Source organism: Pseudomonas vlassakiae, from assembly GCF_014269035.2.
In the GTDB taxonomy this organism is placed as follows: Bacteria; Pseudomonadota; Gammaproteobacteria; order Pseudomonadales; family Pseudomonadaceae; genus Aquipseudomonas; species Aquipseudomonas vlassakiae.
Genome location: NZ_JABWRP020000001.1, coordinates 170,123 through 227,793, shown reverse-complemented (window position 1 = coordinate 227,793; position 57,671 = coordinate 170,123). Strand labels below are relative to the sequence as shown.

The following is a 57,671-nucleotide window of genomic DNA, read 5'->3' as shown; positions in this document are numbered from 1 at the left end:
GCTGTTCCAGCCGCTGGCCAGGCGTATGTCGAGCCGCGCGGCCACCTTGCTGGGCATGGCAATTTTGCCGTGCAGCTATGCCTTGCTGGCCTGGGGCGCCGACAGCGGCCGCCTCTGGGCAGTGCTGGCCGGCGCGGTGGCAGCGAGTAGCGCCTGCTACGGCTTCATCTACCTGGGCGGGCTGGCGGCGGTGAATGAAATGGCCGGCGCCGAAAAGACCCGCGCCAGTGCGGGGTTCTTCCTGCTGGCCTACCTGGGCTTCAGCGTGCCGGTGATCCTGACCGGGGTGCTGAGCGACCACCTTGGCTCAGGCGTGGCCTTGCTGGGGTTTGGTGGGGTGCTGCTGGCCGGGTGCATGGCCGTTGCCGCGGCGTTACCAGATGCAAGGCAAGGCGTACATCACGAGCATCCCGTAACGTTTCGAGTCACGCAGGGTGGCTGCACAAGAACGCCTGAGGCGCGCGGCCGTGGATGAGCGTCTCGGCCTGATCGAGGCTGATCTTGGGGATGACCGATGCGGGGATCTTCGATGTGGCAGACAGGTTGTAGACGGCGAAGTGCTCGTTCACAACCCGATCGGCCATCAGCTTCAGCGAGGGCAGGATGCGCCGCTCAAATGACTCGTCCAGGTGACAGCGCGAAACCGCCTGGCCGGGTTCTTCATAGAAGCGCCCTACCGACTGGTCGAGGTCCACACCCACCAGGAAAACCTGATTGAAGCCCAGGTGACAGGCAAGCTGCAACGCCGCATAAGCTACCGTACGTGCATCGAAAAACCCCAGCGAGAGATCCTTGCTGAAGCCTACCGAGCGCGAGCGGCTACCCCATAAGGTACGGCTGCGCACCAACATTGGCTCGGTATTGAACAGGGATTCTTGCAGGCTGGCGCGGGCGGCCTTGGCCAATGGGAAAACCTGGGCCTTGGTCGGCACCGGCAACAGACCGATTTCATCCGGCCAGATCGCCAGGCGCTGACTGAGCCGTAGCGCCTTGGCGTAAAGATCAGGTTGCTGCTGCGCAAACCCAGTGTCGGTGCACACATAGAAATACGGGCGCACGCCATGCTCCGCGAACATCGAAATCGCGCCATTGACGGTGATCATCGGCACGCCGGCAAAACGCTGCAGTGGGAAGCCTTTGGCAGAGGCCCCCGAGGCCACGATGAATACCGGCCCTTCGGCTACGCCCCGGCACGCCTCGAAATCCAGTATCGAGGCACGGCAGCCGGGCTTTTGGGCGCTGACTGTCTCCATGTCGCTTTCCAAAACCAGAACAGCCAGAGTATATACAGCGAATCAGCAAACCGGCTATACACGGGCCGTACCGCCTGCACCCGGGGAGGCTCAGATCGCGGTAGCCCCGCCATCCACCGTCAGGCTATGCCCGGTGGTGAACGCCGCCCCGTCACTGCACAGGTACAGCACCGCACTGGCAATTTCCTCGACCTTGCCGATACGCCCGACCGGGTGCATCGCTGCGGCAAATTCGGCCTTGCGCGGGTCGGCCTCGTAGGCGCGGCGGAACATGTCGGTGTCGATCACCGCCGGGCACACGGCATTCACCCGGATACCCTTCTTGGCATATTCGATGGCCGCCGACTTGGTCAGGCCGATCACTGCGTGCTTGGAGGCGGCGTAGATACTCATCTTTGGCGCCGCCCCCAGGCCCGCCACCGAGGCGGTGTTGACGATCGCCCCACCGCCCTGGGCCAGCAGCAGCGGCAGCTGGTATTTCATGCACAGCCACACGCCTTTGACATTGACGCTCATGATCGCGTCGAACTCGGCCTCGCTGCCCTCGGCCAGTCGCCCCTGTTCGATTTCGATGCCGGCATTGTTGTAGGCATAATCGAGCCGGCCATAGGTTTCGATGGCTCGTTCATGCAGCTCGCGCACCTGAGCATCCTGGGTCACATCACAGGCCACGAACAGCGCCTCGCCACCCGCCTGGCGAATCAAGGCCACCGTGGCCTCGCCACCGACCGGGTCGAGGTCGGCCACCACCACCTTCAGGCCTTCGCGGGCAAAAGCCTGCGCCGTCGCCCGGCCGATGCCCGCCGCGCCACCGGTGACCAGGGCTACCTGGCCGGAAAAGGTCATGCTCATCGTCTGCTCCTGAGGGGGAATGGATGGGCTCAGAGTCTAGTCAGCCCACCGCCCGGCTGGGCAGCATCATCAGGGCAACGGTTGGGCTACCATGCTTAGCAGTGATTTTGCGGACCAACCTGCATCAGCAGGTTAAATTGACCGCTGCGCCTCATTGCCCATAAGGAACCTGCCATGACCCAGACCAACCGCCGCTTCCTGCTAGCCAAACGCCCGGTCGGCGCCGTGCGCCGTGACGACTTCACCTTCGAGACGGTACCCGCCGAAGCCCCCGCCGCCGGGCAAATCCAGGTGCGCAACCTGTACCTGTCGCTGGACCCGGCCATGCGCGGCTGGATGAACGAAGGCAAGTCATACATCCCCCCCGTGGCCCTTGGTCAAGTGATGCGCGCCCTGGGCGTCGGTGAAGTGGTCGCCTCCAACCACCCGGACTACAAGCCCGGTGACCATGTCAGCGGCGCCCTCGGCGTGCAGGACTACTTCACCGGCGAGCCCCAGGGCCTGCACAAGATCGACCCCAACCTCGCCCCACTGCCCCGCTACCTCTCGGCCCTGGGCATGACCGGCATGACCGCCTACTTCGCCCTGCTCGAGGTCGGCCAGCCCAAGGCCGGCGACACCGTGGTCATCTCCGGCGCGGCCGGCGCGGTCGGCAGCATCGTCGGCCAGATCGCCAAGCTCAAGGGCTGCCATGTGGTCGGCATCGCCGGTGGCGCGCAGAAATGCCAGTACCTCAAGGACGAACTGGGCTTTGACGGCGTGATCGACTACAAGGCCGAAGACGTGCTGGCCGGCCTGAAACGCGAATGCCCCAAAGGCGTCGACGTGTACTTCGACAACGTCGGCGGCGACATCCTCGACGCCGTGCTCACCCGCATCAACTTCAAGGCGCGCATCGTCATCTGCGGCGCAATCAGCCAGTACAACAACAAGGAAGCCGTCAAAGGCCCGGCCAACTACCTGGCGCTGCTGGTGAACCGCGCGCGCATGGAAGGTTTCGTGGTGATGGACCACGCCAAGGACTATGGCACGGCGGCCCAGGAAATGGCCGGCTGGCTGGCCACGGGCAAGGTCAAGAGCAAGGAGGATGTGGTCGAGGGGCTGGAGACCTTCCCCGAGACGCTGCTCAAGCTGTTCAGCGGCGAGAACTTCGGCAAGTTGGTGTTGAAGGTGTGAGTCTGTAAGATTGGCTATCGCCACTGATACCAGTGACTGGGATTTGCAGAGTAGACCATGATCAAGATCACCCCCACCATCGAGTGCTCCAACACCGCCCCGTTCGTCCTCTTCGGCGGCATCAACGTGCTCGAGTCCGAGGACCTGGCCCTGACCGCCTGCGCCGAGTACGTTCGGGTTACCGAGAAACTGGGCATCCCTTACGTGTTCAAGGCCAGCTTCGACAAGGCCAACCGCTCCTCGATCCACTCCTACCGCGGCCCGGGCATGGAAGAAGGCCTGCGCATCTTCGAGAAGGTCAAGGCCGAGTTCGGCGTGCCGATCATCACCGACGTGCACGAGATCTACCAATGCGCGCCAGTGGCCGAAGTGGTCGATGTGCTGCAGCTTCCGGCGTTCCTGGCCCGCCAGACCGACCTGGTGGTGGCCCTGGCCAAGACCGGCAAGCCGGTCAACATCAAGAAGCCACAGTTCCTCAGCCCGTCGCAGATGCAGAACATCGTGCACAAGTTCAAGGAAGCCGGTAACGACCAGCTGATCCTGTGCGACCGCGGTACCTGCATGGGCTACGACAACCTGGTGGTGGACATGCTGGGCTTTGGCGTGATGAAGCGTACCTGTGACGACTTGCCGATCATCTTCGACGTGACCCACGCCCTGCAGAACCGCGACCCGTCCGGTGCAGCTTCCGGTGGCCGCCGCGAGCAGGTGGTCGACCTGGCGCGCGCTGGCATGGCGGTTGGCCTGGCCGGGCTGTTCCTGGAGGCTCACCCGAACCCGGACCAGGCCAAGTGCGATGGGCCGAGTGCATTGCCGCTGGACAAGCTGGAGCCGTTCCTGATGCAGATCAAGGCGCTGGATGACCTGATCAAAGGCTTCCAGCCGTTGGTTATTGCCTGATTCGGCGAAGCATGAAAAAGGGCTGCAATGCAGCCCTTTTTCTTTGCCTTGGATTCAGCCGCGGATTTCCGCTACCACAGCTGCCAGCGCCTGAGCAGGGTCAGCTGCCTGGCTGATCGGGCGGCCGATCACCAGATAGTCGGAACCTGCATCCAGCGCCTGGCGCGGGGTGAGGATACGGCGCTGGTCATCCTGGGCACTGCCCGCAGGGCGAATGCCCGGAGTGACCAGCTGCAAAGCCGGGTGCGCAGCCTTCAGCGCCGGGGCTTCCAGAGCCGAGCACACCAAGCCATCCATGCCCGCCTTTTCGGCCAGCGCCGCCAGGCGCAGTACTTGTTCTTGCGGGTCCACGTCCAGGCCGATACCCGCCAGGTCCTCACGCTCCATGCTGGTCAACACCGTCACGCCGATCAGCAACGGCTGCGGGCCGCTGCGCTTGGCCAGCTCTTCGCGGCAGGCGGCCATCATGCGCAGGCCACCGGAGCAATGCACGTTGACCATCCACACCCCCATCTCGGCAGCGGCCTTGACCGCCATGGCCGTGGTGTTGGGGATGTCGTGGAACTTGAGGTCGAGGAACACCTCGAAGCCCTTCGCGCACAGGGTTTCGACAATGCCCGAAGCGCTGCTGGTAAACAGCTCCTTGCCGACTTTTACCCGGCACAGGGCGGGGTCGAGCTGGTCAGCCAGCTTCAGGGCGGCGTCACGGGTGGGGAAATCCAGGGCGACGATCAGGGGCGTCTGGCAGGCGGACATGGTCAGGGGTCTCTTGGCAAGTCGTAAACGGCGCGCATTGTAAACGAAGTCAGCGTGCCTTGGGGGCCAGGGCGCCATCAGAATTGGCCCAGACAGGTACGGCTCCTATAATTGAACCAACGGATATGGCCATCGCTCATATTTTGTACAAGCGAAGCCTTCAAAGCGCATAGGAGAACGACAATGCCCTGGTATGCCTGGCTGATACTCATCATAGCCCTCGGCTCGATCGTGGGCGCGTTGATGATGTTGCGCGATACGGCGAAGAAGCTGCCGCTGACGGAAGAGCAGCTGCGCAAGGTGCATGAACGCAATGCCGAGGCGGATGCCAAGGATGCGAGGGACAAGTGAAAGGCTAAGCGAGCCCCACGGATACCGTCAGGGGCGTTGTGCAGCCCATCTCCGGCAAGCCGGTGATGGGCTGCGAGACAGGCCGATGCAAACGACCCAAGTTTTAAACCAAAAGCATTACGTTATTCGCGCCCAGCTTACTCAACCATCAGTTTGCTCCGGTTACGCTCCAACAATGCATTGCCTATTCCTTTGATCTCCAGCAGTTCATCCACCGAAGTGAATGGCCCGTTGGCCTCTCGATAGGCAACGATGGCTTCGGCCTTGGCCTTGCCGATCCCATTCAGCTCTCTTTGCAAGACTGCTGCATCAGCCTTGTTCAAATCGACCAGCGTCTGCTGAGAGTCCATCTGGCTGACCACCGGTATGGGCTCCTTTACCGCGCCAACAGTGGCCGGCGCGGCGCTCAGGGAAAAAGACAGCCCGGCGAACAGTGGCAGCAGCAGGTAATTGAGGACAGTATTACGCATGTGGGATCACTCCTTTGAATTGAATGAATGTGCAGCTGTTTCCTTGGCTGCACTTCCAATCTAGAGAGTCACGCGCAATCGCACCAGCGCATCTTAGGCAGAAATTGTGACCGAATTAGACGTCACCGAATGTTGCGATACGCATATTCATAAAATCCTGCAGCGGACGCACCTACCCATTCCACATCAAACGATAGGTTCTCTCGTTCAATCGAACAGGTCAGCCTGTGCCAACGCCTTGCCGACCAAGTCCTTGGCGGAAAGCGTGGGGGCGAAGTCGATTGGCCACTCAACAGCAATCTGCGAATCGTCCCAGGCAATGCAGCGCTCGCTCTGGGTCGCATAGAAGTCCGTGGTCTTGTAGAGAAACTCCGCTGTATCACTCAGGGTTACGAAGCCGTGGGCGAACCCGGGTGGTATCCACAGCTGATTGTGGTTCTGCGCCGACAACACGGCACCGACCCACTTGCCAAAGGTCGGCGAACTGCGGCGGATATCCACCGCCACATCAAACACTTCACCTTGAACAACGCGCACCAACTTGCCTTGGGCATGGGGCGGTAACTGGTAGTGCAGGCCACGCAATACACCCTTCACCGAGCGCGAATGGTTGTCTTGAACAAAATCGTACTGCTGACCGGTGACCTCATTAAAAACACGAGCATTGAAGCTTTCGAAGAAAAAGCCACGATCATCGCCAAACACCTTGGGGGTGAACAGGATGACTTCTGGGATTGACAATGGAATAGCGTGCATCAAAATACCTTTACTTCAAGCAAGTTTTCAAGAATTGTCGGTAACCGTGTTTCAGCGAACTCCGTACCAGACGTTCGAGTTTTTCGTCGCAGGCCCTGCCGACACGGTAGCAGATTTCCTCTGCATGGGCGACCTCATAGCCGTGGCAAGCGCCGTGCGGGTGGTGGGGGGGGCGATGCACTGGCGGGCATCCAGCAGGTTGGGAGTCAAGCGGCTGGCGGAATCAGGCCAATCCGCAGGACATCAACACCGGATCAGATGGAAGTAAAAATAAAAGACCACCCCAGAGGGCTGAAACGCATTAGTATTGTACAAAGAACGCCGTTTTTAGATATTTTGCTCGCGCAAACATCAGCCGTCACAGCGGTGCTCTCATGCTCGCCTTTTCCGAAGTTCCGTGAAGAGCCTTTTTCAACATTGTGAAGTCTATTAAAGTGGTTAAAATCAACTCACGCATTGAATGCTCCAATTCTTCTTCCTTTGTCCTGTTCGGCGGCATTAATGTGCTCGAGTCCAAGGACCTGGCCCTGACCGCCTGCGCCGAGTACGTTCGGGTTACCGAGAAACTGGGCATCCCTTACGTGTTCAAGGCCAGCTTCGACAAGGCCAACCGCTCCTCGATCCACTCCTACCGCGGCCCGGGCATGGAAGAAGGCCTGCGCATCTTCGAGAAGGTCAAGGCCGAGTTCGGCGTGCCGATCATCACCGACGTGCACGAGATCTACCAATGCGCGCCAGTGGCCGAAGTGGTCGATGTGCTGCAGCTTCCGGCGTTCCTGGCCCGCCAGACCGACCTGGTGGTGGCCCTGGCCAAGACCGGCAAGCCGGTCAACATCAAGAAGCCGCAGTTCCTCAGCCCCTCGCAGATGCAGAACATCGTGCACAAGTTCAAGGAAGCCGGTAACGACCAGCTGATCCTGTGCGACCGCGGTACCTGCATAGGCTACGACAACCTGGTGGTAGACATGCTGGGCTTTGGCGTGATGAAGCGTACCTGTGACGACCTCCCGATCATCTTCGACGTGACCCACGCCCTGCAGAACCGCGACCCATCCGGTGCTGCCTCCGGTGGCCGCCGCGAGCAGGTGGTCGACTTGGCCCGTGCCGGCATGGCAGTTGGCCTGGCTGGATTGTTCTTGGAGGCTCACCCGTACCCGGACCTGGCCAAGTGCGATGGGCCGAGCGCACTGCCGCTGGACAAGCTCGAGCCGTTTTTGGCGCAAATCAAGGCACTGGACGACTTGGTGAAATCGTTCCGGCCGCTGGTTATCGCATAAATTTCACAGCGACCGGCAGGGTGTCAAACCGCTGGTGCGCCTGGCGGATACCGACACCCTGACGGTCTGCATGGAGCCTGGCGCACCTTGAGCCCGTGAGCGCCCACACATACAGCCGCAACATGCTGACCGAATACAAAACCTCATTAGTCCATGATGACGAAGATAGAGAAATACCGAGTATTACCAACCAAGCCCACCAGGGTTTGATTTCTCGGAATAAGCGAAGCTGAAACGCAAGTATGTATCGCCCTTTGCCACAGTAGTAAATCAGTCAAAGATTTCGACCACACCCACGACTGCGCCATCACCATTGATCACCGCCAATGCCCGAATCTTGTTGTCCAGCATATAAGCCTCAGCTTCCGAGAGCTGCGCATCTTCCGCAATAGTGTGCGGTTTGGCGGTCATGAAATGTGCAACCGTCTCGTGGATGATGCCTTCGTTATCCAGCAGCGCCCGGCGCAGGTCACCGTCGGTGACAATGCCAACCAGCTTGTCATCGTCAATGACAACGGTCAGGCCCAGGCGGCTTTGGGTCATCACCAGCAAGCAATCATGGAAGCTAGTAGTACCGGTAACGACCGGTGCTGGCGTGCGCATCACATCACGCACTCGGGTCAGCAGCTTGCGGCCTAAGCTCCCACCAGGGTGGTAACGGGCAAAATCCATCGGCTTGAATTGGATCGCTTCGATCAACGCAACAGCCAGAGCATCGCCCATGGCCATGGTCGCCAAGGTCGAAGTAGTTGGCGCCAGATTGTTCGGGCACACCTCACGATCTACCGAAATATCGAGCCAGATATCGGCGTGCTTGGCCAGAGTGGACTTACCATTGCCGGTCATGGCGATGATCTTGTTGCCAAACGACTTGAGGCTCGGGATCAGCTTGATCAACTCGTCAGTCTCTCCGCTGTAGCTGATAAGAATCAGCACATCGATCGACTTGAGCATGCCAAGATCACCATGGAACGCCTCGGCTGGGTGCAGGAAGAAGCTCGGGGTGCCAGTGGAAGCGAAGGTGGCCACCATCTTCTGGCCGATAAGGCCGGATTTGCCCATACCGCAAACCACGGTGCGCCCCTGACAAGCGAGAATCAGTTCTACAGCGCTCTGGAATTCGCCATCAAGGCGGCCAGCCAACTGAGTAACGGCCTGGGCCTGGGCGATCAGGGCTTCTTTGGCGATGGTTAGGTGATTCATTTCCGTCCCTGACGAATGCAGTTATTGCGAAGGGCCCAATGGTAAGGTTTTTGCCCAGACAAGCAAAGCGCATGAGCCTCAAGCTTATCTCTTCACCTGCCGTGCAAAGCCCCAAGTCATAGCCCTCTCGACGTGGGGATCTGCAGGAGCAGCTAGTCTCGTTCGGCTACGGACTTCAAAACTTGTTAAAAATAGCGGCAACGACCAGCTTCATGTTGCCCGCCAGCGTTTGTCGATAGACCCCCGTCTCTGCCAGCAACCTCAAGCGCTTGAGCAGGGGGCTTCGTTTAGCGAGTTCAAACTGCTCTAGAAGCCGCCGGTGCTCTTGACCCAGATTGATTTTGTGCGCCAGCAAAATCCTCAAGTTCATCTCGTTCCATTCGCTGAAACGCCCACGAAACATACCGATCACCCTAATCAAACGGCGCTTCATGCCTGTATTTGATCCGATCAAGTTACCACCATGCTGACGGTAAAGAAGGGTCGGAACAGGATCGAATACGATCAGGCCTTGGTAGCTACTGACGATCAGATACGTGAGCCAGTCATGCGCCACGATTCGAGCATCGGGTGGCGTTAAGCAGAGCAGTTCTCGGGCTCGCTGATTTATAAGCATGGTATTGGCGCCTGCGAGACTCTGAACCAGCGCGTTACGAAAGCCCGGACGCTTGCTGAAAAGAGGCGAAAACCCAATACTCCTCCCTGACTTATCAATAAGTTGCGTCCGTGAGCAATAAAGCGCCGGGGCTTCGTGGTCCGCAGACTGCAGCGCCGCCAAACTCCTGGTTAACTTATCCGACATCCAGATGTCATCTTGATCACTGAATGCGAAAAATTCTCCTATAACTGCAGGATTCTGGATCAGGGAGATAAAGTTCTTGGCAAAACCTTGTCGCGGGCCATTCAGAATGACGAGCTGATCACCAAGCGCATGCCGATACTCTCCAAGGATGTCGAGAGTTGCATCCGTCGACCCGTCATCCGAAGCGTAGACCACCCAGTTTCGGTGTGTCTGGCGAATGAAGGAGTCCAGTTGCTCCCGCAGATACTCGGCACCGTTGTAGGTACAAAGTAGAATCGCAACTAAACATTGGTTGTTCGGATTTTTTCGCGTGACGCGGGAAGGTGGAGCGGCTGCTATAGGCATGGCAGGTCGGTTCTTGTCTCTCGGAGGTTCACTATTCCAAAATCGATCTGCTTGATCTTGCTCGGGTCATGGCGTGAATACTAAGCCATGACTTCGTATCTTGTCATTCTGCGGGTTGCGTCCACCCTGCTCGTTGCCACACAGGTCCGCCTGCCCGACGGGTAGCTCCCGATGAGCCGCTGCCCCCAACCCCCTCCACGGGTAGGGCATCGAGAGGGGGCTTGACGACCAGTAAGAATCTCCCCTTGGCACGCCAAGATTGAGCCTCTCAGGAATAGATACAGAGCCCTGCCCCCCCTCGGCCGGCACCTCATTTGTTTGACACAGGTCACGCCATTGTCGGAAGGCAGTACCCAACGTCTACAAAATTTCCACGGCGAGATTCATTTCGGTAGAATATCGAGGATTTCGACCCGGCCGAAGGCCTCGCTGCACTTGGTATCGAACACAACGGATCTGGGTAGCGTTGGATTTCGCCCAGCGCCCCGCGGTTCACTCAGCAGTGTTGGCCCTTTGCCTTGGCGCCCATGAACTGATGACCCGCAACAGCTGCTCAATCACCGCTCCCATCCACTTACTCATTAGGCAACGAAGATAGAATGCTGAAGGCAGAAGAAAACTTAAGCATGATGAACCTTCAGAATGAACGGCCACTAGTAATCGGTTGGTGCGTCTCTTCGTTATCGCTGAAAATTGCAAGTGTCAGGTATCGCGCGGTTTTACCGATCGTGGCCTTGGAAGCGCTCGGCCATACCTGCCATCTATTTACCAGTGCCAATCCTGTCGACCTCAAGTCACTCGATGCACTGATCGTTGTCAAAGACTTCAGCGTTGACACTTATCGGCTTATCCAGCGCGCTAAATCACTAAAAATACCTGTCATTTTTGATCTTTGCGATAATATTTTCGTCGAAGGCTACGGTAAACACTCGGTAATCACCCCGAGCAAATTGTTCCTGGCAATCGCCAAATGCGCAGACGCTATCGTGGTCACAACCACGCCATTGGCTAACGTTATCTCTCGACACGTCGCCAATGCACAGGTAGTTGTCATACCTGATGGCATCATTTACGAAGCAACCAACGCTGCGCTGGATGCACGCCTGTTTCTGGCGCGGGCCAATATCAAACCTGCCAGAAAACTACCAGGTATCAACTGGTTGAAACGATTGCGCCACCTAGCCCGGGTTTTAGTTGGCGCATCCCTGCGCGCTCTGATTAAAAAGCGGGCAAAACGATGGTGGTCGCTTTTCACTCCTGGTTTCTGGAAGCGCCGGATTGACCGAGTGCGGGCTCATCTAAGGGCAAAGGCCGAAATGGCCTCTACGCGTCGCCAAGCCGCAGCCATCACTGCAACTCAGGGCGATACACCGCCTACAGCCAATGCCTCCCAGCTGCTCTGGTTTGGCAACCACGGCGCTGAATACGCAGACTTCGGCATGCTCGATTTGCTGCGGATACGAGACGAACTCGAAGCCGTTGCGCTGGAATACAGCGTTGAGTTGGTCGTGGTCAGTAACAATCGCGAAAAATACGACACCCATATACAACCAATGGCAATACGTTCGCGCTACGTGGAGTGGTCACCGGCATCTATTGACAGAGAGTTGAAGAGAGCGACGCTCGTGCTCATCCCGAACTCACTGGATGATTTCAGTATCTGCAAGTCAGCCAATCGCTCGGTGCACGCACTGATCAACAACCTTCCGGTTGTCGCAACCAATACTCCGAGCCTTCTGCCGCTATCGGGTAGTATCGCGGTTAATGATTTTGGAGCCGGATTGAGAAGGTATTTGTCGTGCGCTCAGCATGCAGCCGACGATGTGGCCAGAGGACAACAACTTGCCCTGACTCATTTCGGACCGGCGGTAATCGCCGAAGCCTGGCAGCATACCTTGAGAGAGGCCATAGCAAAGGGATGCATTGATAAACCTGTCCCTCAAGTCATTTTCGTGCTCAACCTGATACAGGACGTGGATATGATGTTACCCATCATCTCCGAAGCGCAGAAGCGTGCCGTTCCGTTTGAAGTGTGGAGCAGTTCCGCGCTGCTGAAAAAACATCCACGCGTGCTCGGCATCCTTCAAGGTGCTCGCGTCTCCCCGACGGTTATCCTGGAAAGCGAGGCCGATCGCGCACCGATTTTTGCTGCGGGTACAAAGGCGCTGCTAACAGTGACCGAAACCAACCTCGCGCCCCACGTCTTCACACGCACACTGACACGCCGCGCCCAAAAAGCCGGTCTCAGAACAGCCACTATGCAACATGGATTTGAAAACGTCGGCCTGACATACAGCGATGAAATTCACCATATTTGCAAGGTTAACTTTGCCTCAGAGAAGGTTTTCTTGTGGGGCCCCCTTGACACATTGCACCCTGGCGCTGGCTCGCTGACTCGTAACAAATGTGTCCCTGTGGGCTGCCCCAAGCCCGTCGGCGAAGATGACGCAAACCTCGATCATCTGATCAGCCCGGCAGCGCCAGTAGTCGGCATCTTCGAAAACCTGCACTGGCATCGTTATGACGAAGCCTACAGAACTTTCTTCATCGACGGCGTCGTAACCCTGGCGAAACGTTTTCCCGAAGTTATCTTCCTGATCAAGCCCCACCAAGCAGGTGTATGGCTAACCAAGCGATACAAGGGCGACCGACCAGTTGCCGCCAACCTGCTCATTGCGGACCCGGAAAGCTCGGACTGGCAAAATTTCACCGCTGATCAGTTACTCGGCAGAATGGCCGCGGTCATCACATCGCCCTCGACCATCGCCCTAGATGCTGCACGCAGGGGCTTAAGTGTCGCCGTAGTCGCTCATCAGTTGCAACTCGACCAATACAGACCACTGCCCAGAATAAGCGCCACTCAAGACTGGGTAGATTTTGTCGCGAGCGCATTAGCCAATACTCAGCCGGACGTATTATCCAACGAATTTATAAAGCGTACTGTCATCGAAGGACCGGCAGCGTCCAAGATATTGGATGACTTGATTATTTAGTTGTAATAATGGAATTTGAAATGACCGAAAATATTCTGATAACTGGCGGCGCAGGTTTCATTGGCTCTCGCCTCATCGCCGCACTCTTGAAGAAGAACCCTTCTTGCAAGATCTGGGTTTTTGACAACCTGCATCCCCAGGTTCACGGTGTCAACCCAGCGACGCCAGATCTCGGAACTGGCGTGACTTTCGTCAAAGGTGATGTCACCGATGCACAGGCCCTGACAGAGTGCGTTAAAGCCTCCAATCCGAACATCGTTTACCACTTGGCAGCGGAAACCGGCACAGGCCAGTCGTACGACGAACCAACTCGCTACTGCGCCGTTAATGTGATTGGCACCACCAACCTGATCGAAGCCTTGCGCACTCAGCATAACGTCAGCAAAGTCGTACTGGCGGGTTCCCGCGCAGTCTACGGCGAGGGTGGTTACGTCGATGCCAACGGGCTGGAGTTTGTAGGCCTCCCTCGTCAGCCAGAAGCGATGGAAGCCGGAGACTTTGCGGTTCCAGTTCCTGCCAATGCAGTGGCGCCGGCACGACCGATTGCAAGTCACGCCGGCCTCCCGCCCGCCCCTGCCTCTGTGTATGCATCGACTAAATTGATGCAGGAATATCTGCTCTGCCAAGCAGGTGAAGGCGCCCCGTGGGATGCGGTGATTCTGCGATTCCAGAACGTCTATGGCCCCGGCCAGTCGCTCCGCAACCCTTACACCGGCGTATTGTCTATCTTTGCACGGCAGATTTTGTCGGGCGCCGAACTGGCCATTTATGAAGACGGCGAGATCGCTCGGGATTTCGCCTATGTCGACGATATCGTCAGTGCGTTGGTCTTGGCTGGCGACGCCGACATCAAACACGGAACCATCCTCGATATCGGCAGCGGCGAGCCTGTTTCAATTCTTGAAATCTCGAAGATGCTGATGCGCGCCCTCGGCAAAAATGATGATGCATTCAAGGTCACGGGGGCTTTCAGGATCGGCGACATCCGCTACGCCTGCGCAGATATCACCGCAGCCAAGCAGGCCATGAACTGGATTCCTCGTATCAGCGTCCAAGAAGGCGTCATCCGATTGGCTGAATGGGCAAAAATCGAATACAGCAACGTACAGGATTAAGGAGGGCTTACCGTGTCCAATGATGAAGTCATCAGGGTCTACGTTGGCGTCGACCGATCCCAGCTTCTAGCGGTACCGGTTCTTGAGTACTCTATCAAACGCCACACCACGGCCAAGGTCGAAGTCATCCCGATGCTCGACTTGCCAGTACCCGTACCTGCCGATCCACGAAACGGGCAGCGCACCGGCTTCTCATTTAGCCGCTTCTGCATTCCGAAGCTTGCAGGCTACAAGGGCAAAGCCATTTACATGGACGCCGATATGCTTGTACTTCGTGACATCAGGGAATTATGGAACATCCCGTTCGATGGCGCAAAAATCATCATTCAGCAAGAAGTGAAGCATGCTGAGGATACGACTCAAAAGGTCGGCGCCCCTAAAGTTCGAAAAAAACAATGCGCAGTGATGCTGCTCGATTGCGATCGACTGGACTGGGACGTGGAAGAAATCGTCCGCGGCATGGATGAAGGGCGTTATGACTACGATCAATTGATGTCGGAACTGGTCATCCTTGATGAAGAGCATGTGAAGTATGGTGTGCCCTTTGAGTGGAACAGTTTGGAGCACTGGGACGAGGAAACTCGCCTGATCCATTACACCGACGTATACACGCAACCCTGGTCTGCATGCGGCAATAAATTTGCCTGGGTGTGGTTTAAAGAAGTGCGCCGGATGCTCGCCGACAAAAGCCTCACCGAAGCCGCCATTGCAGAGGAAATAAAACTCGGCTATTTCCGCCCATCGCTGATCAGGGATATCAAGTATCGCCATCTGATACCCGCTTTCATGCATAAAATTTGGGATGCGAAGAACGCCGCCTTCGATAGGCTATCGGGGTACATCCCTCACAAAGCAGTGTACGAGGCCAAGCGCAAAAGGCAGCAAGTTATCAAAGAATATGAAACCCAGCTCCAAGCCCGGGCGAATGCTGAAACTCGCGCTTCGAGAGAGGCCAGCCGTTGATGATCGCGTTTCTCAAATCCTTGATTAAAAGAGCGCCCGTTGATCGCACCGGCGACTTCGACATTTGCCACTCTGGCAACGTCAATAAACCGAACGTGCTGATCTTCACTGAACATGTGAACGCTACGTATTTCATAAGTTTTGATATTCCACTGAAAGAGATTCATCGCCGCGGTGAGATAAACTTCGCCGTCGCCTCGCAAAAGCTGGTGAAGAGCAAAGGGATAGGCGGACTGCAGGCGTGGAACACTTCGTTTCGCCCCGACGTCGTGATCATGACTCGCTATGGCCTGCCGCATGGGCGGCAGATTCTCGATTATTTCAAGCAGCAAGGCACCCCCGTCATTTACCACATAGATGACAATCTCCTGGAGATTCCGCATTCGCTGGGCGCCGAGATCCAAAAAGTTCAGGGAGCTAAAGAGGTGATTGAAGAGCGGCACTACCTGCTCGAAAGATGTGACCTCATTTATGCGTCGACACCGTATTTGGCCAATCACTTGCAACGGCTTTTCCCGGTACAATGTGTATTTCATGGCATGTACGCGCCCTACATGGCTGCCCACATCGGCGAAATCACCAAGCCTCAGCGCGACTACCAAATAGTAGGCTACATGGGTTCAAAGGGACACCAGGAAGACCTGGAGCTCGCAACGCCCTCCATCGCTCGACTTCTCGAGGAGCGACCTAATCTGCATTTCGAAGTATTTGGTACTATTCAGATGCCGAGCGATCTGCTCCGGTTCGGGGAGCGGGTCAAGAGCCACAAGGTCAATCAGGCATACAGCGGGTTCCTCGCTACCCTTGCCTCGCTGAACTGGGATATCGGTCTTGCACCCTTGGTGAACGAGTCTTTCAACCTTTGCAAGGCTCCGACCAAATTCATCGAGTATACGGCAGCCAGCATTCCAGTGGTCGCCTCGGACATTACGGTATACAGCCGGGTCATTCCTGAAGGTGGCGGTGTACTCGTGAAGGATAGCTGGTATGCATCCATTGCCCGCTTGCTGGATGCCCCCGAGCTCAGAGCTTCAAACTTGAAGACCGCCAGAGATTTTTGTCAGATTCACTTCTCGGAAAACACTCTGCAGCAGCAAGTCAAGCAGGTATTGAGCAAAGTGATGTAGCCACGCTCGTGACGATAGACCAGGCGACCCCTTCATCTTAGACCGAGCAGCTCATCAAAAAAGGAAAAGATACAAATGCTTTTCAACTCCATGGAGTATATAGCGCTCCTCGCTGCGACCTTGGCATGCTATTGGCTTTGCCCTTGGCTGAAGGGCAGGCAGTGGATTGTGCTGATCTCAAGTCTTTACTTCTATTTCAGTTGGAGCAAAGCCTTTGGCTTGATGCTTATCGGAGTAATAGCCATCAACTGGCTGATCGCTTCTCGTATTGCCTCTACCCGCAGCAGAGCATGGCTGATTGGCGCATGTGTCGCGAACCTGTTGCTGCTGTGTTATTTCAAGTATATGAACTTTTTCCTGGAAAACATCCAGGCAGTCGGAGAGCTCTATGACCCCAATTACCAGATTGGCTTGCTGAAGATCATCCTCCCCCTTGGCATCTCGTTTTATGTTTTCGAGCTGATTTCGTACCACGTTGACGTCTATACCGGTAAGTTCGACCACGAAAAAGACCCGGCAATTTTTGCCATTTTCGTCCTGTTCTTCCCGCATCTGATCGCCGGCCCCATTTGCCGGGCAGCCCAATTCTTGCCTCAAATAAAGATCAAGCAGGCACTGAATCTCTCTCACATCTATAATGGTCTCTACTATTTTGTTGCGGGCCTGGCGCTTAAATGTGGCATTGCGGACGGCCTGGCGCCATTCGTCAACGTGATCTTTAAGGATCCAGAGCACTATTCAGGCCTGGATAATCTGATGTCTGTCATCGGATTTGGCGTGCAGATCTTATGCGACTTTTGGGGCTACTCGCTGATGGCCCTCGGCGCTGCCCTACTCTTTGGCTACGTGCTGCCATACAACTTCAATGCCCCTTACGCCTCTGCATCCATTAAAGATTTCTGGCGTCGCTGGCACATCACGCTGAGCAACTGGTTGCGCGACTATCTCTACATCGCTCTCGGTGGATCCAGAACATCTGCAGAGTGGAAGACGCTCCGCAATTTATTCCTCACCATGCTGCTAGGCGGACTCTGGCACGGTGCGAGCTGGAATTTTATCATCTGGGGTGGCATTCAGGGCGGAGCCTTGGTAGTCCAGCGTCTATTCGAAAAACTTCATCCGCAGACCTACGCCCGGAGGCTACTCAACCTTCCCGGGTTATCATGGCTGCTGACGATGACCGTGGTTTTCTTTGCCTGGATATTCTTCCGTGCTGCAGACACGCATTCAGCGTTTGCTACAATTGGCACAATATTGTCAGCTACCCCAGGGTGGAGCCAAACTAAAATTGCCCCTGTCTTCTATGAACTACTGCTAATTTATCTGCCGCTACAATGGCTGATACACAAGACGACTTACCAATTCGACATAACAAACCTCAAAGCCCTCCAATGCGCTATGACGTTCATGTCGCTAGCTTTGTTCTCTTACATCTATTATGTAGACGGCAATGACTTCATATATTTTCAATTCTAAGAGCGAAAAGCTCACACACTACAAACTGATAAAACTATATGCCCTGACCTTGACTTTGGTTGGCGCTGGCTTTCTCATTGCAGAAATGGCGGTGCGGCATTACTTCGACCACGAAGACACTTATACCGAGACGGTATCTGAGCTCATTGCCCGCCTCCCCACGTCGACCATATCCGATCGAGAGGTAGGTAACCAGTTACTCGCCCAAAACGTCGCACTTTTCAGTACCTACCCAACCCCCAATGATGTTACGGTGGGTTATGTAGGCACTTCAAGGACCAAAATTCTCCAGCCAAGCCATTTAGGATTGGAGGGTAGAGTTGTAGGCGCAGGAAATACCTATAATGAAATCTCCTACGGTCTCATCTTGCAAGCGGAGATTTTACGCCTACGATTCCCAAATCTAAAAACCTTGTATGTCGAGACGTCACTCTTACTCAGACGGCCTGGTCGTTTCATGGTCGAACCTGATCATCTGAAATACCTTCCACTACTGCTATCGCTAAAACCGCTCTGCAGCGAGCAAAAGAAAATCCTTGGTTGTACTGCAGTGTTCGCAGGCGCTCAAACCCGCCTACAGCAAAATAAAGTCAGTTGGCACCTCGCTATTCATCAATACCGAAACCATCTTAGATTTTCGTCTTTGTTGGCTGACTCGGCAAAGGAGATACAAGCTCAAAATGACCCTTTATTGAAAACACTGACATCTAAAGGCGAGCGAAATGACAGGTTTCCTCCGATAACGCCTACGGCGAAGCTTCTTCCGGAAATTAGCAACGACCACATCAAAGTCCAACGTCTGCGTGACATTCCAAGCAACGCTCCTTGGGACGGACTCTTCGACATGTTTGCCGAATGGGGAAAGGATCACGCCATCCAGATCGTATTCTATCAACCACCAGTACGCTCGGATCTCTATAACTTTCAGAAGCAGTATGGGCTCGAAGAGCATGTACGCGACTTGAAGCGCACCTCATCGAAATACGAGGTGCCATTCATAGATCTTGACAAGCCGGAGGTCGGGCTGATGCAAGACTGGTCATTGTTTAATGACGAGGACCACTTGGGCACATGCAAAGGCAGCACGTTGATGATGCTGGCTCTGGAGCAGGGTATTGCTGACTTCAAAAACAGCAAAGTACTTGCGCCTGAGATTCAACGCACCCTGCTTGATCAAAAGCTTGAGGCATCTGGTGCCTGCGTAGATAACCAGATCTTTAAGTGACTGACATGGATGAGACAATGGCACTTACTCCGAATAACCAAAAGCCGGTCCGCGTTTTTGTAGCTGCAACTCCAGCCGAATGGCTACCCATGAAAGTTCTGGAGTTTTCAATTCTAGAACATACAGATCTGCCAGTTGAACTGTCGGCAATCTATACACACTCAAGGACCATTCCTACCCCCAAAGATCCGGCCAACAGGGCGCGAACGCCATTCTCCTTCCAGCGTTTCCTAATCCCGGAGCTTTGTAATTTCCAAGGTAAAGCAATTTATCTGGACGCTGACATGCAGGTGTTCCAAAACATTGATGGCCTCTGGAACAGCCCGTTCAATGGAAGTGATCTACAAACGGTTGGCAGTGCTGCGGGTGAGCGTCGCTCACAATTCAGTGTCGTGCTGCTAGACTGTGCGCAATTGAACTGGAGGATCGAGGACATTGTCGAGAAACTTGACAGTGGCACCCTTAACTACCAGTCCCTCATGTTTGACATGAAGGTAGCCAAGTCAATTTCCTATAGTATTCCAGAAAAATGGAATTCACTTGAGCACTTCGACCAGGATCATACATGCCTGCTCCATTATACTGACATGAACACTCAGCCGTGGATCTCGCTAAACAACCCGAACGGTCACCTGTGGATCGCGTGCCTCAAACGAGCACTCGCACAAGGCTTCATTACACAAGATCAACTGCGCCATGAAATAGCGCAAGGCCACGTACGACCATCGTTGATCAGTCAAGTGTCAAGTGCAACGATAGAGACTTGGAGGCCTTCGCTCACCGATACCTGGCGAGACTTATGCTTTACGCCTCCTTTTTACGCAATTACGTTGTCAAGCAAAGGTGCAATCCGAACAGGCCTGTCTAAGCTCTCACGGGCAATGCAAATACTTAAGCTGGCTGCAGTCAGGTAAACGCTATATGCCCACCCATTCCACCCTCTCATCTAATTATCAATGTTTATCTCCCTCGTGATCAGGCCGCCACGGCTGCGGCCTACCACGTGATCGACGGGCTTGTCATGCCCTGTTCATCGAGGCCCCGGACACACCCAAGCATTAAATGGTCGCTTAGGTTAGGCAACCCGAATCGCCCTTGGTTTCCTAGACTCCTTCAAGCCTCATAATGAGGCCCAAACAGGAGGTGCCATGTGTCGTCATGCGTTACAACGAAGAATTCAAAATCGAAGCGGTCAAGCAAGTGACCGATAAAGGCAAATCTGTCGACGATGTCGCTCAGCGCTTGGGCATGTCCCTGCACACCCGTGACGCGTGGATCAAGGTCTACAGCAAGCCCCAAGAGCAGCGTTAGCAAGACGAAGATCAGCTGGCCGAACTGCTCAAGCTGCCCGCTAAGCTCAAGCGCGTGTCGGAGGAGCGAGACATCTTAACGAAGGCCGCCGCGTACTTGGCCAAGGAGTGCCGCTGAAGTACGCCATCATCAAAAAACACTAGACGGATTACCCAGTGCGTCGCCTTTGCCAAACCCTCAATGTGCATCACAGCGGCTACAACGCTTGGCTGACCGAGCCTCAATCTATCCGAGGCAAAGAAGAGCAACGCTGCTTGGCTTGATCAGGCATGACTGATTAGAAAGCGGAGGTGCATGGCAATCACAAAATTCACGATGACCTACGAGAGCTAAGCTCTGTACGAAACCCCGAGAAACCCAATCGCCACGCCTTGGACGCTGAGATTTTGTAGAGTCCCGCGCCATCGACAGAGAGTAACTCCGTGATGGTAAAGCGTTACCAACTCTCGGAGGAGGCCTAGGGAGTTGTCTCCGAGTTCTTCACCATGGCCGAGGGCACCTACGCCTTAGCGACAGGCTGATGCTCGATGGCGTGCTCAGGGTGCTCTATTCGGCGGCTGCGTGGCGCGACATACCTGAGCGCTTCGGCCCGTGGTCAATGGTGTATCAACGGTTTCTGGGTTGGCGAAATCAGGGCACAGTCGATCAGATGCTCAAATGCCTGCGCCTGAGATTGAACGAGCAGGGTTTGATCGATCTGCGAACCTGGATGATCGATTCAACCGCAGTACGCGCAACCCGAGCCTCATCTGGCGCTGGAAAAAGGGGGCCTTACGAGCCTGCCGATCACGCTTCAGGCGCAGTCGCGGTGGCCTGACAACTACAAATCCACATGCTCTGCGACGCCAATGGAACACCGTTACGCTTCCTTCTTTCTGGCGGTCAAGCCAGTGACATCAGCTACGCCCAGCCTCGGCTGGACGAGTCAACATTCCCTCAAGCCAACGTGGTCGTCCGCGTAAAGGCCGTAAACGGCTGCTTGCCGACAAGGGCTGCGACGCCGAAGGCTAACGCCGCTACTGCGATCAACATCGTATGCAGCCGTCGTCCCGCTGCGCTCAATGAAGCTAAAACCCAAGCCTGACTTACCCAACTGTTTGATCGGCCAAAGTACCGGCAGCACAACATCATCGAGCGTATGTTCGGCTGCCTGAAAGAGAATCGCAAAATCGTGACACGCTTCGACAAGCTGCAAAAAGCTATGCCGCCATGGTCTCACTGGCTCGTTCCATGCGGTGTCTGCAACAAGTTTTTCGTGCAGAGCCTAGCATGTTGGAGATACCGGTCATGCCTATGACCTCGACCAGTTTATCCACCGAGCGCGTTGAGACGCCTTGGATGCGGGCGTCTGGATCACCGCCGTCGTTGCTTTCTCGGCGGTACGTCGAGTCTCAAGAAAGCCAGGAAATTAGATGCCCTGCCGCAGCTTGGGGATATCCCAGCTCAACGTCACCGGCGCAGATTTGCCAGATGCGCTCAAGGTAGCCGTTGCGTCTGCTTGTCCGGTCTGGGCGTTTGACAGCGTAACCCGCACCGCATATGCCTTCGACATCGAATTTCATCATACGCTGGGCAACGAACTGGACCATTGCTTGAGTAGACCAGCACCTACCCATTCCACGGCCAACTCGGTCTACACGACAGGGGGCTTGGTCATCGTGGCTTCCCAGGTGAGGGCTTGGTCTTCGCAAACTCAATGGGACAACCTCCTTCGCCCGCAGGACGCCTTCGGCTGGTTCAGTTACACCACTTCTAGGGACACGACGATCGCTTCAAAAGATTGTGTGCTCAGCGTGGTAGCCAGTGTCCAGCCACCTATGGCTCGGCGGGGACATAAGGTCGTTGGCCGCATTTTGCTTCTGCGTGGCTGTACTGGCCATCCAAGGCTGGAATGCATTGACAAGCGGCTCGACTCTGACAGTCCAGGTGTCAGTCCGAATCGCTTTTTTTGTGCCATTTCCTATACAATCCCGCGCCTGCGACAAGTGCGAATGGCCGTTCTGTTGTTTTTTTGGGGGGTGTATGAGGCTAGGAGAGTGCTTTAGACTGGCTTGGGACTTGGCAAGGCGGGATTTACAGGCCAAGTATAAAAGATCCCTGCTGGGTATTTTTTGGATGTTTCTGACACCACTGTGCTTGCTGTGTGTTTACACAGTTGTATTTGGTGGAATATTTAAAATTAGTTGGCAGCAGCCGGGGACGGATGTTTCTATTGGCTTTGTATTGCCTTTTTTCATCGGACTCTCCATCTATCTGTTACTTAGTGATGTCATAAACTCATCTACAGTACTGTATTCTAGTAAGCGAACCTATGTGGCGAAGTCACCCTTCCCCTTATGGGTGCTGTGGCTCGCCAATCTGATGCGCGCTTACACTCACGGTCTCGTGTATGCGGTCATTGTGTTGGTCTTGTGTGTTTGGTTTTCGGTTATCGCTTTGCAGAATTTAGCGTGGGCGTCCATCTTGTTGGTGCTTTCGCTGGTCATCATTTCTGCGGTATCCTTGGCTTTGTCCATAATCGGCCCATTCATTGGTGATATTTCAGAGGCTATGCGGTTGTTGATGCGAGTGCTCTTTTATGCAGCGCCGATTTCTTATCCTGTCAGCCTAGCGCCGGAGTCGTATCGTTTTCTGCTGTGGCTGAATCCTTTGACTGTCATCGTGGAGCCTCTTCGGGAAGCGCTGGTGTTTGGTCACGAGCCTTCTTCAACCGTGCTGGCCGCTTTATTGGCATCTGCGGTTGTGCTATGGACGCTATCTGTCTGGCTGTTCAATAGGATCAAGGGGGTCGTAGCCGATGTCGTCTAAGCTAAACGGCGATCACTTGCTGCTCGCCGCTGAGAATGTGAGCAAGCGTTACGCCAGCTCCCGGAAGCCAGCAACCGTATTTTTTGATGCGCTTTTCAAGAGAACCTCGCGGTCGCTCGGCGGCAAGAGAGTTTTGGATGGTATCAGTCTGTCGGTCCGCGGCGGTGAGACCGTCGGTATCATTGGGCGCAATGGTGCCGGTAAAACCACGTTGCTGGGTATTCTTGGTAATGTGATTGAACCGACCGAGGGGAAGGTCAGCAGGCATGGCCGCATTGCGACCCTTTTAGGGCTTACCGCCGGTTTCAACATGAGCTTTACTGGGCGTGAGAATGCTTATCTCTTCTGCAGTATTCAGGGAATCAACCGTGAGGCCACCGATCGCAGAATAGACGATATCATCGAATTCGCCGACCTTGGAGAGTACTTCGATCAGCCACTGCGTACTTACTCTTCTGGCATGCAGTCACGCCTGGCCTTTGCTTGTGCCGTGCACGTTGATGCCGACCTCATCATCATTGACGAGACATTGGCGGTCGGAGACGCCAGTTTCCGGATGAAATGTTATGAGCGTATCCGAAAGATGCGTGACTCCGGACAGACGTTTTTGCTAGTCACCCATAACCAGAACCTGTTGGCTAATTTTTGTACTCGCGCAATCGTGATTGAGGGCGGAAAAAAAGTTCATGATGGCACGGTCTTCGAAGCCATCGAGGTTTACAAGAACATACGCAGTGAGCATGAGCCGAAAAATAATTCGTCAAAATCCTCAACTGCGAAAACTGGAGTGGTTGCAAAAACCATTCGAGATTTTTCCCTTGACTTTGATTCGGTAACTAATCAGTTCGTTTTCAACGGCACCTTCACCGCTCCCCGCGCCGTGGAATGTATAGCGTTTAATTTTGGCATCCGAAATAGCTCGGGGATTTCGGTGTGCGCTATTGATGGCTCAGAAGTAGGCCCAATGTTGCGCGATGTTAAAGAAGGCGACAAATACAAACTTTCGTTTTCTTTTAACAATCGACTGCTGGGGGGCAAATATTTCTTCAGCTACATAGTCAACGAAGTTGTTGGAGATGCTGCGATACCTATCGAAATGTCACAAAATTTCTTTAGTTTTGACGTCGCTTCAGTGTCGGGCCAAACTGGTATCATCGACCTGGGCTTGGCGCTTTCCAGTTCTAAGGTGTGAGAATGTCTGTCAGCAAGGCAAAACCAAAAAAAATCAAGTTCAACGCTTCTATGCCGTTTCCAAATGTCCCTCCGTTCTCTGAGATTTTCTTTGAGCGGGTGCCGGTCTTGCATGGTTTTCAGATCGCGATTGCCAATTACCTCCATGCCGAGCGCCAGCGAAAAGAAAAGAACCCTTGGGGTGGCTTTCTCTGGCGCAGAGGCGTTCGTCGGCTGACTTCATTCAATGCTGTCGAATGTGGTGTCTTCACCGGTAGTAGTCTGGTGGCGTGCGCCAAGTACGCATCTGAAAGCGGTATTCCACTCAAGATGATCGGACTGGATACGTTCGCTGGCCTTCCGCCTCTTTCCGAACAGGACAAATTGCTTGCCCCCGAAGATGCCGTCTACCGGAGCCAGACGCTATTTACTGAGACTTCGCGGGCCGGCGTGCAAGCGCTTGTTGATGCGGCTGGCCTGACTGATCAGGTTGAGCTGATGGAAGGCCTCTTCAGTCAGTCTCTTCCATTGCTAGAGGAGCGGAAGTATCACTACGTCAACATCGACTGCGACCTGTTCGAACCTCATATCGAGTGCTTGGAGTATTTCTATCCTCGTATGGTTCGAGGAGGAGTGATTTTCTTTGATGATTACAATTCCGTGAACTACCCGATGGCAGGAAAAGCTATTGATCAGTTCTTTCGCGACAAACCGGAGAAGTTGGCGCAACTCAGATACGGCGACGACGCTCCGAACAGAACCAAAGCCTACATTGTGAAATATTGATGCTTTCCATTCTATCGAAGATAAAGCAGCTCTTGTCTGCGCACCCTAAGAAGGAAGAGAGGCCGACGGTCACGCTGGGCGAGGGCGTGCAGGTCGCGCCCGATGCCTGCTTCGAAGGTCACATCGAGAATATCTTGATCGGAAGGAGAGTGGTAATCAAGTCGGGTGCAAGGCTGATCTGTACGAATGCCGAAGCCAAGATAGTTATCGGAGATGGAAGCATCATCCAGCATGGTGCCATCTTGGAGACCGGACCAGGCGGCCAGATAACGCTAGGGAAGTCAAACTCGGTTAACCCTTATTGTGTACTGTACGGACACGGTGGGTTGAAGATGGGCGATTATGTGCGGATCGCAGCGCACACAGTCGTGATTCCTGCAAATCACATCTATCAGGATCCGACGGTACCTATAGCCAAACAGGGCCTCCAAAAAAAGGGTATTCAGCTAGGAAATGATATCTGGGTTGGCACAGGATGCCGCATCCTAGACGGGGTCACTGTTCAAGACGGCGCTATCATTGCTGCCGGGGCGGTCGTCAATAAGTCTGTTGAACGAGGCGGGATTGTGGGAGGGGTGCCGGCGAAGTTGATCAAGTATCGCCCTGGTTATGAAAAAGACGGCTAATTTTAATGCGCTGCAGTCGTTGGCAGCCACTAAAAGACCTGAGTGGAAATGTTCGGCATGGCGATGTCGTGACCACTGGCGGTTCAATGATCTTATATCTTGTAGCTACCTCCGAGCTTCATAATGAGCCCCCCTTTGAGAGGTGCGATGAGCAGACAGCATTGCCATGAAGAATCCAAGATCGGAGCGGCCATGGCTGTCCCGCTGCCGGCAACGTAAGGAGGCTGACTGCACGGGGCGGTGTGAGAGGTATTGTTTTGAGGCACCGTCCAAAGCCCGGAAAACCAACGACTGTGAAGCTCCCAAAGCCGGTAAGCGATGGATCGTAAAACGGCTGCGCTCAGCTGAACAGCTTCACACCTTAAGCGAGCTTGGACTAATGCATTGGTTGGTGCCATGATGTCGGCCTTTCAACAAAACCATGGTCTCTTGTCGCATGAGATACAACCTTCATTCAAAAGCGATTGATGCGCTACGAGGAATCGCTGCTGCCGCCGTTTTTTTTGATCATTCAGATACGTCTGGCCTTGCAACCAATGCCTGGTTTGAAGCACACAAGGGGCTCATGGGCGACTTTGGAGTTTATGTTTTCTTCTGCCTAAGCGGGTACTTGATTTGGCAGTCTGGCACACGCCTCGTCGGAAAACCAGATGGGATCAAACTCTACGCCATACATCGACTCACGCGTTTAGTTCCGCTATACCTGATAAATTTGCTTTTCGTTACTGTCGCAATTGGCTATATCGGTAGTCGATGGACACCCGATTACGATGCCTGGGTCGTATTCCGACATCTTATTTTCTCACAGGACTTATACCCTTCCGTTTCAAGAGGCATCAACCCTGTTCTGTGGACGCTCACCCATGAGGCATTGTTTTATATTTTAGTGCCAATTATGTTGATGGCCGGCATTCGAAATAAATACATGATTCTAGCTGCCTCGTTAACCATATACGCAGTGTTCCTGTCCTACGGTTGGTTGGAGTACTTCAAGTTCGCGCAAATTTTCTATGCTTTTGCCTTAGGGATATTCATTGCCGATGCGAGCAGCAAGGCACGGTTTGTTGTCTGCTTAGCATCCATTTCATTAGCGATTTACGCCTGTTTCGATGCCACAATGCATCCCTATGTCGGGCGCATAATAGCTATCGCCTTTGCGCTATCCTGCATCTCACTGACAAAGGGCAAGGAATGCAACCAGATGGCATCACAACTGATGTCACCACTTGTATTTCTAGGCGTCATTTCTTATAGCATGTATATCTGGCATTACCAGATTATTTATGTCGTTGAGTACTATTACCCCTTCTTTAATCGACACGTACCTGGTTGGTCGCAGTACGGAATTATCAGCGGAGTAATACTATGCTCCATCTGCATTCTTTTCTCTTATGCTTCCTATGTGTTTATAGAAAAACCATCGATGGGAAGACTCCGGGTTGCTATGGAAAATAAGACGGGAGCACGAACCGCACTTGCTTGACATGCGTTTTAGATGTTTAAAGCCCGATAATAGCGTTATGCTGCTCACTTAAGCGGAGCAGCATTACGATCCGCCGGATACCGGATTTTGGAAATCTTCACCGTCTTTGTCCTTACTGACCTTGAGCGGTGATCCAGAAACATTCCCCTCCAATACCTCCTCGCGGTTCAGCCAGCCTTTTGCCCGTTGCTAACACCGATTGGCCGCCGACATGAAGATTAAGTGCATAGCAGGAAGGTTTGGCAGTCTTCGACCGAGGACGCCTGCGGCAGGCGTTTCAGTAATCAGTATTGAAAAAATGGGGTGACGATAGATTTTCAACTTTTGCGTTGGGTCGCATCATGGTTAACGGCCCCAGAAAGTCGGGAGCACAAGGGTTTTCAATGCGACGGTTATGGGAGGCTTATATTGTATTCGCGTAGGGCTTGGGCGTCATAGCCCTTGCCGGCCAGAAACTACTTGTACTTTATACCAAGGCGACCACACTTGGTCATCGGGATCCTGACAGTTTTCGAGGAGCAAAACGGGCATCGATACTGGAAGGTAATCACTCTTGCATCGCCTGCCAGCCAATGCGCCCCACACAGTTAATCGCATCAAGCGATCTTGCCGAATAGCGCTATCACAATGCATAAAGCCGCAAAGACCAGCTGATCCCGACGCCGCCGCCTGCAATCCTTCAACCGCACGGCCAGTTTCAAAATTGAAATTCGCCCGGAAAGTCCCGGACGTTTCGATACGTTATTACAGTTTTCGGTAGTTAGCTCGCAGATAAGCCTTACTTGAGAAAACCACCAACCATTCAGAACCTGCCTGAGGCGCGAGATTGCCGAAGCGACACCTGAATTCACCCCCACCTGATTCCCTGCATGCTGGCGATAGTCCATCCCCGGCACACTGTCGATAAACCATTTGAACCCAGCGCTACGCGCAAATGCGTAGCAAAACCAATCGTGCAGTGCAATGCTTTGAACTTTGTGCCAGTGCTTTACAATCGTTTCCTTGAGCGCAGAGGCCAATGGCTGCGTAAGCACGTAGGTGCAACCAGGCCCGGCGGCCTCGAACCAGTGATCCCACTCTACCTGCGGCTGCGCCTTATCTACCAGTATACGGCGGCCGCTTGGCCAGAAAGCAACGACATTGCTGGAGTAACCATCGATTCCACCCAAGCGTAGCTTGTTCACTGCGCGCTCGAGTTTTTCGGGGTACCAGATATCATCCTGATCGGCAAAAGAAACATAGTCAAAATCCGAGAAATCGACATCCCGAATAAGGCGGAAAAAATTACGAGCAGCCCCACCGAACGGCCCAGAAGCCGGTAGCAGTTTTACGCTGGGGTTATTCTCTGCGTATTTCGAGCACCACGCTTCAGTGCCATCGGTGGACGGGTCGACACTAATGTAAACACAGACATCGACATTGGTTTGCGCAACGATGGACGCGAGTTGTTCCGCTATCCATGACATGCCGTTATAAGCAGCCAGCAGCACCGCAACCCGGGGGGTGTTATCGTTCATGCTGCCGGTCACTTATCTTCCTCTGCAGATGGCGACTCAGAGTTCGCCAACCTCGAGCAACTTCTGAAGGTATTGGCCGTAGCCAGTCTTTTTCAACTTCTCAGCCTGAGAGACGACCTGCTCCTTGGAAATCCAGCCATTGGCAAAGCCAATCTCTTCCAGACACGCTACTTTCCAACCTTGGCGCTGTTCAATCGTGTGAACGAAGTGACTCGCCTCAAGCAATGACTCATGAGTGCCAGTGTCCAGCCATGCAAAACCGCGCCCCAGCATCTGGACTGTAAGAGACCTTCTCTCCAAGTAAGCACGGTTGACATCAGTAATCTCAAGCTCGCCACGCGCAGAGGGCTTGATACCCTTGGCGATCTCAACCACGTCGTTATCGTAGAAATACAGGCCTGTCACGGCATAATTGGACTTCGGCTTAGCAGGCTTCTCTTCGATACTTAAGGCCCGACCGTCTTTGTCGAACTCAACGACTCCGAAGCGCTCCGGGTCATTAACGTGGTAACCGAAAACAGTCGCACCTTCCTTCTGCTCTGCGGCTGCGCGCAGATTGTCCGAGAAATGCTGGCCGTAGAAAATATTATCACCCAGGATCAGGCAGCAAGGATCATTACCGATGAACGCCTCACCAATAATAAACGCCTGCGCCAGACCATCCGGGCTTGGTTGCTCTGCGTACGTCAGCTGGATGCCATATTGGCTTCCATCACCCAGCAACTTGCGGAACGCCGGCAAATCTTCCGGTGTCGAAATAATGAGAATTTCCCGCATACCCGCCAACATCAGAACCGAGAGCGGATAGAAAATCATTGGCTTGTCGTAGATCGGCAGCATCTGCTTCGATACACCCAAAGTCAGAGGGTGCAAACGCGTGCCCGAACCGCCTGCCAGAATTATTCCTTTTCGATTGACTGCATTCATTTATTCAAGATTTCCATGAGCATTCGAGTCACACCAACTTCCCAATCCGGGAAATGCAGGGAGAAAGCATCGCGAAGCTTTTTCGTATCCAAGCGTGAGTTCAACGGACGACGGGCGGGTGTCGGGTACTCTGTAGTCACGATTGGATTGATCGTCTCCACTGCCAGGCACTCGCCGTTCGCGCGCGCGAACTCAGTGACGTAAGTCGCGTAAGCATGCCACGACGTTTCACCGGCAGGAGCCAGATGATAGATGCCAGACAAGCCTGGGTCGATCAGCGTCTTTTGCAGCGCATGCACTGCAACATCTGCCAGTAGCTCAGCACTGGTCGGCACACCGACCTGATCTGCAATGACGTTGAGCGTCTGCCGCTCCTTGGCAAGACGCAGCATGGTCTTGGCAAAGTTGTTGCCCCTTGCGGCATAGACCCAACTGGTGCGGAAGATCAGATGCTTGCACCCTGAAGCAACAATCAGTTGCTCGCCTTCCAGCTTGGTTTCGCCGTAATGGTTCACCGGCGATACTTGATCGCTTTCCTGCCAGGCGCGAGTGCCAGTGCCGTCGAATACGTAGTCTGTGGAGTAATGCACAAGCAGTGCATCCAGCTCTTTCGCCTCTTCTGCCATTACCTTGCTGGCCAAGGCATTTACCGTACGAGCGAGCTCACGCTCCGACTCAGCCTTATCTACGGCTGTATAAGCCGCCGCATTCAAAATCACATCCGGCGCCACAGCACGGATTGTTTCACGTAACCCGACAAGATCCGACAGGTCACCGCTGAGCACGCCATAGGGCGTTCGCTCCGGATGACGACTCAGCGCGATGACCTCACCGAGCACTATCAAGGCCCGCTGCAACTCCCAGCCAACTTGCCCGTCCTTACCAAGTAATAGAATCTTCATTTCTTTTCAGCACGCGCCGTATAGTTCTTGTCGATCCACTGCTGGTAGCTGCCGCTCTTGACGTGAGCGACCCACTCCGCGTTGTCGAGGTACCATTGTACGGTCTTGCGAATACCCGATTCGAAGGTTTCTTCCGGCACCCAGCCCAACTCACGTTGAATCTTGCTGGCATCAATCGCATAGCGCAGGTCGTGACCCGGACGATCGGTAACGTATGTCACCAGATCATAATGGGGACAGAACTTAGAGCCAGGAAGCAACTCATCGAGCAATGCGCAAACTGTGCGCACAACTTCAATATTCTGTTTTTCGTTGTGACCACCGATATTGTAGGTCTCACCAATTTCCCCTGTCGTTACCACCTGATACAACGCGCGAGCATGATCTTCGACGAACAACCAGTCGCGAATTTGATCACCTTTGCCATAAATCGGCAGTGGCTTGCCTTCCAGAGCGTTGAGAATCACCAGCGGGATCAGTTTTTCAGGGAAGTGGAATGGCCCGTAGTTGTTCGAGCAGTTGGTAACCAGTGTCGGCAGGCCGTAAGTACGGGCCCAGGCACGTACCAGATGGTCGGAACTTGCCTTGCTCGCCGAATACGGGGAGCTTGGTTGGTATGGTGTCGTTTCAGTGAAGAGATCTTCCGGCCCCTCCAGGTCACCGTAGACTTCGTCAGTTGAAATATGGTGGAAACGGAAAGCTGATTTACGCTCCTCGGCGAGACCTGCCCAATAGCCACGAGCGGCCTCCAACAAGGCATAAGTGCCAATGATGTTGGTCTGGATAAACTCCGACGGGCCGCTGATCGAGCGGTCAACGTGGGACTCGGCGGCCAGGTGCATAACCGCATCGGGCTGGTGCTCACGGAACACTCGATCCAGCTCCTCACGGTTGCAGATATCGACGTGCTCGAAGGCGTAGCGAGGATCCTGATCGACCGACTGTAAGGACTCAAGGTTTCCTGCATAAGTGAGCTTGTCGACATTGACAACGGAGTCGGTGGTATTGGAAATGATATGTCGAATGACGGCTGAACCAATGAAGCCTGCACCGCCTGTTACTAAAATCTTCACGAGAAATCTACCTTGAGGGCCTTACAGGCATCAAAAATGCTTAACCTATCCATGTAAGCACCAGCGCAAATTATGCGCCGGCAGCTACGGCGATATTTGCACCCCATGCGCCACTTTGGGCAAGCGTATTTAGACGATAAATCAGCGGCAGATTTTACCTTGATATCTGCCGTCCACGAAATCTATTTGTTACGCCGGCCTACGACATCCGAACTTAGTACGGCAGTGCCCGTAAAGGCCACTCATGAGTCGAGCCTGCGTTGCGCATGAATCCAGTCGACAATATCACCATCAGGCGCGTAGCCGCTGACCGTCTCTCGCAATAGCTGGCGTACGTGCCCATAATCATCCTGGGAAATGGCGGACAGCAGAGCCGCAAGCCTCTCCTTGAGCACCTCCCAAGATAGGCAATCCTCATGTGCGGACATGATCATGGGGTGCTGCGTACTCGCCACATGGTCACCGATCAATAGCTCTTCATACAATTTTTCACCAGGACGCAGCCCCGTGAATTCGATTGCGATGTCGCCTTGGGGATTGCGCTCTGAACGCACACTCAAACCCGACAGATGGATCATCTTCTCGGCAAGTTCGACGATTCGGACCGGCTCTCCCATGTCGAGCACGAAGACCTCACCCCCACGCCCCATTGAGCCTGCCTGAATCACCAGTTGGGCCGCCTCGGGGATCGTCATGAAATAACGAGTGATTTTCGGATGGGTAACGGTCAGCGGCCCTCCTAGCTTGATCTGCTTATGGAACAAAGGGACAACCGAACCCGAAGAGCCCAGTACATTCCCGAAACGGACCATGGTGAAGCGCGTTTTATTGACTCGGGCAACTTTGCTAGAATCTTGGAACATCACCGGCGCCACCTCCCCGCTCAAAGCCTGCAGGATCATTTCCGAGAGTCTTTTGCTGCTCCCCATTACATTGGTCGGCCGCACCGCCTTGTCCGTGGAAATCAGGACGAAATTCGCCACACCAGCTTGCAGCGCAGCTTGAGCTGCGTTCAGCGTCCCGATGACATTATTGAGCACGCCCTCAGCCATGTTGTGCTCAACCATCGGCACATGTTTGTAGGCAGCCGCATGGTAAACAGTATCAATATGCCAGGACTTCATGATGTCCAGCAGATGTGATTGATTGCGAACCGACCCGAGAATCGGCAACAAGCGAATCGACAGCGATTCGCGCGCGATACGCTGCTCCAGCTCACTGAGAATACTGTATAGATTGAACTCGCTATGATCGAACAGCAGAAGCGTCCTGGGGCCAAGCCCGACGATCTGCCGACACAACTCCGAGCCGATCGATCCGCCCGCTCCCGTCACCAGCACCGCTTTTTTCGTAATACATCGCTCGAGCAGATCCGCCTGCGCAGGGACCGCATCCCGCCCCAGCAAATCTGCGATGTCGACATCCTGGATGTCATCCACCTTTACCCGCCCGCTCGCCAAGTCGGCAAACGCCGGCACACTACGCACATGCAAGGGGAACGGTTCGAGAAACTCGAGAATGTCACGTCGACGCCCACGCGAAGCCGATGGAAGCGCCAACAGGACTTCCTGCACCCCAGTCTCGTCAATCAACTGCTGTAGATGCTTGGGCTTGTAAACCTGCAAACCGGAGATAACCCGCCCCGAGAGCTCACCATCGTCGTCGATGAAGGCCACAGGGCGCATAACACGCCCCATGCGCAGCGCCGCAAGCAATTGATTGCCCGCTGTTCCTGCACCGTATATGGCTACCTTGGTCAACCCGTCATCCCTGCCGATGAACGGCACTGCATGGCTGCCATTAAACCAATCACCCATGAAGTAATGGCGCATCACCAGCCGTAAGCCACCGATAATGACCAGACTTAGCCACCAGTAATTGAATATTATCGACCGCGGCACAAGCACCTTATGGTTGCTGTACCAGAAGACGACCACTGAAAGAATCAGTGACGAGAGACTTACCGCCTTAATGATCGCGATCAACGCATCGTTACCGAAATAACGCATCACGGCGCGATACATTCCGAATCTAGTAAATAGCGGTATCGCTACGACAGGGGCGCAGGCGAACAACCAAGGGTGCGCCCTGAGCGGACCTGCGGGGTCCTCTATGCCCAGTCGCACCAGAAACGATAGCCACAAGGCTAACCATATAAGCAGCACATCGGTGACCACTTGAATGAGCCGTTTCTGCCGCCTCGGGCGCCCAACCAGGAACACTCGCACCTTGTCCAACAGGTTATCGCCGCTCATCGACTCCTCCCTGCACATGGCGCAGAAACAGCAAACGTTCAATCGCTTTTTTCATTGAAGCATCTTTCCATCCATAGCGCCGCTTATCCAATTCAAACATCAGCCTCTCGCTTTCCTGCTTGAAACTTAAAAGCCAGCATCACCAGCGGCGCGTATCCCAACAACACGCCCACTCCCCCGTCCAGGCCAAATACAGCGGTACCCAAGGCTATCGGCAGCAACCAGCAAAGGTTGATCAGCAATACGAACACCGTGACCGGCAGATGCCTACCGAACTGTCGTGAAGCATACTGGTATGCATGACTTCGATGAGCCTCGTAGACCTTGTCCCCACGCAACAACCGCCGCAGCAAGGTCACCGTGGCATCGACAACGAACACACCCATGAGAATCAGCCAGCACCAGAACAGCTCAGGCCTGAACGTTGCGGCATGTAGCGACAACACGCCAAGCGCTATCCCCAAAAACCCACTGCCGGCGTCACCCATGAAAATCCGCGCTGGCGGAAAATTCCAGCATAGGAAGCCAGCCGCGGATAGTGCAAGCAACAGCGGCGCCCAGATATCTGACGAGTGGCCAGTAAGCCCGTAAAGCAGGCATGCCCCGACACAGCAACTAATCGCCTGAACACTGGCAATGCCATCAATACCATCCATGAAGTTGTATAGATTGAGCATCCAGACGAGATATAGCAGTCCCAGAACGGTACCCACCCCCCCCAATTCGACAGACATGCCAAACACCATCAATGCGGGCATACCACCGAGCCAGTAGAGCGCCCAGGCAGCCGCCATGAAATGACCAAGTAAGCGCCAGCGTGCATCGATGTGCCCATGATCATCCATGAAGCCGATGACGGCCACCAAGGAGCCCGCCCCGCCCAGAGCCAGGCAGGCATAAAGCGGAACCTGGCCGAGCCATCCTAGAAGCGCCAACGCTGCTAAAAAGGTCAGGACAATCGCAACCCCGCCACCCCGCGGCGTAGGCGTTTTGTGTGAACTGCGCGAATTGGGAATATCCAGCAGACTCTGTGACAGGGCATACCGCCGCAGCGCTGCCGTCAAGGCAAAGGAGAGGGCAAAAGTAATAGGGACCAGCCAAGCGAGGCTCATTGTCGGCGCGTTTCCAGAAGTGTTGTGCAATCAGTTTCAAGCCCTCTTCCAGGCCGATTCGGCGGCCCCCAGCCCGGCAAGGGCGTCGGCCAGCCGCCAAACCTATCACATTCAGAGCGCGTTCACATTCGCTTACATCCACGAGCGGCCTGCGGCTAAAAGGCCGACGGATGCTTAGACCCAGCCCTGAACTTCTTCCCAGCTTCCTCCAGCGACTGGCGGGTGCTCATGCTTGGCGTCCATCGCAACAAATCGCGCGCCTTGCTCGAGTCAACCTGAAGCGAGCCGAAAAGCTGGATGTACATGTTTCTCCTACCCATCACCGCAGCCAGCCAGGCAATAACGAACTGGGGAAATGCAAACAGCCAACGCCGAAAACCCATACCCAGGGCCAAGTGACGGACCATTTCCTCAGTTGAAATATCATCCCCGTCACTGACCAAGAACACTTGATTGGCTGCACGCGGGCTTTTCAGACAGACCTCGATAAAACTGATAAGGTTGTGCAAAGAGATCAGGCTACGCCGATTACGTGCTCCCCCCAACGGCAGGGGAACTGGATAGGATATCAACTTCATCAAACGCGCAAAGTTACCCGGCGCATGCGCTGCAAAAATCATAGGAGGTCGAATTATGACAACTTCCATGCTTCCCGGACCAATCAGTTCGAGCAATCCACATTCTGCCTCGTATTTAGACTGCGCGTAGGGTGAATGCGGCGCGACCGGACTCAACTCAGTAAAGGCCTGCCCATAAGTCTGCGCGCCATTAACGCCAATGCTGCTGATAAAAACAAAGCGCTTGACGCCGGCCGTCGCAGCCTGTCGAGCCAAATTTAGCGTACCCGCCGTATTGATTTTCCTGAACTCGGCGAGAGAATCTACAGCGCTGTCATCCATTATGTGCGCGCGCGCAGCAAGATGGACAACCACATCGATTTCAGCCAGCGCCAGCCTCCAATCGGTCGCACTGCTGATATCACCGACTTGAACCGACTCGGTGATAGGCATCTCGCTCAAGGAGCGCAGCGCTACTCGTATTTGCAGTTCACTTTCTAGGCACAACTGCTCGACCAGCGCCCGGCCAACAAAGCCAGAAGCACCTGTAACCAAGACTCTCAATGCACGACTCACTCTGTTGTCAAATCAGATAACCAGCACTTCTACAGGGTACAGCTCAAATGAACATCAGTCCTTCAGTCACTCACAAAACAAGCCGATGTCTCATTCTTCGAATTGATAATTATTAGCAAATGCACCATCAATGGCATAATGATATCAAATTTAGACTTGCACCGCTTACTCGAACACCAATTTCACAACCCAAACACTTTCAGGCAATACTGACAGCAGTCGCATGCTTGATATGCGCAGCTCGAGATTTTAAGGCACCAGCCAACGCATGCTTGGCTTCTAGCTCACCATGCACAAGCAACACCTTGCCTGGCACCATTCGCTGCCCGATTGCAAAGCTCACCAATCCCTCCTGATCAGCATGCCCCGAATACCCCGCCAAGGTAATTACCTTGGCGCGGATTTCATACATCCGACCATCAAGATCAATCTGCACAAATCCCTCCGCCCCCTCACTCGCCTGTATCACCGCCCCCGGCGTCCCCTTCGCCTGATACCCGACAAACACCACCTCATGCCGCGGATCCCCCAGCATGGCCTTGAGATAATTGACAATCCGCCCGCCCGAGCACATGCCATTGCCGGCAATCACGATCGCCGGCCGCCCAGTGCTTTTTAGGTAGCTCACCACCTTCTGATGCTTGGCATGGGTGTCAACGCACACCAACTGGGCAAACCCCAGCGGCGCCCTACCCTCCTCCAGCCGCTGCCGAGCTTCGTGATTCCAGTATTCATGCAGTTCGCGGTAAGCCTGGGTGATGCGCTGGGCCAGCGGCGAGTCCAAGATAACTGGCAAGCGCGACCAGTCGATCGCCTGCAGCGGGTCGTCGCCTTGGGCTTCACGAGTCTCACTGAGCAGCGCCTTGCGGTGGAGGATGTCTTCGATCTCGTACAGCAACTCCTGGGTGCGCCCCAGGCTGAAAGCCGGAATCAGAATGGTACCGTTGTCGGCCAGCGCCCGATCTATGACGGCTTCGAGTCGTTGCTGGCGGTCACTACGGTCTGCATGCAGCCGGTCACCGTAAGTGCTCTCCAGCACCAGCACATCGGCTCGCTCCGGGGGCTGAACGGGGCGTAACAGTGGATTACCGGGCGCACCCAAGTCGCCCGAAAATACGATGCGTGAGCTGGCTTCCCGCCCTTCAGTGCGCACATCGCACTCCACATAAGCCGAGCCAAGCAGATGACCGGCACGCTGCAGGCGAATGGAACAGGCCACCCCGCCCTGCTCTACGACGCAATGCCACTGCTCGAAAGGAAGCGGAACGATAAGACGCTGCAACAGCGCCAGGTAGCGGTCTACCTGGACGGGGTCAGCGCTGATACCCAGCTTGTAGGCATCTTCCAGCACCAACGGCAAGAGCCTGGCCGAGGGCTCGCTACACAAAATAGGCCCACGGAAACCAGCGGCCAGCAACGCCGGGATGCGGCCAACATGGTCCATGTGGACGTGAGTAATGACGAGCGCCTGGATACCCGTGATATCAAAGCCAAGAGGCGCAAATTCCGCGCCTGGAGAGGCCTCACGCCCTTGCTCGAGGCCACAATCGATCAACACGCTGGTTGTCGGGTCAAGATGAAGCTGATGGCACGAACCGGTGACGCTCCGGGTACCACCATGATGGGAAAGGGAGGGAAATTCCATACTGCTGCACGCTCACCAAGACCGGAAATGAAGTACCTATTACTCCATTTCGGTGGGCGCACGGATAGGTGAGAAATTCCTACATGGGCGTAGGAATTTTCATCTTTCGCTCAGTACCGCCTGACGTGCCGATGCGCGGATCTTGCGCTTGCTGCGTTGCACGCCGTAGGCCCCCAGCAGCGGGCCAACGGCCAAGCCAACCACCAAAGCAGCCAGCACCGGCACCGCTACCGGCATCGCCGGCGCCGTCCAGCCGAATAGTACCAGCGCCACCGCCTGTTGGTTCTCCAATACGAAGAACAGCACCACAGCCGCCAACAGCAGCACGAACAACACCGCCAGGGCGCGCTTGAGGTTACGCATCAGGTTGCTCCTTCCTTATGACTCAAGAGTGCTCGTGCTCTTCTTCGTTCACCCGGTCCCGCAGCTCTTTGCCCGGCTTGAAGTGCGGTACGAATTTACCTTCGAGCTCGACCGACTGACCGGTCTTGGGATTGCGACCTACCCGCGGGGCGCGATAGTGCAAGGAAAAACTGCCAAAACCGCGGATCTCGATGCGATCGCCAGTGGCCAGGCATTGGGACATCTGTTCAAGCATGGTCTTGATGGCCAACTCCACGTCCTTGGACGAGAGCAGCCCCTGATGGGTGACAATACGTTCGATCAGCTCCGACTTCGTCATATTTTTCCCTTCGTTATCAAGCAGCTAGATCATTGCTTAATCAGTTTGTAGCACGCTCGGAGGGATTTGAACAGGGTGGTTCTTGACTTAATAAAAAAATTCAAGATTGGCGTGTTAGGAAATAAGCACATCAGGACTGGGGGCGCGCCAGCCTGAATAGAAATCCAGGCAAAAAAAGGGGTGGCCCGAAGGCCACCCCTTTTTACCGATCAAACAGAACTCAGTTCTGCTTGGCCATAGCTTCGCGCAGCAGCGCGGCCATGGTGGTGTCGGCAGCCGCTTCCGGAGCGTTTTTCAGGCTCTGGATGGCTTCACGCTCTTCAGCGTCGTCTTTCGACTTGATCGACAGGCTGATGACGCGCGATTTGCGGTCAACGCTGATGATCTTGGCTTCGATCTCTTCGCCTTCCTTCAGGACGTTACGCGCGTCTTCAACGCGGTCACGGCTGATTTCGGAAGCTTTCAGAGTGGCTTCGATGTCGTCGGCCAGGGTGACGATGGCGCCTTTGGCGTCAACTTCTTTCACGATGCCCTTGACGATAGCGCCCTTGTCGTTGACAGCAACGAAGTTGGAGAACGGATCGTCTTCCAGCTGCTTGATGCCCAGGGAGATGCGCTCGCGCTCTGGGTCAACCGACAGGATGACGGTTTCCAGCTCGTCGCCCTTCTTGAAACGACGTACGGCTTCTTCGCCGGTTTCGTTCCAGGAGATGTCGGACAGGTGAACCAGGCCGTCGATGCCGCCGTCCAGACCGATGAAGATACCGAAGTCGGTGATCGACTTGATGGTACCGGTGATCTTGTCACCCTTGTTGAACTGGCCGGAGAAGTCTTCCCATGGGTTGGACTTGCACTGCTTGATGCCCAGGGAGATACGACGACGCTCTTCGTCGATGTCCAGAACCATGACTTCCACTTCGTCGCCAACCTGAACGACTTTCGACGGGTGGATGTTCTTGTTGGTCCAGTCCATTTCGGAAACGTGTACCAGACCTTCAACGCCTTCTTCCAGCTCAGCGAAGCAGCCGTAGTCGGTCAGGTTGGTAACGCGAGCCTGTACACGGGTACCTTCTGGGTAACGTGCAGTGATAGCGACCCACGGATCTTCGCCCATCTGCTTCAGACCCAGGGAAACGCGGTTGCGCTCACGGTCGAACTTCAGAACGCGTACGTCGACTTCGTCGCCAACGTTAACGATTTCCGATGGGTGCTTGATGCGCTTCCAGGCCATGTCGGTGATGTGCAGCAGGCCGTCGATACCGCCCAGGTCCACGAATGCGCCGTAGTCGGTGAGGTTCTTGACGATACCTTTGACTTGCTGGCCTTCCTGCAGGGTTTCCAGCAGGGCTTCGCGCTCGGCGGAGTTCTCGGCTTCCAGCACGCTGCGACGGGAAACGACAACGTTGTTGCGCTTCTGGTCCAGCTTGATGACCTTGAATTCCAGCTCTTTGCCTTCCAGGTGGGTGGTGTCGCGCACTGGGCGGACATCAACCAAGGAGCCCGGCAGGAACGCACGGATGCCGTTAACGTCGACAGTGAAGCCGCCCTTAACCTTACCGTTGATAACGCCCTTGACCACTTCTTCGGCGGCGAAAGCTGCTTCCAGAACAATCCAGCACTCGGCGCGCTTGGCTTTTTCACGGGACAGTTTGGTTTCGCCAAAGCCGTCTTCGACCGCGTCCAGCGCAACGTGAACTTCGTCACCGACCTTGATGGTCAGCTCGCCAGCTTCGTTGTAGAACTGCTCGAGCGGGATGACGCCCTCGGACTTCAGGCCAGCGTGTACGGTAACCCAGTCGCCGTCGATGTCGACAACGATACCGGAGATGATGGCACCCGGCTGAAGATTGAGGGTTTTCAGGCTTTCTTCAAAGAGTTCTGCAAAGCTTTCGCTCATTTTAATTCCTGTAGATTCGGGCGAAACAGACGCCCATCGCCACATTCCAGACAATGTGGGTTTGTTTTAAGTAAAGGAAAGCCGGCAGGACGTTGACTGGTGCCCCCGCCTGCTTTCCTGGCTATCAGACCAAGTCGCGCTGGGCGAGCTCGCTCCTGATACGTTGCAACACCTGCTCGATGGACAACTCGGTAGAGTCCAGCTGAATGGCATCGGCCGCTGGTTTCAGCGGGGCCACTGCACGCTGTGTGTCACGTTCATCACGCGCACGAATCTCATCTAGCAGACTCGACAGACTAACATCTTCGCCCTTGCCCTTCAACTGCAGGTAGCGGCGACGGGCGCGCTCCTCGGCACTGGCGGTGAGGAACACCTTCAGCGGCGCGTCCGGGAACACCACGGTGCCCATGTCGCGACCGTCTGCGATCAGGCCTGGCATTTCCCGGAACGCGCGCTGGCGCTCCAGCAGCGCATCACGCACTGCCGGCAGCGAGGCGACCATCGAAGCACCGGCACCGACGGTTTCGGTACGGATGACCTGGCTGACGTCCTCGCCCTCGAGAATGGTCTGTTGAAGCTTACCGGGCTGGGCGGCGATGAACTGCACATCCAGATGGGCGGCAAGCTTGGTCAGCAGCTCTTCATTGGTCAGGTCGACGCCGTGATTGCTGGCGTTGAAGGCCAGCAAGCGGTAGAGCGCGCCGGAATCCAGCAGGTGCCAGCCAAGCTCGCGGGCCAGCAGCCCGGCGACCGTCCCTTTACCGGAGCCGCTTGGGCCGTCGATGGTGATGACCGGTGCCAGGCTATTCACGCTTTGCCCTCTTCGGCGACGCGGATGCCGACGTCGGCGCACAGCTTGAGGAAGTTCGGGAACGAGGTGGCGACGTTGGCGCAGTCATGGATGCGGATCGGTGCGCTGGCACGCAGCGAGGCAACGCTGAAGGCCATGGCGATACGGTGGTCACCGTGACCGTGCACTTCGCCACCGCCAAGCTGGCCTCCCTCGATGATGATGCCGTCCGGGGTCGGCTCGCACTGGATACCCAGGGTGATCAGGCCGTCGGCCATCACCTGGATGCGGTCCGATTCCTTGACCCGCAACTCTTCGGCGCCACGCAGCACGGTACGCCCTTCGGCGCAGGCAGCGGCCACGAACAGCACCGGGAATTCGTCGATGGCCAGCGGCACCAGCTCTTCAGGGATATCGATACCCTTCAGCTTGGCACCCCGCACGCGCAGGTCGGCCACGGGCTCGCCGCCGACTTCACGCTGGTTCTCCAGGGTGATGTCGCCGCCCATCAGGCGCAGGATGTCGATCACGCCGGTACGGGTCGGGTTGATGCCGACGTGCTCGAGCACCAGCTCGGAGCCTTCGGCAATCGATGCAGCCACCAGGAAGAATGCCGCCGACGAGATGTCTGCTGGCACTTCGATACGGGTAGCGGTGAGCTTGCCACCGGATTGCAGCGAGGCGACCGGGCCGTTGCTCTCGACCGCGTAGCCGAAGCCGCGCAGCATGCGCTCGGTGTGGTCACGGGTCGGGGCCGGCTCGGTGACGGTGGTCTTGCCTTCTGCGTACAGGCCTGCCAGCAGCAGGCAGGATTTGACCTGGGCACTGGCCATCGGCAGCGTGTAGGTCAGCGCCTTCAGCTTGCTACCGCCACGAATGGTCAGCGGCGGTCGGCCGTCGGGGCCAGTCTCGACCACCGCGCCCATTTCGCGCAGCGGGTTGGCCACGCGGTTCATCGGGCGCTTGGACAGCGAGGCGTCGCCGGTCATGGTGACATCGAACGGCTGGCCGGCCAGCAGGCCGGAGAGCAGGCGCATCGAGGTGCCGGAGTTGCCGACGTAAAGCGGCCCAGGTGGCGGCTTGAGGCCGTGCAGGCCGACGCCGTGGATGGTCACGCGGCCATGGTTCGGACCTTCGATGACCACACCCATGTCACGGAATGCCTGCAGGGTCGCCAGGGCGTCCTCGCCCTCGAGGAAACCTTCGACTTCGGTCGTGCCTTCGGCCAGCGAGCCGAGCATGATCGAACGGTGGGAAATCGACTTGTCGCCCGGTACGCGGATTCGCCCGGTCAGGCGGCCACCCGGTTGGGCCAGGAAAATCAGATCGTTGGCGTTCATAGCGTCCACATAGGCCCGGCGGGCCAGGATTTTACTGAAATGCTCGCGGGCAACGCGTGCACGAGTGAAAACACCCAGCAGCTGGTGCCCGTCCCCAGCATCGACTGCGTCGCGCAAGGCGTCGAGGTCGCTGCGAAATGTGTCCAGGGTGCGCAGGACGGCCTCGCGGTTGGCGAGGAAGATGTCGTGCCACATGGTCGGGTCGCTACCGGCGATCCGCGTGAAATCGCGGAAACCTCCCGCAGCGTACCGGAAGATGTCGAGGTTTTCATTGCGCTTGGCCAGCGAATCGACCAAGCCAAAGGCCAGCAGGTGCGGCAGGTGACTGGTGGCTGCCAGCACTTCGTCATGGCGCGCCACCGGCATGTGTTCGACATCGGCATCCAGCGCACGCCACAGGCGGTCGACCAGGGCCAGGGCGGTGGGGTCGGTCTCTTCAAGCGGCGTAAGGATGACCTTGTGCCGACGGAACAGGGCAGCGTTGGAGGCCTCTACCCCGCTCTGCTCGGAACCGGCGATGGGGTGCCCGGGCACGAAGCGCGGCAGGCGCTCACCGAAGACGGCACGCGCTTCACGCACGACATTGCCCTTGGCGCTGCCGACGTCGGTGATCACGGCATTGCCGAGGTCAAGCCGGGCCAGGCGGGCGAGGACCTTTTCCATGGCCAGGATCGGCACGGCGAGCTGGATGACGTCGGCGCCGATGCAGGCGGCCGCGAGGTCTTCTTCGCAACGGTCGACCACGCCCAGCTCGACAGCCAGCTTGCGCGACGGGGCGTCCAGATCGACGCCGACCACTTCGCGGCACAGGCCGCTTTCACGCAGGCCCTTGGCGAAGGAGCCACCGATCAGGCCGAGGCCGACTACGACCAGGCGATCGATGATTGGCGCGGGTTTGGTTTTTGCTGCATTTACCACTGGTGCGAACCCTGTTCAGAAATCTAGGCAGTTCTGCGAGACCATTGGGGCGGCGTTGCCGCCCATCGCGGATAAATCCGCTCCTACGGGAGCGGTTTCAGCCGCGAGGGGCGCGGAGCGGCCCCAACAACCTCAGATCAAAGCACTGCCTTCGGATAGGAACCCAGCACCTTGAGCGCCACGGCCTCCTGGCTGATCTTCTCCAGTACCGCCTTGATCAGCGGGTCACGGTGGTGGCCGACGAAGTCGATGAAGAACACGTAGGTCCACTTGCCGCTGCGCGACGGGCGGGTTTCGATACGGGTCAGGTCGATGCCGTTCTCGTGGAACGGCACCAGCAGCTCATGCAGCGCCCCTGGCTTGTTGCTCATCGAGACGATGATCGAAGTCTTGTCATCGCCGGTCGGCGGCACTTCTTGCTGACCGATCATCAGGAAGCGCGTGGAGTTGTCCGGGCGGTCTTCGATCTTCTCGGCCAGACGAGTCAGGCCATACAGGTTGGCCGCCATATCGCCGGCGATCGCCGCCGAATTCCACTCGCCCTTGACCCGCTTGGCCGCCTCGGCGTTGCTCGAAACCGCCACGCGCTCGACATTCGGGTAGTGCGCGTCCAGCCACTTGCGGCACTGGGCCAGTGACTGGGCGTGGGAGTAGATGCGGGTGATGCTGTTGGTCTTGGTGTTCTCGCCCACCAGCAGGTGATGGTGGATGCGCAGCTCGACTTCGCCGCAGATCACCATGTCGTGCTCGAGGAAGCTGTCCAGGGTGTGGCTGACCGCACCTTCGGTGGAGTTTTCCACCGGGACGACGCCAAAGTTGACGGCACCGGCCGCCACTTCGCGGAACACTTCGTCGATGGCCGCCATCGGGCGGCTGACCACGGCATGGCCGAAGTGCTTCATGGCCGCAGCCTGGGTGAAGGTGCCCTCAGGGCCGAGGTAGGCGACCTTGAGCGGTTCCTCCAGGGCCAGGCAGGAGGACATGATTTCGCGGAACAACCGCGCCATCTCTTCGTTGCCCAGCGGGCCCTTGTTGCGCTCCATCACGCGCTTGAGCACCGCGGCCTCGCGCTCGGGGCGGTAGAACACCGGCTTCTCGCCTTCAGCCAGGGACGCGGTCTTGACCCGCGCCACTTCTTCGGCGCAACGGGCGCGATCGCTGATCAGCTCGAGGATCTTTTCGTCGAGGCTGTCGATGCGTACGCGCAGGGCTTTGAGTTCCTGTTCGGACATCAGCCGTGCTCCTTCTCGAATTCGGCCATGTAGGCCACCAGGCCTTCTACCGCGTCCAGGCCCAGGGCGTTGTAGATCGAGGCGCGCATGCCGCCAACCGAGCGGTGGCCCTTGAGGTTGAGCAGGCCACGGGCATCGGCACCGGCGAGGAAGGCCTTGTCCAGGCGCTCGTCAGCCAGGCGGAAAGGCACGTTCATCCACGAACGGGCGTTGTGGCTGATCGGGTTGGTGTAGAACTCGCTGGCGTCGATGAAGCCGTACAGGCGGTCCTTCTTGGCGCGGTTGCGCTGCTCCATGGCCTCGACGCCACCCTGCTCCTTGAGCCATTCGAACACCAGGCCCGAGAGGTACCAGGAGTAAGTGGCCGGGGTGTTGTACATCGAGCCGTTGTCGGCTGCGACCTTGTAGTCGAGCATGGTCGGGCAGCTGCTGCGGGCGCGGCCGATGAGGTCTTCACGAACGATCACCACCACCAGCCCGCTCGGGCCGATGTTCTTCTGCGCGCCGGCATAGATCATGCCGTACTGCGAAACGTCGATCGGGCGCGAGAGAATGTCGGAGGACATGTCGACCACCAGCGGGACGTCGCCGGTTTCCGGAACCCAGTCGAACTGCAGGCCACCGATGGTCTCGTTGGACGCATAGTGGACGTAAGCGGCGTTCTTGGTCAGCTTCCACTCGTTCTGGCCCGGAATGGCCAGGTAATCGTACGGCTTGGCGCTGGCGGCCACATTGACGGTGCCAAAGCGGCGCGCTTCCTCGATCGCCTTTTTCGACCAGATACCGGTTTCGATGTAGTCGGCAGTGCCGTTTTCCGGCAACAGGTTCAGCGGAATCTCCGCGAACTGCTGGCTGGCACCGCCCTGCAGGAACAGGACCTTGTAGTTCGAGGGGACGGACAGCAGGTCACGCAGGTCCTGCTCGGCCTTTTCGGCGATGGCCACGTAGTCGTCGCTGCGATGGCTCATCTCCATCACCGACAAGCCCTTGCCGTTCCAGTCCAGCATTTCGGCCTGGGCACGCTGCAACACAGCGTCAGGAAGCGCGGCAGGGCCTGCGCAGAAGTTAAAGGCTCGTTTGCTCACATCCACTCTCGCTCTGCCAAATAGAACAAAATCTTAAGTTGCGGGCCGCACAACACCCTTGTGGGAGCGGCCTTGTGTCGCGAATGGGCTGCAAAGCAGCCCCGGCAATCCATGCGTTGACGCTGGAATCAGGGGGGCCGCTTCGCGACCCTTTCGCGACACAAGGCCGCTCCCACAAAGGGCAGATTCCACAATCGCGTTGCCTGCTGTAATCAGTCAAACGGGGCGACCTTGGTCGCCCCGCTCGGGTTCACGCTTGCTTATTCCTGCGGAGCCTCTTCGGCACCTGCAGCTTCATCGTCCGGCGCATCGGCCTGGACGCCCTCCTCGTCCGTCTCGATCACATCATCGAGTTCGTCCTCGGATGGCTCCTGGATACGCTCCAGGCCCACCAGGGTTTCATCGGTGGCCAGCTTGATCAGGGTCACACCCTGGGTGTTACGACCCAGGCTCGACACCTCACCGACCCGCGTGCGCACCAGGGTGCCCTGGTCGGAAATCAGCATGATTTCCTCGCCTTCCTGCACCTGGATGGCGCCGATCAGCAAGCCGTTGCGCCCCTTGGTGCCCATGGCGATCACGCCCTGGCCGCCACGCCCGCGACGCGGGAACTTGGACAGCTGGGTGCGCTTGCCGAAGCCACGCTCGGAAGCGGTGAGGATCTGCGCGCCGGATTCCGGGATCAGCATCGAAATGATCCGCTGGCCCTTGCCCAGCTTCATGCCGCGCACGCCGCGGGCGGTACGGCCCATTTCGCGAACCACGCTCTCGGCGAAGCGGATGACCTTGCCGGCGTCGGAGAACATCATGACTTCCTTGGCGCCGTCGGTGATCGCCGCTGCGATCAAGGTGTCGCCTTCCTTCAGCTTCAGGGCGATCAGGCCGCTGGAGCGTGGGCGGGCAAACTGTGCCAGCGGGGTCTTCTTGACGGTACCGGAAGCGGTGGCCATGAAGATATAGGCGCCGGTCGGCTCAGCGACCCACTCAGGGGTGTCGCCGTCTTCCTCGTCGATTTCTTCAGCTTCGACGATTTCGCCTTCGATGACACCCTCATCACCGTCTTCCAGCTCTTCTTCCGGGTCGGCGTTCTGCTGCAGGGCCTCGAGGTCGATCTGCAGCATGGCGGTGATGCGCTCACCCTCTTCCAGCGGCAGCAGGTTGACCAGCGGGCGGCCACGGGCAGCGCGCGAGGCTTCAGGGATGTCGTAGGTCTTCAGCCAGTACACCTTGCCCTTGCTGGAGAACAGCAACAGGGTGGCGTGACTGTTGGCGACCAGCAGGTGCTCGATGTAGTCCTCGTCCTTCACGCCGGTGGCCGACTTGCCCTTGCCGCCGCGGCGCTGGGCCTGGTAGGCGGACAGCGGCTGGGTCTTGGCATAGCCGCCGTGGGAAATGGTCACCACGCGCTCTTCTTCCGGGATCATGTCGCCGTAGTTGAGGTCGTGACGGGCATCGAGGATTTCGGTGCGACGGGCATCGCCGTATTCGGCACGGATCGCTTCGAGTTCTTCACGGATCACTTCCATCAGGCGCTGGGCGCTGCTGAGGATGCGGATCAGCTCGCCGATCTGCTCGAGGATTTCCTGGTACTCGGCCAGCAGCTTCTCGTGCTCCAGGCCGGTCAGGCGGTGCAGGCGCAGGTCGAGGATGGCCTGGGCCTGTTCCGGCGACAGGTAATACTTGCCTTCACGCAGGCCGTACTGCTCCGGCAGGTCTTCAGGGCGGCAGGAATCGGCGCCGGCGCGCTCGACCATGACCTGCACGGCACTGGATTCCCACGGCGTGGAAACCAGCGCTTCCTTGGCCTCGGACGGCGTCGGCGAGGCCTTGATCAGGGCAATCACCGGGTCGATGTTGGACAGCGCGACCGCCTGGCCTTCGAGGATGTGGCCGCGTTCACGGGCCTTGCGCAGCTCGAACACGGTGCGGCGGGTCACCACTTCGCGGCGGTGACGGACGAACGCTTCGAGCAGGTCCTTGAGGTTGAGCAGGCGCGGGCGACCGTCGACCAGGGCGACCACGTTGATGCCGAACACGCTCTGCAGCTGGGTCTGCTGGTAGAGGTTGTTGAGCACCACCTCCGGCACCTCGCCGCGGCGCAGCTCGATGACGATGCGCATGCCGTCCTTGTCGGACTCGTCGCGCAGCTCGGTGATGCCTTCGATCTTCTTCTCTTTGACCAGCTCGGCGATCTTCTCGATCAGGCGGGCCTTGTTCAGCTGGTACGGCAGCTCGGTGATGACGATCTGCTGGCGGCCACCGACCTTGTCGATGTCTTCGATTTCGGAGCGGGCGCGCATGTAGATGCGGCCACGGCCGGTGCGGTAGGCCTCGATGATGCCCTGACGGCCGTTGATGATGCCGGCAGTCGGGAAGTCCGGGCCGGGGATGAACTGCATCAGCTCATCCACGGTGACGTCCGGGTTGTCGATCAGCGCCAGGCAACCATCGATGACTTCACCGAGGTTGTGCGGCGGGATGTTGGTCGCCATGCCCACGGCGATACCGCTGGAACCGTTGACCAGCAGGTTGGGGATACGGGTCGGCATGACTGCCGGGATCTGCTCGGTGCCGTCGTAGTTGGGTACCCAGTCGACGGTTTCTTTGTGCAGGTCGGCCAGCAGTTCGTGGGCCAGCTTGGTCATGCGCACTTCGGTGTATCGCATGGCGGCGGCATTGTCGCCGTCGACCGAACCGAAGTTGCCCTGGCCGTCGACCAGCAGGTAGCGCAGCGAGAACGGCTGGGCCATACGCACGATGGTGTCGTAGACCGCAGTGTCGCCGTGCGGGTGGTACTTACCGATCACGTCACCGACCACACGGGCGGATTTCTTGTACGGCTTGTTCCAGTCGTTGCCCAGTTCGCTCATCGCATAGAGAACGCGACGATGCACGGGCTTCAAGCCATCACGCGCATCGGGCAGCGCTCGCCCGACAATCACGCTCATCGCGTAGTCGAGGTAAGACTGTCTCAGTTCGTCTTCGATATTGACCGGGAGGATTTCTTTGGCCAGTTCGCCCATGAGAAGCCTGATTCCTTTTTCTGGTGAAACTTCGCAGCTCCATCAAGGGCCGAACGAAGCTCGCCGCCGCAACGCATAGAGGTGCGACGACTTACGACAAATCAATGAGTTGTTGCATGGATCTGCGCAATGAAGGCCGCCTTCGTGGGCGGTCTTGGAAACTGCCGGATGTTATCACAAAGGCGGGGCGGTGGGGAGATATGGCGCGAGGGTGCTTGCCTTGAGTTTTGTGTTGCCCGTAAGACCGCGCGCCGCCCGCGCGGCGCATCGCGGATAAATTCGCTCCTACAGTTGTTGCAACGTGCCGAACCTGTTACGCCATGGTTGCCTGCCTTGCAGGAGCGGATTTATCCGCGATGCGCCGCGCGGGCAGCGCTCGATATCACAGGCGCTGAAAATCCCACGCCCCACCCCCGATCAATGCAACCGCTTGCGGCACATCAACTGGGCCAGCTTGGCGGTATCCGGCCGCTCGACGATGCCGCGCTCGGTGACGATCACGTCGATCAGGTCGGCCGGGGTCACGTCGAACACCGGGTTGAACGCCTCTACCGGCGGTGCCACACGGGTACCGGCGTAGTCCAGCAACTCATCGGCCTCACGCTCCTCCAGCGGAATGTCCTCACCGGTGGCCAGGTTGAGGTCGATGCTGGTGCTGGGCGCCACCACCATGAAGCGCACGCCGTGGTGCATGGCACTGACGGCCAGCTGGTAAGTGCCGATCTTGCTCGCCATATCGCCATTGGCGGCGATGCAGTCGGCGCCGACCACCACCCAGGTGATGCCCTTGGTCTTCATCAGGTGGGCCAGCGCCGAGTCGGCACACAACGTCACCGGGATGCCCTCGTTGGCCAGCTCCCAGGCCGTCAGGCGCGAGCCCTGCAGCCAAGGGCGGGTCTCGCCGGCGTACACCCGCTCGACCATCCCCTCCAGATAACCGGCGCGAATCACCCCCAGGGCCGTACCGATGCCGCCACTGGCCAGGGCGCCGGCGTTGCCGTAGGTGAGCAAGGTCTGCTCGTTGCCCTGGTGGCGACGGATCAGCTCGATACCGTGCTGGGCCATGGTCAGGTTGGCTTCGCGGTCACTTTCATGGATGGCAATCGCTTCGGCTTCCAGCGCGGCCAGCACGTCTTCGGCGCCACGCACCCGCAGCAGGCGCTCACGCATGCGGTTCAGCGCCCAGAACAGGTTGGCCGCGGTGGGCCGGGCTTCGGCCAGGCTGAGGAAGTCCTCTTCCAGGTCCATTTCCCAGTCGCCACCCTGGGCCAGGCGCTCTTCTAGGGCCAGGACCAGGCCATAGGCAGCGGCAATGCCGATGGCAGCGGCGCCACGCACAGCCATGTCGCGGATCGCCGCCGCCACCTGCGCGACATTGTCGCAGGTCAGCCAGCGTTCTTCCGACGGCAGCAGGCGCTGGTCGAGCAGGTGCAGGGCGCCGCCTTGCCAGCGCATCCCGGTCACCTTCTCCGCCGCCAAAAGTCGCTCGCGCATTGCCTCTCCCCGTCGTTCGGATATCAAAAGCCGGCGATTATAGCGACCCTCGGCCGCAGACGCTCGGGTATACTGCGCCCCATTTGAAGTGCAAGTTCCAGAGGATTGTTCAATGAGCAACGTCGACCACGCCGAAATCGCCAAGTTCGAAGCCTTGGCCCACCGCTGGTGGGACCGCGAAAGCGAGTTCAAGCCGCTGCACGACATCAACCCGCTGCGCGTCAACTGGATCGACGAGCGCGTCGGCCTGGCGGGCAAGAAGGTGCTGGACGTCGGCTGCGGCGGTGGCATCCTCAGCGAGGCCATGGCCCTGCGCGGCGCCACCGTGACTGGCATCGACATGGGTGAGGCCCCCCTGGCGGTCGCCCAGCTGCACCAGCTGGAGTCGGGCGTCGAGGTCGAATACCGGCAGATCACCGCCGAAGCCCTGGCCGAAGAGATGCCCGAGCAGTTCGACGTGGTCACCTGCCTGGAAATGCTCGAGCACGTACCCGACCCGTCGTCGGTAATCCGCGCCTGCTACCGCATGGTCAAGCCCGGTGGCCAGGTGTTCTTCTCGACCATCAACCGCAACCCGAAGGCCTACCTGCTGGCCATCGTCGGCGCCGAGTACATCCTCAAGATGCTGCCGCGCGGCACCCACGACTTCAAGAAGTTCATCCGCCCGTCCGAGCTCGGCGCCTGGAGCCGTGTCGCCGGCCTCGAGGTCAAGGACATCATCGGCCTGACCTACAACCCGCTGACCAAGCACTACAAGCTCAGCAGCGACGTTGACGTCAACTACATGATCCAGACCCTGCGCGAGGAATGACCATGCGTTTGCGAGCAGTACTCTTCGACATGGACGGCACCCTGCTCGACACGGCGCCGGACTTCATCGCCATCTGCCAGGCCATGCTCGCCGAGCGCGGCCTGCCGGCCATCGATGACCAGCGGATCCGCGACGTGATTTCCGGCGGCGCCCGCGCCATGGTTGCGGCCACCTTCGCCATGGCCCCCGAGGCCGAAGGCTTCGAGGCCCTGCGCCTGGAATTCCTCGAGCGCTACCAGCGTGACTGCGCCGTGCACAGCAAGCTGTTCGACGGCATGGGCGAGCTGCTGGCCGACATCGAAAAGGGCAACCTGCTGTGGGGCGTGGTGACCAACAAGCCGGTGCGCTTCGCCGAGCCGATCATGCAGCAACTGGGCCTGGCCGAGCGTTCGGCCCTGCTGATCTGCCCGGACCACGTGAAGAACAGCAAACCCGACCCGGAGCCGCTGATCCTCGCGTGCAAGACGCTGGACCTGGACCCTGCCAGCGTGCTGTTCGTCGGCGACGACCTGCGCGACATCGAGTCCGGCCGCGACGCCGGCACCCGCACGGCGGCGGTGCGCTACGGCTATATTCATCCAGAGGACAACCCGAACAACTGGGGCGCCGATGTGGTGGTGGACCACCCGCTGGAACTGCGCAAGGTGATCGACAGCGCCCTGTGCGGCTGCTGAACACCGCCCTATGCCCTTGTGGGAGCGGGTGTCGCTCCCACGAACTCGAAGGACAGAACCATGTTCGACTACACCGCCCGCCCCGGCCTGCTCGCCGGCCGCGTCATCCTGGTCACCGGCGCCGGCCGCGGCATCGGCGCCGCTGCTGCCAAGGCCTATGCCGCCGTGGGCGCTACCGTGCTGCTGCTGGGCAAGACCGAGGCCAACCTCAACGAGGTCTACGACCAGATCGAGGCCGCCGGCCACCCACAGCCGGTGGTGATCCCGTTCAACCTGGAAACCTCCCTGCCCCATCAGTACGACGAGCTGGCAGTCATGATCGAGGAGCAGTTCGGCCGCCTCGACGGCCTGCTCAACAATGCCTCGATCATCGGCCCGCGCACGCCGCTGGAGCAGCTGTCGGGCGACAACTTCATGCGCGTGATGCATATCAACGTCGACGCCACCTTCATGCTCACCAGCACCTTGTTGCCACTACTCAAGTTGTCTGAAGATGCCTCGGTGGTGTTCACCTCCAGCAGCGTCGGGCGCAAGGGCCGGGCCTACTGGGGTGCCTACGGGGTGTCGAAGTTCGCCACCGAAGGGCTCATGCAGACCCTGGCCGATGAACTGGAAGGCGTGGCGCCAGTGCGCTCCAACAGCATCAACCCCGGCGCTACGCGCACGGCGATGCGGGCCCAGGCGTATCCGAGCGAGAACCCGCAGAACAACCCGCTGCCGGAAGACATCATGCCGGTCTATCTGTACCTGATGGGGCCGGATAGCAAAGCGGTGAACGGCCAGGCGTTCAACGCCCAGTAAGGCTTGTGTGGCCTGCTCGGCCTCTTCGTGGGTAAACCCGCTGCCACAGGATTTTCACTGCCTTGAGGCAGATGCAATACCTGTAGGAGCGGGCTTACCCGCGAAGAGGCCGGTTCAGCACTCAGCCAGCGGCCAACGCCGGGCGCATGCGCCCTTGCTGGCGCCCTTCCAGTTGCATGCACCGTTCCAGGAACAGGTACATGCAGTCATAGCTCTTGCAGATGGCCTTGCGCAGCTCGGTGCGCAGCCCCAGGGTCGGGTTCTCGCCCGCCAGCGTGCAGATGATCTCCAGCGCCTCCCACGGGTGCGCGTCGTCGTACTGGGCATGCATCTTCAACCACTTCATCGCCCGCTTGCGCTGATCCTCGGGGAAACCCATGGCGTAGGTGTCCTCAGCGCAGACCACCGCCGACCACTCGCCCGTCGCCCCTTCGATCGCATAATTGGTCGCCGCCATGGCAATCGCCAGCGACTCGGTGGTGCACACCCGCCAGCACCAGTCGTTCAGCCCGTTCAGTTCTGGCGGTACATCCTGCGCTTGCAGCTCGTGCAGGTGCACGCCATGGGCCTGGCACCAGTTGACCCAGTAGTCGGCATGGTTGAGCTCGACGCGGATATTGCGCATCAGCCAACGCCGCGCCATGTCTTCGCCAGGGTGGCGGGCATAGCGGGTCTTGGTCAGGTTATGGGCCATGTACAAGGAAAACTGCTCGACCACCGGCCAGCCACCGATCAGGTACTGGCGAATGGTCGACTGGCGCAGCTGGCCATCGCGCAGACGCTGGTAGAACTCATGTTCGACCACCCGGCGCTTGCTTTCGCGGCAATCCTCGATCAGCTGCTGGGCCCACTGGGGGTAACTGGCCGGGTCCATCAAGGGCCCGATACGTACGAATGCATCAATCACTTTTCAGCTCCTTGATCCTTGTGATTTGGCGGACGTGTGTTCAGCGAAAAGTACCTGGCGCCCGATGCAGCAAGGGCCGCGCAGCAATCCGTTGGCGCTGCAGACTGTCGCAGGTGAACACCTGCGGTCGTTCAATCAGATAGCCCTGGGCGTAATCCACGCCGATCTCCTGCAAGGCCTGCTCGATCAACGGTGTTTCGACGAACTCGGCGATGGTCCGCTTGCCCATGACGTGGCCGATGTGATTGATCACCTCGACCATGGCACGATTGACCGGGTCGTCGAGCATATCTTTGACAAAACTTCCGTCGATCTTCAAGAAGTCGACCGGTAAATGTTTCAAATAGGCGAATGACGACATCCCGGCACAGAAGTCATCCAGCGAGAACTTGCAACCCAGCCCTTTCAATTCATTGATGAAGCGGATTGCGCTGCCCAGATTGGCGATGGCACTGGTCTCGGTGATCTCGAAGCAGACCATGCGCGGCGGAATGGCATATTCGACGAACAACCGCTGCAGATACTCAAGGAACTTGTCATCACCGATGCTCGTCCCCGAAAGGTTGATCGCGCACATTGCCAACGGCCCCTCCCGCCCTTCATCCAGGCATTGGCGTATGACCTGGAAGACGTTGCGCACCACCCAGCGGTCCAGCGCCGTCATCAGGCCATAGCGCTCGGCGGCCGGGATGAAACTGTCGGGAAGGATGGTGCGACCGCTTTCGTCATGCAGGCGCAGCAGTATCTCGATATGGCCCGGCCCCTCGATGTCTTTCAGCGCGGCGATTTCCTGGCAATAGAGGCAGAAGCGGTTCTCCTCCAGCGCCACGTGCAGGCGCTGGATCCAGGCCATCTCGCCAAAGCGCATGGACAGCTCGCTGTCGTCGGCGTGGTACACCTGTACCCGGTTACGGCCCTTTTCCTTGGCCATGTAGCAGGCCATGTCGGCAGCTCGCAACGAGGCCTCCAGCGTGCCCGGCACCTGCGCGATGTGCACCAGGCCGATACTGACGGTGGTCACGAACGGCCTGCCCTTCCACACGAAGTGCAGGCTCTGCACGGCCTGGCGCAAGTTCTCGGCGATGCGCTCGGACTGTTCGGACGGGCAATTCTCCAGCAATACACCAAATTCATCGCCGCCCAGGCGCGCCAGGGTGTCACCTTCGCGCAGCCCGGACTGCAGCACCGCGCAGATGTGCCTGAGCAGCTCGTCACCCGCCGCATGGCCACTGGTGTCGTTGACCAGCTTGAACTGATCGAGGTCGAGGAACATCAGCGAATGCCGCCCGGCCTGGCGCACCAGGCTATTGAGCGCCTGTTCCAGGCGGTATTCGAATTCGCGACGGTTGGCCAGGCCGGTCAAGGCGTCATGGGTGGCTTGCCAGGACAGGTTGGCGATGTACTGGCGCTCTTGGGTCATGTCGTGCAGCACCAGCACGATGCCCGCCACCTGGTCGTTGTTGATGATCGGCGAACCGACCAGGTTGACCGAGACCGTGCTGCCATCCAGGCGCTGGATCAGCCGGGCATGCTCAGCGCCGCCCTTGAGGCTGCCGCTGAGCACCTGCTCGACCAGCGTGCTGCCTTCGCCCTCCTCCTGCTCGTCGAGCAGGCTGAACAACGCCCCCAACGGCAGCCCCAGGGCCTGCCCGGATTGCCAGTGGGTCAGCTGCTCGGCAGCGGGGTTCATGTAGCCGATATTGCCCTCGACATCGGCGGTGATCACCGCGTCACCAATCGCCTCGAGGGTGATCTGCGCCCGCTCCTTCTCTTCCCGCAGGGCATTGGCGAAGGCCTGGCGCTGGGCCAGCAGCTTGCTCGAACGGCGCCAGGCAAAGGTGATGAGGAACAGCGCAGTCAGCAGGTTGGTGACCAGCAGCACCCGAAGCAGCATCCGCGAGCCTTCGCCCAACGCATCGCTGAAGGCCTTGGCGGCCGGCGTGACGCCTTCGTTGATCGCGACGATGCGGGCTTTCCAGTCAGCGAGCTGGGCAGCGCTGACCTGCCCCGCAGCAAAACCCGCGTGCATGTCGCTGGCCAGCATATCGAGCTTGATCAGGTAATCGTCGCCGATGTTCCAGTAATCGATCGCCGTCTGCATGTAGCTGACCTGGCGAAAATTACGGTAGAACCAGATGATCCGGTCGACATCGTCCGGGTGGTTGCCCCCCTGCAGCACAGCCTGGCGGGCGCCTTGCAGGTCCGGGCTGGCCTGGTCGAGCAGTTCACGCAGTTCGTGGTCGCCCTGGGGCACGGCCATGACCTGGCGATAGCGCTGATAGGTACGCTCGTCGCGGTCATCGGCATACAGGTTGAGGTAATAGATGGCGTCTTTCTGCGCCTTGGACCAAAGGCTTTCACCGGCGACGTAGGCACGCACCGCCGACAACGCATAAAGGCTGAGGCTACCCAGCAACACCTGGAACACGACAACGGCGATGAAGGGCCAGATGATACTTGCCAACCTAGGCGCTTCTTGTGTGCGATTTCCCTTCATTTAGTCCCTGTCGCAGAGCAGATAAGACTTTGAATCAACCCAGACAAGCACAGCGTAGGCCATTTGCCATCTGAGTGGAGGGGAATTTTGTGCCTGGAGAGCGGCGCTGGATTCTTCGCGGGTAAACCCGCCCCCACCCGTACTGCACTGCGCTCGAGATCAACACAGGCGCTGTGGGAGCGGGTTCACCCGCGAACAGGCCGGATCAGGCAAATCAAGCGGTCAAGTCTGCTGCAGATGCCCATACAGCTTGGCATACAGCCCACCCTCGGCAATCAGCTGCTGATGGTCGCCATCCTCGGCCACATGGCCACCGTCGAACACCAGCACGCGGTCGGCCTGTTTCACCGCCGACAAGCGGTGCGCGATGATCAGCGTGGTGCGGCCACTGAGGAAGCGGGCCAATGCCTGGTGCAGGTTGTACTCGGTGGCAGCATCCAGCGCCGAGGTGGCTTCGTCGAGAATCACCACCTTGGGCTCGGCCAGGACCATGCGGGCAATCGCCAGGCGCTGGCGCTGGCCACCGGACAGGCGCACCCCCGACCGGCCGACTACGCTGTCCAGCCCTTGCGGCAAGGCGGCAATGGTGGCGTCCAGCTGGGCGATGCGCAGTGCCTGCCAGCACGCTTCGTCAGTGCATTCGCGGCCCATGGTCAGGTTGGCGCGCACGCTGTCGTTGAACAGCGAGGGGTGCTGCAGCACCACCGCGACATTCTCGCGCAGGGTCTCGAGGCCGATTTCCTGCAGGCTGGCACCGCCAAAGCGGATAGTCCCGGCCTGCGCGCTGTACAGGCCCAGCAGCAACTGCACCAGGGTACTCTTGCCGCCACCGCTGGCACCGACGATGGCCACCTTCTCACCGGGGGCAATGGCCAGGTTCAGCTGGTCCAGCACCGGCTCGTCGGCATAGGCAAACCGCAGGTCGCGCACCTCGATACCCACCGTCTCGCGGCCGCTGAACGGGTCACAGGACGCCGGGTACTGCGGCTCGTCGGCCCGCGACAGCAGCTCATTGAGCCGGCTCAGCGCACCGCCGGCGGCGTAGTAGGCATACTGCAGGTTGAGCAGCTGTTCCACCGGGCCGATCATGAACCACAGGTAGCTGAACACCGCCAGCATCTGGCCGATCGACAGGTCGGAAAACAGCACGGTGAGCATCGCCGCCGCACGGAAGATGTCGATACCGAACTGGAACAGCAGACCACTGGCGCGGCCGCTGGCATCGCTCTTCCATTGCGATTCCACGGCATAGTCGCGCACCTCACGGGCCCGCAGGCCAAGGCGGCCGAGGAAATAGCCCTGGCGGTTGCCGGCGCGGATTTCCTGGATAGCATCCAGGGTCTCCGACAATGCCTGGGTAAAACGCGAGGTGCTGTCGTTCTCGAGTTTCTTCAGGTGCTTGACGCGTTTGCCCAGCTGCACGGTGAAGTAGATCACCAGCGGGTTGAACAACAGGATCAGCAACGCCAGTTTCCAGTGCATCCAGATCAGGATCGCCGCCGTGCCGGTGAGGGTCAGCATGGCCACCAGGAAGCGGCTCAAGGTCTCGCCGACGAACTTGTCGAGGGTATCCAGGTCGGTGACCAGGTGCGTGGTCACGGTGCCGCTGCCGAGGCTTTCATATTCCTTCAGCGAGATGCGCTTGAGGCGCTCGATCAGGCGAATGCGCAGGCGGTAGACGATGTCCTTGGCCAAACCGGCGAACAGCTTGGCCTGCACCACGTTGAAGGCC

General features: G+C 57.5%; 47 protein-coding genes and 4 pseudogenes (2 of these 51 running past the window's edge). 22 read left to right on the top strand and 29 right to left on the bottom strand.

The features are described from left to right. Positions 1-475, top strand: the end of a protein-coding gene (locus HU738_RS01030) for an MFS transporter (protein WP_186602008.1). Its footprint begins 743 nt before the window's first position; only the last 475 of its 1,218 coding nucleotides appear in the window; its start codon lies beyond the left edge, outside the window; the stop codon is at positions 473-475. Here the strand turns inward: HU738_RS01030 and HU738_RS01025 are convergent. Continuing rightward, positions 426-1,253, bottom strand: a complete 828-nt coding sequence (locus HU738_RS01025) for a WaaZ-like lipopolysaccharide core biosynthesis protein (RefSeq protein ID WP_186602009.1) — start codon at positions 1,251-1,253, stop codon at positions 426-428. The two genes, HU738_RS01030 and HU738_RS01025, sit on opposite strands and share 50 nt — an antisense overlap. 90 nt (positions 1,254-1,343) lie before the next feature. Further along, positions 1,344-2,105: an SDR family oxidoreductase gene (locus tag HU738_RS01020; RefSeq protein ID WP_176507342.1), complete on the bottom strand. Its 762-nt coding sequence runs from the start codon at positions 2,103-2,105 to the stop codon at positions 1,344-1,346. 174 nt (positions 2,106-2,279) lie between these two features. On the opposite strand from HU738_RS01020, the gene HU738_RS01015 reads away from it, so the two are divergent. After that, positions 2,280-3,281, top strand: coding sequence for an NADP-dependent oxidoreductase (locus HU738_RS01015; RefSeq protein ID WP_186602010.1), 1,002 nt, complete (start codon positions 2,280-2,282; stop codon positions 3,279-3,281). A gap of 57 nt (positions 3,282-3,338) precedes the next feature. After that, positions 3,339-4,181 (top strand): 3-deoxy-8-phosphooctulonate synthase, encoded by an 843-nt coding sequence (gene kdsA / locus HU738_RS01010; RefSeq protein WP_054886636.1) that lies wholly within the window; start codon positions 3,339-3,341, stop codon positions 4,179-4,181. Between the two features lie 54 nt (positions 4,182-4,235). Here kdsA (HU738_RS01010) and pyrF read toward each other — a convergent pair whose 3' ends face one another. Continuing rightward, positions 4,236-4,937: an orotidine-5'-phosphate decarboxylase gene (gene pyrF, locus HU738_RS01005; RefSeq protein WP_054886624.1), complete on the bottom strand. Its 702-nt coding sequence runs from the start codon at positions 4,935-4,937 to the stop codon at positions 4,236-4,238. 183 nt (positions 4,938-5,120) lie between these two features. On the opposite strand from pyrF, the gene HU738_RS01000 reads away from it, so the two are divergent. Next, complete coding sequence (locus tag HU738_RS01000; RefSeq protein WP_186602011.1) at positions 5,121-5,288, top strand: DUF2897 family protein; 168 nt, start codon at positions 5,121-5,123, stop codon at positions 5,286-5,288. Between the two features lie 137 nt (positions 5,289-5,425). On the opposite strand, the gene HU738_RS00995 is transcribed toward HU738_RS01000, so the two are convergent. Then, positions 5,426-5,758 carry a ComEA family DNA-binding protein gene (locus HU738_RS00995; protein WP_186602012.1) on the bottom strand — a complete coding sequence of 111 codons (333 nt, stop codon included), beginning with the start codon at positions 5,756-5,758 and terminating at the stop codon, positions 5,426-5,428. A 207-nt stretch (positions 5,759-5,965) separates the two neighbouring features. Further along, positions 5,966-6,514, bottom strand: a complete 549-nt coding sequence (rfbC, locus tag HU738_RS00990; protein WP_186602013.1) for a dTDP-4-dehydrorhamnose 3,5-epimerase — start codon at positions 6,512-6,514, stop codon at positions 5,966-5,968. Between the two features lie 434 nt (positions 6,515-6,948). Here rfbC and kdsA (HU738_RS00985) point away from each other — a divergent pair, with 434 nt between their 5' ends. Then, positions 6,949-7,791, top strand: coding sequence for a 3-deoxy-8-phosphooctulonate synthase (kdsA, locus tag HU738_RS00985; protein WP_186602014.1), 843 nt, complete (start codon positions 6,949-6,951; stop codon positions 7,789-7,791). A 270-nt stretch (positions 7,792-8,061) separates the two neighbouring features. On the opposite strand, the gene HU738_RS00980 is transcribed toward kdsA (HU738_RS00985), so the two are convergent. Beyond that, the gene (locus tag HU738_RS00980) at positions 8,062-8,994 is read right to left on the bottom strand and encodes a KpsF/GutQ family sugar-phosphate isomerase (protein ID WP_186602015.1); all 933 of its coding nucleotides are present in this window, start codon (positions 8,992-8,994) and stop codon (positions 8,062-8,064) included. Between the two features lie 175 nt (positions 8,995-9,169). Further along, positions 9,170-10,141: a glycosyltransferase family 2 protein gene (locus tag HU738_RS00975; RefSeq protein ID WP_186602017.1), complete on the bottom strand. Its 972-nt coding sequence runs from the start codon at positions 10,139-10,141 to the stop codon at positions 9,170-9,172. Between the two features lie 599 nt (positions 10,142-10,740). Here HU738_RS00975 and HU738_RS00970 point away from each other — a divergent pair. From HU738_RS00970 to HU738_RS25895, 9 genes and pseudogenes are all read left to right on the top strand, one after another. Next, positions 10,741-13,134, top strand: coding sequence for a hypothetical protein (locus HU738_RS00970; RefSeq protein WP_186602019.1), 2,394 nt, complete (start codon positions 10,741-10,743; stop codon positions 13,132-13,134). A gap of 20 nt (positions 13,135-13,154) precedes the next feature. Continuing rightward, the gene (locus tag HU738_RS00965; RefSeq protein WP_186602021.1) at positions 13,155-14,249 is read left to right on the top strand and encodes an NAD-dependent epimerase/dehydratase family protein; all 1,095 of its coding nucleotides are present in this window, start codon (positions 13,155-13,157) and stop codon (positions 14,247-14,249) included. 12 nt (positions 14,250-14,261) lie between these two features. Continuing rightward, positions 14,262-15,212 (top strand): glycosyltransferase, encoded by a 951-nt coding sequence (locus tag HU738_RS00960; RefSeq protein ID WP_186602023.1) that lies wholly within the window; start codon positions 14,262-14,264, stop codon positions 15,210-15,212. Continuing rightward, positions 15,212-16,339: a glycosyltransferase family protein gene (locus HU738_RS00955; protein ID WP_186602025.1), complete on the top strand. Its 1,128-nt coding sequence runs from the start codon at positions 15,212-15,214 to the stop codon at positions 16,337-16,339. Before HU738_RS00960 ends, HU738_RS00955 begins: the two co-directional genes overlap by 1 nt. 75 nt (positions 16,340-16,414) lie before the next feature. After that, entirely contained in the window at positions 16,415-17,815 is a 1,401-nt protein-coding gene (locus HU738_RS00950; protein ID WP_186602027.1) for an MBOAT family O-acyltransferase, read from the top strand. Continuing rightward, entirely contained in the window at positions 17,790-19,040 is a 1,251-nt protein-coding gene (locus HU738_RS00945; RefSeq protein WP_186602029.1) for a hypothetical protein, read from the top strand. Before HU738_RS00950 ends, HU738_RS00945 begins: the two co-directional genes overlap by 26 nt. A 5-nt stretch (positions 19,041-19,045) precedes the next feature. Next, complete coding sequence (locus tag HU738_RS00940; RefSeq protein ID WP_186602031.1) at positions 19,046-19,954, top strand: glycosyltransferase; 909 nt, start codon at positions 19,046-19,048, stop codon at positions 19,952-19,954. A 244-nt stretch (positions 19,955-20,198) separates the two neighbouring features. Then, positions 20,199-20,625: pseudogene (locus HU738_RS00935) on the top strand (transposase); the annotation flags it as partial. 151 nt (positions 20,626-20,776) lie between these two features. Continuing rightward, positions 20,777-21,617, top strand: a pseudogene (locus HU738_RS25895) (IS5 family transposase); the annotation flags it as partial. 8 nt (positions 21,618-21,625) lie between these two features. Here the strand turns inward: HU738_RS25895 and HU738_RS26245 are convergent. After that, positions 21,626-21,978, bottom strand: a pseudogene (locus HU738_RS26245) (transposase); the annotation flags it as partial. A gap of 395 nt (positions 21,979-22,373) precedes the next feature. Between HU738_RS26245 and HU738_RS00920 the strand changes: the two are divergent. The 5 genes from HU738_RS00920 (at position 22,374) to HU738_RS00900 (ending at position 27,224) form a co-directional block, all read left to right on the top strand. Then, positions 22,374-23,159, top strand: coding sequence for an ABC transporter permease (locus HU738_RS00920; protein WP_225923369.1), 786 nt, complete (start codon positions 22,374-22,376; stop codon positions 23,157-23,159). Beyond that, entirely contained in the window at positions 23,149-24,351 is a 1,203-nt protein-coding gene (locus HU738_RS00915; RefSeq protein ID WP_186602035.1) for an ABC transporter ATP-binding protein, read from the top strand. Before HU738_RS00920 ends, HU738_RS00915 begins: the two co-directional genes overlap by 11 nt. A 2-nt stretch (positions 24,352-24,353) precedes the next feature. After that, positions 24,354-25,115, top strand: coding sequence for a TylF/MycF/NovP-related O-methyltransferase (locus tag HU738_RS00910; protein WP_202884326.1), 762 nt, complete (start codon positions 24,354-24,356; stop codon positions 25,113-25,115). Then, positions 25,115-25,741 (top strand): acyltransferase, encoded by a 627-nt coding sequence (locus HU738_RS00905; protein WP_202884327.1) that lies wholly within the window; start codon positions 25,115-25,117, stop codon positions 25,739-25,741. Before HU738_RS00910 ends, HU738_RS00905 begins: the two co-directional genes overlap by 1 nt. A 436-nt stretch (positions 25,742-26,177) precedes the next feature. Further along, positions 26,178-27,224 carry an acyltransferase family protein gene (locus HU738_RS00900; protein WP_186602037.1) on the top strand — a complete coding sequence of 349 codons (1,047 nt, stop codon included), beginning with the start codon at positions 26,178-26,180 and terminating at the stop codon, positions 27,222-27,224. 44 nt (positions 27,225-27,268) lie between these two features. Here HU738_RS00900 and HU738_RS00895 read toward each other — a convergent pair. The 18 genes and pseudogenes from HU738_RS00895 to mtnA form a co-directional block, all read right to left on the bottom strand. Further along, a pseudogene (locus tag HU738_RS00895) lies at positions 27,269-27,455 on the bottom strand (IS4 family transposase); the annotation flags it as partial. A gap of 365 nt (positions 27,456-27,820) precedes the next feature. Continuing rightward, positions 27,821-28,741 (bottom strand): glycosyltransferase, encoded by a 921-nt coding sequence (locus tag HU738_RS00890; protein ID WP_186602227.1) that lies wholly within the window; start codon positions 28,739-28,741, stop codon positions 27,821-27,823. A gap of 36 nt (positions 28,742-28,777) precedes the next feature. Next, entirely contained in the window at positions 28,778-29,668 is an 891-nt protein-coding gene (rfbA, locus tag HU738_RS00885; RefSeq protein ID WP_186602039.1) for a glucose-1-phosphate thymidylyltransferase RfbA, read from the bottom strand. Further along, the gene (gene rfbD, locus HU738_RS00880; protein ID WP_186602041.1) at positions 29,665-30,570 is read right to left on the bottom strand and encodes a dTDP-4-dehydrorhamnose reductase; all 906 of its coding nucleotides are present in this window, start codon (positions 30,568-30,570) and stop codon (positions 29,665-29,667) included. Before rfbD ends, rfbA begins: the two co-directional genes overlap by 4 nt. Next, positions 30,567-31,643: a dTDP-glucose 4,6-dehydratase gene (gene rfbB / locus HU738_RS00875; RefSeq protein ID WP_186602043.1), complete on the bottom strand. Its 1,077-nt coding sequence runs from the start codon at positions 31,641-31,643 to the stop codon at positions 30,567-30,569. The genes rfbD and rfbB overlap by 4 nt, the downstream gene beginning before the upstream one ends. A 242-nt stretch (positions 31,644-31,885) precedes the next feature. Then, positions 31,886-33,898: a polysaccharide biosynthesis protein gene (locus tag HU738_RS00870; RefSeq protein ID WP_186602044.1), complete on the bottom strand. Its 2,013-nt coding sequence runs from the start codon at positions 33,896-33,898 to the stop codon at positions 31,886-31,888. A 92-nt stretch (positions 33,899-33,990) separates the two neighbouring features. Next, positions 33,991-35,010, bottom strand: coding sequence for an MraY family glycosyltransferase (locus tag HU738_RS00865; protein WP_186602045.1), 1,020 nt, complete (start codon positions 35,008-35,010; stop codon positions 33,991-33,993). Between the two features lie 155 nt (positions 35,011-35,165). Then, complete coding sequence (locus tag HU738_RS00860; protein WP_367616150.1) at positions 35,166-36,143, bottom strand: NAD-dependent epimerase/dehydratase family protein; 978 nt, start codon at positions 36,141-36,143, stop codon at positions 35,166-35,168. 199 nt (positions 36,144-36,342) lie between these two features. Further along, positions 36,343-37,788, bottom strand: coding sequence for an MBL fold metallo-hydrolase RNA specificity domain-containing protein (locus HU738_RS00855; RefSeq protein WP_186602046.1), 1,446 nt, complete (start codon positions 37,786-37,788; stop codon positions 36,343-36,345). 99 nt (positions 37,789-37,887) lie between these two features. Next, positions 37,888-38,151 carry a lipopolysaccharide assembly protein LapA domain-containing protein gene (locus tag HU738_RS00850; protein ID WP_186602047.1) on the bottom strand — a complete coding sequence of 88 codons (264 nt, stop codon included), beginning with the start codon at positions 38,149-38,151 and terminating at the stop codon, positions 37,888-37,890. A 22-nt stretch (positions 38,152-38,173) separates the two neighbouring features. Then, positions 38,174-38,470, bottom strand: a complete 297-nt coding sequence (gene ihfB / locus HU738_RS00845; RefSeq protein ID WP_176507377.1) for an integration host factor subunit beta — start codon at positions 38,468-38,470, stop codon at positions 38,174-38,176. A gap of 220 nt (positions 38,471-38,690) precedes the next feature. Continuing rightward, positions 38,691-40,367: a 30S ribosomal protein S1 gene (gene rpsA, locus HU738_RS00840; RefSeq protein ID WP_012313291.1), complete on the bottom strand. Its 1,677-nt coding sequence runs from the start codon at positions 40,365-40,367 to the stop codon at positions 38,691-38,693. A gap of 124 nt (positions 40,368-40,491) precedes the next feature. Next, complete coding sequence (gene cmk, locus HU738_RS00835) at positions 40,492-41,178, bottom strand: (d)CMP kinase (protein ID WP_054886603.1); 687 nt, start codon at positions 41,176-41,178, stop codon at positions 40,492-40,494. After that, complete coding sequence (locus HU738_RS00830; RefSeq protein ID WP_186602048.1) at positions 41,175-43,415, bottom strand: bifunctional prephenate dehydrogenase/3-phosphoshikimate 1-carboxyvinyltransferase; 2,241 nt, start codon at positions 43,413-43,415, stop codon at positions 41,175-41,177. The genes cmk and HU738_RS00830 overlap by 4 nt, the downstream gene beginning before the upstream one ends. Positions 43,416-43,552: 137 nt before the next feature. Beyond that, positions 43,553-44,647, bottom strand: coding sequence for a prephenate dehydratase (gene pheA / locus HU738_RS00825; protein WP_085675434.1), 1,095 nt, complete (start codon positions 44,645-44,647; stop codon positions 43,553-43,555). Continuing rightward, positions 44,647-45,732 carry a 3-phosphoserine/phosphohydroxythreonine transaminase gene (gene serC / locus HU738_RS00820; RefSeq protein ID WP_186602057.1) on the bottom strand — a complete coding sequence of 362 codons (1,086 nt, stop codon included), beginning with the start codon at positions 45,730-45,732 and terminating at the stop codon, positions 44,647-44,649. The genes pheA and serC overlap by 1 nt, the downstream gene beginning before the upstream one ends. Before the next feature lie 260 nt (positions 45,733-45,992). Then, positions 45,993-48,755: a DNA gyrase subunit A gene (gyrA, locus tag HU738_RS00815; RefSeq protein ID WP_186602060.1), complete on the bottom strand. Its 2,763-nt coding sequence runs from the start codon at positions 48,753-48,755 to the stop codon at positions 45,993-45,995. Positions 48,756-49,172: 417 nt separating this feature from the next. Further along, positions 49,173-50,249, bottom strand: coding sequence for an S-methyl-5-thioribose-1-phosphate isomerase (gene mtnA / locus HU738_RS00810; protein WP_186602061.1), 1,077 nt, complete (start codon positions 50,247-50,249; stop codon positions 49,173-49,175). A gap of 112 nt (positions 50,250-50,361) precedes the next feature. On the opposite strand from mtnA, the gene ubiG reads away from it, so the two are divergent. Genes ubiG through HU738_RS00795 form a run of 3 tightly spaced genes read left to right on the top strand, consistent with a single transcriptional unit; the run spans position 50,362 to position 52,535 of the window. After that, positions 50,362-51,060 (top strand): bifunctional 2-polyprenyl-6-hydroxyphenol methylase/3-demethylubiquinol 3-O-methyltransferase UbiG, encoded by a 699-nt coding sequence (ubiG, locus tag HU738_RS00805; RefSeq protein ID WP_027918179.1) that lies wholly within the window; start codon positions 50,362-50,364, stop codon positions 51,058-51,060. Between the two features lie 2 nt (positions 51,061-51,062). After that, on the top strand, positions 51,063-51,734 hold the full coding sequence (mupP, locus tag HU738_RS00800) for an N-acetylmuramic acid 6-phosphate phosphatase MupP (RefSeq protein WP_176507383.1): 672 nt from the start codon (positions 51,063-51,065) through the stop codon (positions 51,732-51,734). Positions 51,735-51,794: 60 nt separating this feature from the next. Continuing rightward, entirely contained in the window at positions 51,795-52,535 is a 741-nt protein-coding gene (locus tag HU738_RS00795) for a YciK family oxidoreductase (RefSeq protein ID WP_186602062.1), read from the top strand. 121 nt (positions 52,536-52,656) lie between these two features. Here HU738_RS00795 and HU738_RS00790 read toward each other — a convergent pair whose 3' ends face one another. The 3 genes from HU738_RS00790 to HU738_RS00780 all read right to left on the bottom strand — a co-directional run. Next, complete coding sequence (locus tag HU738_RS00790) at positions 52,657-53,442, bottom strand: iron-containing redox enzyme family protein (RefSeq protein ID WP_176507385.1); 786 nt, start codon at positions 53,440-53,442, stop codon at positions 52,657-52,659. Positions 53,443-53,482: 40 nt separating this feature from the next. Next, positions 53,483-55,939, bottom strand: a complete 2,457-nt coding sequence (locus tag HU738_RS00785; RefSeq protein ID WP_186602063.1) for an EAL domain-containing protein — start codon at positions 55,937-55,939, stop codon at positions 53,483-53,485. A gap of 222 nt (positions 55,940-56,161) precedes the next feature. After that, positions 56,162-57,671: the 3' portion of an ABC transporter ATP-binding protein gene (locus HU738_RS00780; protein WP_186602065.1), read on the bottom strand. It continues 323 nt past the right edge of the window; 1,510 of the gene's 1,833 nt are visible here — the last part of the coding sequence; the start codon falls outside the window, past its right edge — the gene reads right to left on this strand; it ends in the stop codon at positions 56,162-56,164.

Bases quoted from the DNA above. Each gene is read 5' to 3' on its own strand.
- HU738_RS01025 (WP_186602009.1), bottom strand. From the start codon at position 1,253: ATGGAGACAGTCAGCGCCCAAAAGCCCGGCTGCCGTGCCTCGATACTG.
- HU738_RS01020 (WP_176507342.1), bottom strand. From the start codon at position 2,105: ATGAGCATGACCTTTTCCGGCCAGGTAGCCCTGGTCACCGGTGGCGCG.
- HU738_RS01015 (WP_186602010.1), top strand. From the start codon at position 2,280: ATGACCCAGACCAACCGCCGCTTCCTGCTAGCCAAACGCCCGGTCGGC.
- kdsA (WP_054886636.1), top strand. From the start codon at position 3,339: ATGATCAAGATCACCCCCACCATCGAGTGCTCCAACACCGCCCCGTTC.
- pyrF (WP_054886624.1), bottom strand. From the start codon at position 4,937: ATGTCCGCCTGCCAGACGCCCCTGATCGTCGCCCTGGATTTCCCCACC.
- HU738_RS01000 (WP_186602011.1), top strand. From the start codon at position 5,121: ATGCCCTGGTATGCCTGGCTGATACTCATCATAGCCCTCGGCTCGATC.
- HU738_RS00995 (WP_186602012.1), bottom strand. From the start codon at position 5,758: ATGCGTAATACTGTCCTCAATTACCTGCTGCTGCCACTGTTCGCCGGG.
- rfbC (WP_186602013.1), bottom strand. From the start codon at position 6,514: ATGCACGCTATTCCATTGTCAATCCCAGAAGTCATCCTGTTCACCCCC.
- HU738_RS00980 (WP_186602015.1), bottom strand. From the start codon at position 8,994: ATGAATCACCTAACCATCGCCAAAGAAGCCCTGATCGCCCAGGCCCAG.
- HU738_RS00975 (WP_186602017.1), bottom strand. From the start codon at position 10,141: ATGCCTATAGCAGCCGCTCCACCTTCCCGCGTCACGCGAAAAAATCCG.
- HU738_RS00970 (WP_186602019.1), top strand. From the start codon at position 10,741: ATGCTGAAGGCAGAAGAAAACTTAAGCATGATGAACCTTCAGAATGAA.
- HU738_RS00965 (WP_186602021.1), top strand. From the start codon at position 13,155: ATGACCGAAAATATTCTGATAACTGGCGGCGCAGGTTTCATTGGCTCT.
- HU738_RS00955 (WP_186602025.1), top strand. From the start codon at position 15,212: ATGATCGCGTTTCTCAAATCCTTGATTAAAAGAGCGCCCGTTGATCGC.
- HU738_RS00950 (WP_186602027.1), top strand. From the start codon at position 16,415: ATGCTTTTCAACTCCATGGAGTATATAGCGCTCCTCGCTGCGACCTTG.
- HU738_RS00945 (WP_186602029.1), top strand. From the start codon at position 17,790: ATGACTTCATATATTTTCAATTCTAAGAGCGAAAAGCTCACACACTAC.
- HU738_RS00940 (WP_186602031.1), top strand. From the start codon at position 19,046: ATGGATGAGACAATGGCACTTACTCCGAATAACCAAAAGCCGGTCCGC.
- HU738_RS00920 (WP_225923369.1), top strand. From the start codon at position 22,374: ATGAGGCTAGGAGAGTGCTTTAGACTGGCTTGGGACTTGGCAAGGCGG.
- HU738_RS00915 (WP_186602035.1), top strand. From the start codon at position 23,149: ATGTCGTCTAAGCTAAACGGCGATCACTTGCTGCTCGCCGCTGAGAAT.
- HU738_RS00910 (WP_202884326.1), top strand. From the start codon at position 24,354: ATGTCTGTCAGCAAGGCAAAACCAAAAAAAATCAAGTTCAACGCTTCT.
- HU738_RS00905 (WP_202884327.1), top strand. From the start codon at position 25,115: ATGCTTTCCATTCTATCGAAGATAAAGCAGCTCTTGTCTGCGCACCCT.
- HU738_RS00900 (WP_186602037.1), top strand. From the start codon at position 26,178: ATGAGATACAACCTTCATTCAAAAGCGATTGATGCGCTACGAGGAATC.
- HU738_RS00890 (WP_186602227.1), bottom strand. From the start codon at position 28,741: ATGAACGATAACACCCCCCGGGTTGCGGTGCTGCTGGCTGCTTATAAC.
- rfbA (WP_186602039.1), bottom strand. From the start codon at position 29,668: ATGAATGCAGTCAATCGAAAAGGAATAATTCTGGCAGGCGGTTCGGGC.
- rfbD (WP_186602041.1), bottom strand. From the start codon at position 30,570: ATGAAGATTCTATTACTTGGTAAGGACGGGCAAGTTGGCTGGGAGTTG.
- HU738_RS00870 (WP_186602044.1), bottom strand. From the start codon at position 33,898: ATGAGCGGCGATAACCTGTTGGACAAGGTGCGAGTGTTCCTGGTTGGG.
- HU738_RS00865 (WP_186602045.1), bottom strand. From the start codon at position 35,010: ATGAGCCTCGCTTGGCTGGTCCCTATTACTTTTGCCCTCTCCTTTGCC.
- HU738_RS00855 (WP_186602046.1), bottom strand. From the start codon at position 37,788: ATGGAATTTCCCTCCCTTTCCCATCATGGTGGTACCCGGAGCGTCACC.
- HU738_RS00850 (WP_186602047.1), bottom strand. From the start codon at position 38,151: ATGCGTAACCTCAAGCGCGCCCTGGCGGTGTTGTTCGTGCTGCTGTTG.
- ihfB (WP_176507377.1), bottom strand. From the start codon at position 38,470: ATGACGAAGTCGGAGCTGATCGAACGTATTGTCACCCATCAGGGGCTG.
- rpsA (WP_012313291.1), bottom strand. From the start codon at position 40,367: ATGAGCGAAAGCTTTGCAGAACTCTTTGAAGAAAGCCTGAAAACCCTC.
- pheA (WP_085675434.1), bottom strand. From the start codon at position 44,647: ATGTCCGAACAGGAACTCAAAGCCCTGCGCGTACGCATCGACAGCCTC.
- gyrA (WP_186602060.1), bottom strand. From the start codon at position 48,755: ATGGGCGAACTGGCCAAAGAAATCCTCCCGGTCAATATCGAAGACGAA.
- mtnA (WP_186602061.1), bottom strand. From the start codon at position 50,249: ATGCGCGAGCGACTTTTGGCGGCGGAGAAGGTGACCGGGATGCGCTGG.
- ubiG (WP_027918179.1), top strand. From the start codon at position 50,362: ATGAGCAACGTCGACCACGCCGAAATCGCCAAGTTCGAAGCCTTGGCC.
- mupP (WP_176507383.1), top strand. From the start codon at position 51,063: ATGCGTTTGCGAGCAGTACTCTTCGACATGGACGGCACCCTGCTCGAC.
- HU738_RS00795 (WP_186602062.1), top strand. From the start codon at position 51,795: ATGTTCGACTACACCGCCCGCCCCGGCCTGCTCGCCGGCCGCGTCATC.
- HU738_RS00785 (WP_186602063.1), bottom strand. From the start codon at position 55,939: ATGAAGGGAAATCGCACACAAGAAGCGCCTAGGTTGGCAAGTATCATC.